General features: G+C 44.7%; 48 protein-coding genes (1 of these 48 running past the window's edge). 10 read left to right on the forward strand and 38 right to left on the reverse strand.

Translation table 11 applies throughout. The features are described 5' to 3' along the window. The 4 genes from HFA01_RS13735 to HFA01_RS13750 form a co-directional block, all read right to left on the reverse strand. Positions 1–1,969: NlpC/P60 family protein (locus tag HFA01_RS13735; protein ID WP_146817195.1), on the reverse strand; the 1,969-nt coding region annotated here is incomplete at its 3' end. A 395-nt stretch (positions 1,970–2,364) separates the two neighbouring features. Beyond that, the gene (locus HFA01_RS13740; protein WP_146817197.1) at positions 2,365–5,832 is read right to left on the reverse strand and encodes a C40 family peptidase; all 3,468 of its coding nucleotides are present in this window, start codon (positions 5,830–5,832) and stop codon (positions 2,365–2,367) included. A 478-nt stretch (positions 5,833–6,310) separates the two neighbouring features. Further along, entirely contained in the window at positions 6,311–8,566 is a 2,256-nt protein-coding gene (locus HFA01_RS13745) for a PQQ-binding-like beta-propeller repeat protein (RefSeq protein WP_167506245.1), read from the reverse strand. A gap of 643 nt (positions 8,567–9,209) precedes the next feature. Beyond that, entirely contained in the window at positions 9,210–10,577 is a 1,368-nt protein-coding gene (locus tag HFA01_RS13750; protein WP_146817201.1) for a hypothetical protein, read from the reverse strand. 225 nt (positions 10,578–10,802) lie between these two features. Here HFA01_RS13750 and HFA01_RS13755 point away from each other — a divergent pair, with 225 nt between their 5' ends. Then, positions 10,803–12,527, forward strand: coding sequence for an ABC transporter ATP-binding protein (locus HFA01_RS13755; protein WP_146817203.1), 1,725 nt, complete (start codon positions 10,803–10,805; stop codon positions 12,525–12,527). Positions 12,528–12,634: 107 nt separating this feature from the next. On the opposite strand, the gene glpK is transcribed toward HFA01_RS13755, so the two are convergent. The 3 genes from glpK to HFA01_RS13765 all read right to left on the reverse strand — a co-directional run bounded on the left by glpK (position 12,635) and on the right by HFA01_RS13765 (position 15,550). Then, on the reverse strand, positions 12,635–14,128 hold the full coding sequence (gene glpK, locus HFA01_RS13760) for a glycerol kinase GlpK (protein ID WP_146817205.1): 1,494 nt from the start codon (positions 14,126–14,128) through the stop codon (positions 12,635–12,637). Between the two features lie 512 nt (positions 14,129–14,640). Further along, entirely contained in the window at positions 14,641–14,799 is a 159-nt protein-coding gene (locus HFA01_RS18935; RefSeq protein WP_167506246.1) for a hypothetical protein, read from the reverse strand. A 142-nt stretch (positions 14,800–14,941) separates the two neighbouring features. Further along, positions 14,942–15,550, reverse strand: coding sequence for a hypothetical protein (locus tag HFA01_RS13765; protein WP_246139334.1), 609 nt, complete (start codon positions 15,548–15,550; stop codon positions 14,942–14,944). A 312-nt stretch (positions 15,551–15,862) separates the two neighbouring features. Between HFA01_RS13765 and HFA01_RS13770 the strand changes: the two genes are divergently transcribed. The 5 genes from HFA01_RS13770 (at position 15,863) to HFA01_RS13790 (ending at position 22,516) form a co-directional block, all read left to right on the forward strand. Next, positions 15,863–17,062: a M20 metallopeptidase family protein gene (locus HFA01_RS13770; RefSeq protein WP_146817207.1), complete on the forward strand. Its 1,200-nt coding sequence runs from the start codon at positions 15,863–15,865 to the stop codon at positions 17,060–17,062. Positions 17,063–17,067: 5 nt separating this feature from the next. Further along, on the forward strand, positions 17,068–18,369 hold the full coding sequence (locus HFA01_RS13775) for an amidohydrolase (RefSeq protein WP_146817691.1): 1,302 nt from the start codon (positions 17,068–17,070) through the stop codon (positions 18,367–18,369). Next, positions 18,366–19,613 carry a M20 family metallo-hydrolase gene (locus HFA01_RS13780; RefSeq protein ID WP_146817209.1) on the forward strand — a complete coding sequence of 416 codons (1,248 nt, stop codon included), beginning with the start codon at positions 18,366–18,368 and terminating at the stop codon, positions 19,611–19,613. Before HFA01_RS13775 ends, HFA01_RS13780 begins: the two co-directional genes overlap by 4 nt. Continuing rightward, complete coding sequence (locus HFA01_RS13785) at positions 19,610–20,917, forward strand: hypothetical protein (RefSeq protein WP_146817211.1); 1,308 nt, start codon at positions 19,610–19,612, stop codon at positions 20,915–20,917. Before HFA01_RS13780 ends, HFA01_RS13785 begins: the two co-directional genes overlap by 4 nt. A gap of 72 nt (positions 20,918–20,989) precedes the next feature. Next, positions 20,990–22,516, forward strand: coding sequence for an AbgT family transporter (locus HFA01_RS13790; RefSeq protein WP_146817213.1), 1,527 nt, complete (start codon positions 20,990–20,992; stop codon positions 22,514–22,516). A gap of 226 nt (positions 22,517–22,742) precedes the next feature. On the opposite strand, the gene HFA01_RS18940 is transcribed toward HFA01_RS13790, so the two are convergent. From HFA01_RS18940 to HFA01_RS13850, 13 genes are all read right to left on the reverse strand, one after another. Beyond that, the gene (locus tag HFA01_RS18940; RefSeq protein ID WP_167506247.1) at positions 22,743–22,919 is read right to left on the reverse strand and encodes a hypothetical protein; all 177 of its coding nucleotides are present in this window, start codon (positions 22,917–22,919) and stop codon (positions 22,743–22,745) included. A 337-nt stretch (positions 22,920–23,256) separates the two neighbouring features. Further along, positions 23,257–24,309 carry a lactonase family protein gene (locus HFA01_RS13795; protein WP_146817215.1) on the reverse strand — a complete coding sequence of 351 codons (1,053 nt, stop codon included), beginning with the start codon at positions 24,307–24,309 and terminating at the stop codon, positions 23,257–23,259. 289 nt (positions 24,310–24,598) lie between these two features. Further along, positions 24,599–24,814: a hypothetical protein gene (locus HFA01_RS13800; protein ID WP_146817218.1), complete on the reverse strand. Its 216-nt coding sequence runs from the start codon at positions 24,812–24,814 to the stop codon at positions 24,599–24,601. A gap of 254 nt (positions 24,815–25,068) precedes the next feature. Then, complete coding sequence (locus HFA01_RS13805) at positions 25,069–25,362, reverse strand: YrhK family protein (RefSeq protein ID WP_146817219.1); 294 nt, start codon at positions 25,360–25,362, stop codon at positions 25,069–25,071. Positions 25,363–25,708: 346 nt separating this feature from the next. Next, positions 25,709–26,851, reverse strand: coding sequence for an amidohydrolase (locus tag HFA01_RS13810; RefSeq protein ID WP_146817221.1), 1,143 nt, complete (start codon positions 26,849–26,851; stop codon positions 25,709–25,711). 13 nt (positions 26,852–26,864) lie between these two features. Continuing rightward, on the reverse strand, positions 26,865–28,985 hold the full coding sequence (locus HFA01_RS13815; protein WP_146817223.1) for a helix-turn-helix domain-containing protein: 2,121 nt from the start codon (positions 28,983–28,985) through the stop codon (positions 26,865–26,867). 51 nt (positions 28,986–29,036) lie between these two features. Next, positions 29,037–29,702 carry a DUF1028 domain-containing protein gene (locus HFA01_RS13820; protein ID WP_146817225.1) on the reverse strand — a complete coding sequence of 222 codons (666 nt, stop codon included), beginning with the start codon at positions 29,700–29,702 and terminating at the stop codon, positions 29,037–29,039. A gap of 3 nt (positions 29,703–29,705) precedes the next feature. Next, positions 29,706–30,668, reverse strand: a complete 963-nt coding sequence (locus HFA01_RS13825; protein ID WP_146817227.1) for an ABC transporter ATP-binding protein — start codon at positions 30,666–30,668, stop codon at positions 29,706–29,708. Beyond that, positions 30,619–31,647, reverse strand: a complete 1,029-nt coding sequence (locus tag HFA01_RS13830; RefSeq protein WP_146817229.1) for an ABC transporter ATP-binding protein — start codon at positions 31,645–31,647, stop codon at positions 30,619–30,621. The genes HFA01_RS13825 and HFA01_RS13830 overlap by 50 nt, the downstream gene beginning before the upstream one ends. Before the next feature lie 16 nt (positions 31,648–31,663). Beyond that, on the reverse strand, positions 31,664–32,503 hold the full coding sequence (locus tag HFA01_RS13835; protein ID WP_146817231.1) for an ABC transporter permease: 840 nt from the start codon (positions 32,501–32,503) through the stop codon (positions 31,664–31,666). 16 nt (positions 32,504–32,519) lie between these two features. After that, the gene (locus HFA01_RS13840) at positions 32,520–33,461 is read right to left on the reverse strand and encodes an ABC transporter permease (protein WP_146817233.1); all 942 of its coding nucleotides are present in this window, start codon (positions 33,459–33,461) and stop codon (positions 32,520–32,522) included. Between the two features lie 82 nt (positions 33,462–33,543). Next, a complete protein-coding gene (locus HFA01_RS13845) occupies positions 33,544–35,109 on the reverse strand; it encodes an ABC transporter substrate-binding protein (protein WP_146817235.1) in 1,566 nt (521 codons plus the stop codon). A 325-nt stretch (positions 35,110–35,434) separates the two neighbouring features. Further along, positions 35,435–35,728 (reverse strand): YrhK family protein, encoded by a 294-nt coding sequence (locus tag HFA01_RS13850; protein WP_246139335.1) that lies wholly within the window; start codon positions 35,726–35,728, stop codon positions 35,435–35,437. Positions 35,729–35,989: 261 nt separating this feature from the next. Here HFA01_RS13850 and HFA01_RS13855 point away from each other — a divergent pair, with 261 nt between their 5' ends. Then, positions 35,990–37,405: an alanine/glycine:cation symporter family protein gene (locus HFA01_RS13855; protein WP_146817239.1), complete on the forward strand. Its 1,416-nt coding sequence runs from the start codon at positions 35,990–35,992 to the stop codon at positions 37,403–37,405. A 223-nt stretch (positions 37,406–37,628) separates the two neighbouring features. Here the strand turns inward: HFA01_RS13855 and mdh are convergent, their stop codons facing one another. The 18 genes from mdh to HFA01_RS13945 form a co-directional block, all read right to left on the reverse strand. Then, positions 37,629–38,576 carry a malate dehydrogenase gene (mdh, locus tag HFA01_RS13860; RefSeq protein WP_146817242.1) on the reverse strand — a complete coding sequence of 316 codons (948 nt, stop codon included), beginning with the start codon at positions 38,574–38,576 and terminating at the stop codon, positions 37,629–37,631. A gap of 15 nt (positions 38,577–38,591) precedes the next feature. Then, on the reverse strand, positions 38,592–38,996 hold the full coding sequence (locus HFA01_RS13865; RefSeq protein WP_146817244.1) for a BMC domain-containing protein: 405 nt from the start codon (positions 38,994–38,996) through the stop codon (positions 38,592–38,594). Further along, the gene (locus HFA01_RS13870; RefSeq protein WP_146817246.1) at positions 38,989–39,273 is read right to left on the reverse strand and encodes a EutN/CcmL family microcompartment protein; all 285 of its coding nucleotides are present in this window, start codon (positions 39,271–39,273) and stop codon (positions 38,989–38,991) included. The genes HFA01_RS13865 and HFA01_RS13870 overlap by 8 nt, the downstream gene beginning before the upstream one ends. Positions 39,274–39,285: 12 nt before the next feature. Further along, a complete protein-coding gene (locus HFA01_RS13875) occupies positions 39,286–39,912 on the reverse strand; it encodes a hypothetical protein (protein ID WP_146817248.1) in 627 nt (208 codons plus the stop codon). Then, a complete protein-coding gene (locus HFA01_RS13880; RefSeq protein WP_146817250.1) occupies positions 39,905–40,564 on the reverse strand; it encodes a phosphate propanoyltransferase in 660 nt (219 codons plus the stop codon). The genes HFA01_RS13875 and HFA01_RS13880 overlap by 8 nt, the downstream gene beginning before the upstream one ends. Positions 40,565–40,625: 61 nt before the next feature. Next, the gene (locus tag HFA01_RS13885) at positions 40,626–40,916 is read right to left on the reverse strand and encodes a BMC domain-containing protein (RefSeq protein WP_085028730.1); all 291 of its coding nucleotides are present in this window, start codon (positions 40,914–40,916) and stop codon (positions 40,626–40,628) included. A 19-nt stretch (positions 40,917–40,935) separates the two neighbouring features. Next, positions 40,936–42,456, reverse strand: coding sequence for an aldehyde dehydrogenase family protein (locus HFA01_RS13890; protein WP_146817252.1), 1,521 nt, complete (start codon positions 42,454–42,456; stop codon positions 40,936–40,938). A gap of 24 nt (positions 42,457–42,480) precedes the next feature. After that, a complete protein-coding gene (gene eutL / locus HFA01_RS13895) occupies positions 42,481–43,134 on the reverse strand; it encodes an ethanolamine utilization microcompartment protein EutL (protein ID WP_146817254.1) in 654 nt (217 codons plus the stop codon). Positions 43,135–43,142: 8 nt separating this feature from the next. Beyond that, positions 43,143–44,111 carry an ethanolamine ammonia-lyase subunit EutC gene (gene eutC / locus HFA01_RS13900; protein WP_146817256.1) on the reverse strand — a complete coding sequence of 323 codons (969 nt, stop codon included), beginning with the start codon at positions 44,109–44,111 and terminating at the stop codon, positions 43,143–43,145. A 12-nt stretch (positions 44,112–44,123) separates the two neighbouring features. Then, entirely contained in the window at positions 44,124–45,488 is a 1,365-nt protein-coding gene (locus tag HFA01_RS13905) for an ethanolamine ammonia-lyase subunit EutB (protein ID WP_146817258.1), read from the reverse strand. A 17-nt stretch (positions 45,489–45,505) separates the two neighbouring features. Then, positions 45,506–46,936: an ethanolamine ammonia-lyase reactivating factor EutA gene (locus HFA01_RS13910; protein WP_174787833.1), complete on the reverse strand. Its 1,431-nt coding sequence runs from the start codon at positions 46,934–46,936 to the stop codon at positions 45,506–45,508. A gap of 167 nt (positions 46,937–47,103) precedes the next feature. After that, positions 47,104–47,619 (reverse strand): EutP/PduV family microcompartment system protein, encoded by a 516-nt coding sequence (locus tag HFA01_RS13915; protein WP_146817262.1) that lies wholly within the window; start codon positions 47,617–47,619, stop codon positions 47,104–47,106. Between the two features lie 16 nt (positions 47,620–47,635). Continuing rightward, positions 47,636–47,977 carry a BMC domain-containing protein gene (locus HFA01_RS13920; RefSeq protein WP_146817264.1) on the reverse strand — a complete coding sequence of 114 codons (342 nt, stop codon included), beginning with the start codon at positions 47,975–47,977 and terminating at the stop codon, positions 47,636–47,638. A gap of 27 nt (positions 47,978–48,004) precedes the next feature. Beyond that, positions 48,005–49,288 carry an ethanolamine utilization protein EutH gene (gene eutH, locus HFA01_RS13925; protein ID WP_146817266.1) on the reverse strand — a complete coding sequence of 428 codons (1,284 nt, stop codon included), beginning with the start codon at positions 49,286–49,288 and terminating at the stop codon, positions 48,005–48,007. Positions 49,289–49,399: 111 nt separating this feature from the next. Further along, positions 49,400–49,993: an ANTAR domain-containing response regulator gene (locus tag HFA01_RS13930; RefSeq protein ID WP_146817268.1), complete on the reverse strand. Its 594-nt coding sequence runs from the start codon at positions 49,991–49,993 to the stop codon at positions 49,400–49,402. Then, complete coding sequence (locus HFA01_RS13935; RefSeq protein ID WP_246139336.1) at positions 49,994–51,412, reverse strand: sensor histidine kinase; 1,419 nt, start codon at positions 51,410–51,412, stop codon at positions 49,994–49,996. Positions 51,413–51,513: 101 nt separating this feature from the next. Further along, complete coding sequence (eutC, locus tag HFA01_RS13940; RefSeq protein WP_146817270.1) at positions 51,514–52,359, reverse strand: ethanolamine ammonia-lyase subunit EutC; 846 nt, start codon at positions 52,357–52,359, stop codon at positions 51,514–51,516. Positions 52,360–52,375: 16 nt separating this feature from the next. Then, entirely contained in the window at positions 52,376–53,737 is a 1,362-nt protein-coding gene (locus HFA01_RS13945; RefSeq protein WP_146817695.1) for an ethanolamine ammonia-lyase subunit EutB, read from the reverse strand. Positions 53,738–54,079: 342 nt separating this feature from the next. Between HFA01_RS13945 and HFA01_RS13950 the strand changes: the two genes are divergently transcribed. The 3 genes from HFA01_RS13950 to HFA01_RS13960 all read left to right on the forward strand — a co-directional run. Beyond that, positions 54,080–55,675, forward strand: coding sequence for a sigma-54 interaction domain-containing protein (locus HFA01_RS13950; protein WP_218027767.1), 1,596 nt, complete (start codon positions 54,080–54,082; stop codon positions 55,673–55,675). 174 nt (positions 55,676–55,849) lie between these two features. After that, a complete protein-coding gene (locus tag HFA01_RS13955; RefSeq protein WP_146817272.1) occupies positions 55,850–56,998 on the forward strand; it encodes an iron-containing alcohol dehydrogenase in 1,149 nt (382 codons plus the stop codon). Between the two features lie 25 nt (positions 56,999–57,023). Next, positions 57,024–57,671, forward strand: the beginning of a protein-coding gene (locus HFA01_RS13960; protein ID WP_146817275.1) for a hypothetical protein. It continues 738 nt past the right edge of the window; only the first 648 of its 1,386 coding nucleotides appear in the window; the start codon lies at positions 57,024–57,026; its stop codon lies off the right edge, out of view.

Below are 57,671 nucleotides of genomic sequence, written 5' to 3' on the forward strand. Positions count from 1 at the left end.
AAGGGGTTCCTACATGCGTTTCGGCCGCTTCTGTTAAAGGGTGGGTGAATGTTGGACCTAGTTCTGGTTGTTCTTCCACACGTCTCGCTTCTGTATAACGAGGACCCCAATAACTGCTGCCTTCCATTTCTCCGACAACGACACCTTGAGAAACCGTTGGGTGAATGATCTGATCGTCACCTGCGTAAATGGCGACGTGCGTCAGGCCACTGCCTTCATCTTTACTGAAGAAGACGAGATCGCCTTCCTGGAGGTTTTCCTTCATAACTGCCTGTCCAAGGGCTGCCTGTTCGCTCACTGTACGTGGCAGTTCAAAACCTAGCACTTCGTTGAATACGTACTGTACAAAGCCTGAACTGTCAAAACCAGCCGTACTGTCTCCACCGTATTGATATGGTGTTCCTACATACTTTTTAGCCATTTCAATTAAAGGAGAATTTGTCCTCGCAAGACGAATCGTATCTTCTGTTATTCTTACTGATTTTCCATAAATCATGTTGGATAGAAACTCACCACTATCTATATCTGACGTAGTTACAGTTGCTACCTCCTTTGAGTAATGGGCAATTCTATTGTCTCCTCTGTATATTCCTCCCTTTATAATCTCTCTTGAGTCTTTATCTTCCAGGAATACCAGATCCCCAGCCAACAACTGTTTTCTATTAATATGTTCTCCATAACCCATTAGCTGTTCATAGCTGTCTGCAGCTGGAAGACTAAGTGACTTGAAAAGAATACTATCAATGAATAAGACGTCAGGATTGCTGTGATTATAATAGCTCTCATCACTCAAAGGAGAATCCGCATTATATATTTTATACCTGAGCTCATCCGTCACTCGCCTTGATTCTATGTAATTCTTATCCATATTAGTTTGTTCGAAGGTTTTTCTTATAACCCCATCTGTTTCCGAAACTGTTACAAATTGATCTTTACCAATCATGATCCCTATGTTTTCTTTATTTTCTTCTAAGAAGAAGACGAGATCGCCTTCTTGTATATCTTCTTTGTTAACAGATTCTCCGACATAGTGGAACTTCTCCATAGTAGATGGAAGTTTGTACTCAAATAGGGATCTAAAAACTTCCTTAACCATACCTAGGTTATCAAATCCCCCCCAATAGCTATCTCCACCTTTTTTGTACGAGGCTCCTATCATCCTTTCAGCCTCAAATGCAACTCTTTCTTCTCTTGTAGGTTCAACGACTATATAAGCGTTTGAAGGTGAATTGGCGTCATATACTGTTTCATTGCCTGCATTGTCAATCACATAGACCTTATCTATTTGATGTGTTCCAATCTCTGTATATTCTGCAATATGTATGTCCGTCTTGAATTTACTATTATCCTGATCACTACTTGTTAATGGATATCTTCGAGACTCGCTTCCGACATAGGAGTAGAAGGCTTCATCCACGCCTGAAAGGTCATCTGTTATTTCTGCTTCTAATATAACGGAATCTCCTAATGTAAGATCTGACTCATTCCCGACAACCTGTAAGCTCAACACATCTGGTGGAGTGTCGTCTACTTTATCATTAATAACATTAAAGGTATGATCCTGTGAGAAAGTTTCAAAACTTTCTCCCCAATTCTTTAAGTATCCTCCTTCATGCTTTGAAACACTATAACCGACGACAAAACGACTTAAGTTCCATTCGCCTCCTTCGTCAAACTCTTTAATAACATATTCTCCATGGTACACATTGTTGTTATCGTCAAAGGGTGATAAATAAATCACTATTTCCTTTCTTTTAGAAGGAGATTGATAGTAAGCCATCATGTAGTTGATATCTTTATCGTATTCTGCTATTGCGGCTTCTAGTTGAACCGTTTCTCCTACTTCAACATCTGTATTCTTTAGTTTTAAGTCTGCGAGTGGCGGAATTTTTTCATCAGCATAAACTTGTGTTGTGTTGATTAATGCTAATAGAAAGAATAGTATTCCACCTAATAGTTTCTTCTTCATTTCATCCTCCTCTTAATGATTTTTTTTACGAATTCCATTCTAACAAAATTGACTATTTTTCGACATTAAGTTTCAGTAAATCGTTTTTCACTCTAATAGCCTGCTAAACAGAATTCACTCCATATTCTTTATCGGCAAAAACCTTTTTTTATTTAATAGCAATTCTGAAGAACATAAGGTTTGATAATTCTATACTCAATTTCTTGCAACCCTTTAATAACCAAACCCAATAACTCCCGCTAGTTATCTATATCGTTCTACATGTGCCTTATATTAAAACACCCATATAATATTGGAGAGACACAAAAATACCGCGCATAATTAATCATGCGCGGCTTCCTATACTCTCTAAAATAGTTGATTGCAATATACTTTTTTTCGACTAGTTCTGCTTATTATTCTACGCGCCTCGCTTCTGTATAGCGAGGACCCCAGTAACTACTGCTTTCCATTTCTCCAACGACCACACCTTGAGAGACGGTCGGATGAATGATCTGGTCATCACCTGCGTAAATCGCTACGTGCGTCACACCACTGTCTTCATCTTTACTGAAGAAGACAAGATCGCCTTCCTGAAGGTCTTCCTTCGCTACAAACTGACCAAGGTTCGCTTGTTCACTGACTGTTCGTGGAAGCTCTAAGCCTAGAGCTTCGTTAAATACATACTGCACAAATCCGGAACTGTCAAAAGCTTCTCCATTATCTCCACCATACTCATAAGGCATTCCCACATGCGTTTCAGCCGCTTGGGTTAATGGGTGGGTGAACGCTGAACCAAGTTCCGGCTGGTCCCCCACGCGTCTGGCTTCTGTATAACGCGGGCCCCAGTAACTGCTACCTTCCATTTCTCCGACAACCACACCTTGGGATACAGTCGGGTGAATGATCTGGTCATTACCTGCATAAATCGCTACGTGCGTCACACCACTGTCTTCATCTTTACTGAAGAAGACAAGATCGCCCTCTTGAAGGTCCTCCTTCTCTACTGACTGACCAAGACCTGCCTGTTCACTGACCGTACGTGGAAGCTCTAAGCCTAACGCTTCACTAAACAAATACTGCACAAATCCGGAACTGTCAAAAGCTCCTCCATTATCTCCACCATACTCATAAGGCGTTCCTAAATGCGTTTCGGCCGCTTGGGTTAATGGGTGGGTAAATTTCGCACCGAGTTCCGGCTGGTCTTCCACGCGTCTCGCTTCTGTATAGCGAGGGCCCCAGTAACTGTTGCCTTCCATTTCTCCAACGACCACACCTTTGGAGACTGTTGGGTGAATAATCTGATCATCGCCTGCATAAATCGCTACGTGCGTCAGGCCGCTGTCTTCATCTTTGCTGAAGAAGACCAGGTCCCCTTGCTGAAGGTCTTCCTTGGCTATAGCCTGACCAAGGTTTGCTTGTTTACTGACTGTTCGCGGAAGCTCTAACCCTAACGCTTCATTGAATACATACTTCACAAAACCTGAGCTGTCAAATGATTCTCCATTATCTCCACCGTACTCATAAGGCGTTCCCAGATGCGTTTCAGCCGATTGGGTTAATGGGTGGGTGAACGCTGAACCAAGTTCCGGCTGGTCCTCTACGCGTCTCGCTTCTGTATAACGAGGGCCCCAGTAACTGTTGCCTTCCATTTCTCCGACAACCACACCTTGAGAGACCGTTGGGTGAATGATCTGGTCATCGCCTGCGTAAATGGCTACGTGCGTCAGGCCACTGTCTTCATCTTTACTGAAGAAAACAAGATCGCCCTCCTGCAGGTTTTCTTTCGCGACGGACTGACCAATGTCTGCCTGTCCACTCACTGTACGTGGCATATCGAAGTCTAAAGCTTCATTGAACACATACTGCACAAAACCTGAGCTGTCAAATGATTCTCCATTATCTCCACCATATTCATATGGTGTTCCTACATGTGTTTCTGCTTCTTGCGTTAATGGGTGCGTGAAGGTTGAACCAAGTTCTGGCTGGTCTTCCACGCGTCTCGCTTCTGTATAGCGAGGGCCCCAGTAACTACTGCCTTCCATTTCTCCAACGATTACACCTCGGGAAACCGTCGGATGGATGATCTTATCATCGCCCGCGTATATGGCTACGTGAGTCAGCCCGCTGTCTTCGTCTTTACTAAAGAAGACGAGATCGCCTTCCTGGAGATCTTGCTTCGCGACGGACTGACCAATGCCTGCCTGTTCGCTCACTGTACGTGGTAGTTCAAATCCTAGGGCTTCATTAAATATATACTGAACAAATCCTGAGCTGTCGAAACCTCCGTCACTATCGCCACCGTATTGGTATGGTGTTCCTACATAATTATCAGCTGTTTTGGTTAATGGATGTCCAAATTCCTCAGTATCATTTGCAGTAGATCCAGGCACATATTTTAATCGCTTCGCTTTAATAAATTCTACACCGCGCGGCCAATTCGGATCATCTATGCTTTTAGTAGTAATCCTATTGTCCGATTCTACTGTGGGTATATAGATATAGTCACCTCCATGCCAACCGGTGTGAATACCAACATGGGTCAACTGATTAGTTTCTTTTATTCCCATAAATACGAGATCACCAGACAATATGCGTTCCCGCTCTATAGACTCACCTAATTCCGCTTGTTCTTCAATTGTGTCCGCTTGATCATAACCTAATGCGTTCGTAAGGACTTCGTTTACAAAGTCTACCCCATTTTCATTTCCATCATAATAGATAGGGTAAGTACCTGAACGCATGTTCTCAACTTCTTCATCCATTAAGTAATTTGGCATGTCCAATATACGCCTGCCTTCCACATAGCGCTGGCCCCAATATGTTCCATTATTGATATTATCTATTCCTACAACATTAGACTTGGTACGGTGAATGACTTGGTTATCTCCAATGTACATCGCCACCTTTGATTGCCCCTCATAATCAAAGAATACCAGATCACCTACCTGAAGATTGTTACGTTCTACTTTCTTTCCTATAGTAGAAAGTTCCTCCATATCCGTCGGAAGGTTATAGCCTATAGACAGATAATATATCTCTCCAATGGTATAATGAAAGCCATAATTATACCAACCCAAGTAACTCTCAGCTTCCGATAAGACTAATTTTGATTTGGGAGATTCAATGACTTCAAAGTCTAAATCTAATGTACTGTTATCTATCGTTGTTTTATTTCCTATCTTGTCAATGGCTATCATTTCTTCGAATGAGTACAAACCAACCCTTGTAGAAGCCCTAACATCAAAGGTTCCCACGTATTTGCCTGTAGACTCTTCTTTGCTCATGGTAATCGTTTTGCCCATATATATAGCCGCTACATGTACGACACCTGAGAGGTCATCACTTACCTTCGCTTCAATTCTTACAGAGTCACTTGCTTGAAGCCGTTCTTGATCCTTAATAATGGATACATCCTGTATAGTTGGAGAAGCCAAATCTTCAGTCTCATTGTTCTCTACAGTAAATGAATAATTACCAATTTGATCATATTTTACAGACCAACTGTTATAATCAGCTGGACCATTCATCCTGTATCCTACAGTCAGCGAGGTTAACTTCCACTCTCCGTTCTCAATAAACTCTTCCACTTGATAATTACCTGTCCATAAGGCACTTTCCTTATCTACAGACAAAAAGGCGTGTTTTTTTACATTACCAGAGGGCGATATAAACTCTGCTTTTATATATCCTACTGGTTTATCAAAATAATCTTCTTGTAGCGTTGCTTGGAGTTTAAGAACATCGCCTACTTCTACGTTTGTCTTTTTAATTTCCATACTTTGAAGTGGATGATCAGTGCTTTCGGCATTGACATACGTACATGGTAGCCATGCCATTAAAAACGTCATCATCCACAAATAATACTTCCACTTCCCCTTCATATGTACCCCCTAAAAAATGTTATAAGTCGTCACCTTAAAGATATAAACGAGAGCGAGACTTTATTTCAAAAGTCACAAACTTGAATAAAAAATCTCCCGCTTATTATTAGTAAGAAATTTTATTAAGATTCCTCCCCTTCTCTCTCTATAATAGGTAAAACGATATACTTCCATTTAATATTATCGTCAGATACTGTTTTTTTTTTAATAGAATTTGAGTAAAAATGACGAGAAATGAAATAAAAAAACTTGCATCGCATAAAAATGCAATGCAAGTTTTAACTCTTCTGTTTCCCATTAGGTTAATATTTATTATTGTATTATTTCATTTTTCGTCTTTTTATCCTCTTGAAATCAGTAATTCCCTCCCCCTTAGAGTTAGGGACGAATGAATGAAGACTACAGCGCCCCAGTAATTCTTATATCGATGGGTATTATTAAAGAGGATGTCCCTCAATGAAGGACACCCTTTTTTCACTCAATCGTTAATATCATAGAACTTCACAGCAAACAAATTTATTCCTGGAGAGTAAACCACCCCGTCTCCTGCTAAAGTTAAAGGACCACCAAGTCTACCTTTTACACCCTCACTTACGTAGGAAATTAATCTCTTATGTTCATTATCAAATACAACTATACTAGAAGTATCTGTCATCGAATCGCTTGAAGCCACATAGCTATTACCAGCGTCGTCAAACATAACTGGAAATGTTTTATATTCAACCCCATAAGATGCTTCTATTTGCTTCGTTTTAGGATTTACAATGGTTATTTTGTTCGCACCGTTCAAATAGATTTCACCTTTAGGAGAGACCCTTGGCTCGGTGTCATTAGAAAAAAGGTAATCGGTTGAGACACTCCACAGTGGCTCTTCATTATTTTGAGTTTCAGGTGAGACAGCATAAAGCTTATACCTTAGCGATGAGATTACATATACGGTTCCGTCTTCAGCTACAGCCGGTTTCCCACTTAAATAATGATCTTTTAATAGAGTTTCAACTTCGCCTTGTGCATTAATCTTGTACAAACTTCCTTCACTCACTATAAAAATCTGGTCACCACTTACTTCCACACTAGAGATAGACGGATCACCCTCAGGCAAAAGGTTAGCCTCCCAAGCGATGTCCCCATCTTTTGTTACTGCATAAACGGAAGATCCTCTATCTTCCCAAAAAGCGGAGGTTACAGGTACAATTAAAAGGTCATCCATCATGGCCATGTGTCCACTGTTTATTCTACCTACCTCAAAGGTTACAGGAGAAGTCCATAGTGGCTCCCCATCCAAATCATAGGCCATAACCCCTTCACTATTTTGAGCAAAAATCTCTCCTACTTCAGTTACAACAGGAGAGCGATAGAATATGGGTCTTTTCCGCTCCCATCTCTGTTCTCCAGCAGGAGTTAAAGAAACGAAAGTTCCTCCACTTTCGGTATAGTATAAATTCCCCTCAGGTCCAATTTTCACTTCTGATGGTACGCCGATCTCAGTCTTTTTCCAGAACAATTCAGGTTCTACAGGGTCTTCCTGGTCTTCATCCGGATCTCCTGTATTCAAACAGCTACGTTTGCTCCAATTATCTTCGTTGTAATCCTCAGGTATTATAGAGAACTCTTCGTACACAATGAACTTCCAAACAATTTCAGACGTTATATAATCCCTATATTTGAAGCAGGGTTCTCCAGCTTCATTTCGCCATATTCTCCCTTCCACACCAGCTGAGTTTTCTGAGCTTACCAGTCCCAATTGGTTATATTTTATATCGAGATCTAGTGTTGGTCCAGCAGTAGCTCTACCTGTAAAATCATAGTTAATTGGTTTTATCTCTGTTTTTAGACTCTCACCTAAACCTACGTCACTTTTTGCATATTCAATATGTCCTTCCTTATTTTTATATCCAAAGATTTGAACCTCTGCATTTATTGTTGCATCCTCTACCAATTTAACTTCTACATAACCCTCTCCACTTGCAGTAATTTTCATGCTTAAGACAACCTCAGCAGAAAAAGCATTTTTTACAGGTAACTTGATTGTAGCCAACTTTATACTACGCTCATAATCCGCTGCAACATCTCCCCTCAGCCTTAAGCTAGCATTTTGTTTTCCAGAAAGAGAAATGGATCCCTCCTTCAATAAGATATTGGAATAATCCACCTTAACGGATAGAGTAGGACCTTCTAATAAAAATTCTCCATCCAGCCTTAAAGAAGCTAGACTGTCATCCCCCTCATATTCAAGAAGTGATTTGTCAAAAGTAAAAAGGTATTTTTTTAGTGAAAACTCCGTTTCCGATAGAAACGATTGTAAGGAAGCCGTTTGGTTGGGTTCTTCTATAGGAATCATTTCTACTTCAATTCCCTCTTCCAATACCAGATCCTCAGGTTGAACGGACTTCTCAAAATCAAGATTCAATTCAGAAAAAACCTCTTCAAGCTTTGGTTCCTCCGTTTGTATAATAAGAGAATCCTGTTTTTCTTCAATACGGGAAATCTTTAAAGACAACCCTTCTGGATAATTCTCCAAGGGAGGAATGGATAAAATTTCCCCTTCTTCGAAATCTGCGAAAGCTTCATCTTTTTTTAAGTGGACATCCCCTTTTGGAGTGATCTTGATTAGATGATACAAGAAACGGTCTTGGACAATTTTCACAGCATCCGTATATGTGACGTCAGCAACGCCATCATCGATCTCCCGGTTCAAGTCTTTGGTAAGCTTTTCTATTTGGTCGTTAAGCATTTGATACGTGACTGGTTTGTTGGGTTGAAACTTCCCATTCTTATGTAAGGCAACATACCCTGCGTCAAAGGAAGCTCTTACAAGGGAGCGATTCCCTTTCACCTTATTCTCGTCCTTAAACGGCAGCTCTTCTATTGATTCATTGAAATCAAGTAATCTAGCAATGAAAACAGCGGATTCATATTTTGTTATGGGTTTTTCTGGTTGGAATTTGAAGTTGAATTCTTTGGGGAAAATCCATTGATGATGAACAGCAGTATTGATATAAGGGAGACTGTAAGCATTTTTCAAATCCTTGAAGGTTGTTTCTTTGTCTATAATGAGCGGAAGGTTGGACGCTTTCACCCAAATTTTCACGTATTCTTCACGACTGACTGGCTTATCCTCGTTGATATTAGGGGTACTGGATTCTAAAAGCCCCTTTTCCTCTAAGACTGTTAAATCGGTTGTTTCTTCACCTTTATCAGATGGTGGGCCGTGGTTCCCGCCTTTGGCTAATGCTCCATCAGTTAAAAGCAACAACAAGAACAAGCAGGACATAAAAATGGTACTAATTTTTACAAACTTCATCTTTTCTAACCACTCCTAGCTAATAATTGTTCCATAAAAACGTTGGGCATTTTTCTTAACACTAAACTCAAATTTAAGAATGCTGCAAGAGTTCTCTCTCCTTAAATAGTTGAGACTGCATGGCTAGTTTCAATAAACCTGCACTACTAGGATATAATAACTCTCCCGAAAGCATGGCAGGAAGATCGTTAACTTTTACGGCTTGGTAGTCTTGACCTTCATCATTAATTTTCAATTTAATTTCCTGAAATTCAGGAGTATCAATGACCAGCAAAAATGATAGTTCAGGCCTCAATGAAACCATGTCAGTCACTATTCCCATGAATTCCAGATGGGCTTTATTACTCTTTATCCATTTTTTAATTTGGACAATGTCCTTATGATTCCTTACTAAATTATTCACCTCCTCCCCAGACCTGTTATATTCAAAGTCCCGACCATCAAATGCTTCTTCGATCAACTCCCTAAATAAGGCCAACTCAACATCGAAATTCTGTTCAATGATGTATGGATTTGTAGTGCTAGATTTCTCAAAAATTTCAAAACCTCCTGCAGGGATGAATTGCCAGTAATTCGGCTTTATAGCAACTTTATCCGAACGGTGGAAAGTTAAAGCCTTGTAATCTTTGATGAAATCATCATAGTAAACTACTAACATTTGGACACTCATTAATGAATACCGGTTACATCCCGTTGTCATAATATTAGTCTGTTCATTTGCTTCATGGATCTTACATCGATAGGGTAATGATTCTAATAATTCACCAGCCTCTTGCATACCCATTTTTTTCTTATTTTTCAGGTAAAGTTTATACATCTCATATTCTAAAATATGGGATGTAGCTACATTATGTTTATATTGGCAGGTCTTGGCCGTGAAACCGGTCATCTTCCCTTCATCATTCAAATGAAACTTGTCTAGGGCAAACCCGATAACTTCAGGCCATTTAATGGTGTTTCCCATTACCTTTATGTATTGTTTTTGTCCTTTATCAGGATTGAAATCAGGGATGTTTGTATTAACAACTTTGGTTGTATCTGTGAGGTTTTTTTTGAATGGATAACGAATTCGTTTGACTGAATCATGCGTGACGACAGGATATTCCTTCCCAAACAAACGTAATAACTTGTATTCATCATACAACGTCTTTAAAACTCCGTTTAACCAATTTATATAATCCTTTGTTGATGAATCTTTATAAAATACATTTCTTCTTCTATCATTTTGATACTCTCTGTTCTTTTTGATAATAAGAGGCACATTTTGTAATACATTTATCCCCGTATGACTTATTGTCCATTTGTTAATACCTAATATTGAAACGATAAATAAAAATACCCAGCCTCCTATAGGATAATCGACAATTAACTTATAAATGAAATTACCTATTAGAGGAAGTTGATAGATTTCTTTTAATAAACTGCTCAATAGATCGGCCAATTGACTACCCCTTTCGTGCTTAATTAAGAACAAACCCATTATACAATATCTCTGATCAAATTTCACTAATATTATGAATTTTTTACCATTTAAATCGACCTATTAGTTCGTTCAACTTATCCACACGATTCAAATTCTCCCTTTACAAGTCTCCCAAAAATGGTGAGCGGCAAGAGTACATCCGATATAATAAAGTCATCCTAATGAATCAAAGGTGATGACAACATGCAGCCAAAATGGAAACAACTCCTCCAATTAATCCGTGCCACCCATCCACCCAAGCTCATCTTCTCCATCGCATTGCTCTTAAGTTTACTCACTACAATCGCAGGTCTTGCGATCCCTTTGCTTGCCAGCCGGTTGATCGACAATTTTGATCTGAACGATCTAAATACAACCGTGATCACAGGTATCGTCATCGCCTTCTTTGTTCAAGCGGTGGCCGGGGGCGTGTCTGTCTATTTTCTTGCCAAAGTCGGCCAGCACATTATTGCTTCTTTGCGGGAAAAGTTATGGCAGAAACTCCTTGTCCTTCCGGTGTCGTATTATGATTCTCACGAGACTGGAGATGCGGTCAGCCGAATGACGAATGATACGGGCGTCATCAAAAACTTGATTACTGAGCATTTCACTGGTTTCATTACTGGTATCATTTCCGTGGTCGGTGCGATTGTCATTCTTTTCTACCTGGACTGGCCATTGACGCTCGTGATGTTTTCCATCATCCCGTTAGCCCTCCTTTTTCTTATTCCGATTGGGAGGAAGATGGCGAACATCTCGTGGAACCTCCAATCGGAAACCGCGGATTTTTCTGCTCATTTGACCCGTGTCATCTCGGAGATCCGACTTGTGAAAGCGTCTAATGCAGAGGAACGGGAATGGAAGGAAGGACAGTCAGGAATAAAGAAACTGTACACGCTCGGTTTGCGGGAAGGTGTAATACAAGCGTTGATGTCGCCGCTTGTTTCTTCTCTCATCATTGTCGTCCTTGTCCTGATTATCGGATTCGGTGGCGTGCGGGTGACTTCAGGAGCCATGACGCCAGGGGAACTCGCTGCGTTCTTTATCTATTTGTTCCAAATCATCATGCCGATCACACAAATTGTCGTGTTCACCACCCAGTTCCAAAAGACGGTAGGAGCAACGGAAAAAGTACTCTCGATTCTGTCATTAGATGAAGAGAATTTGCAGGATGGAAGGGACGTCACATCTTTCGACCAAAGCCTCGTTGTCCAGGAAGTATCCTTCAAGTACCAGCCTGACGAACCCATCTTAGAGGGAGTTTCCTTTGCCGCGAAGAAAGGGGAAGTCACAGCGATCGTTGGACCTAGTGGCAGTGGAAAGACAACGATGTTCTCGCTGATTGAACAGTTCTATTCTCCTTCTAGTGGTGAGATTCGTTATGGGGAAGTCCCCATCTCTAGCTTCAACTTGAAAGCATGGCGTACGATGATCGGGTATGTATCGCAAGAAAGCCCACTCTATGCTGGGACGATCATGGATAACTTAACCTATGGGTTGGAAGGGGACATTCCTTTAGAAAAGATACACGCCGCAGCAGAAATGGCTTATGCCGATACATTTATCCAATCGTTGTCCCACGGATATGAAACCGAAGTCGGAGAGCGGGGCATCAAATTATCTGGGGGACAAAGACAGCGGATTGCGATTGCCCGTGCCCTTCTGAGAGACCCTGAAATTCTTATGTTGGACGAAGCGACCTCAAGCCTCGACAGTCAATCGGAAATCGTTGTTCAACAAGCCTTGAAGAACCTGATGAAAGGCCGAACAACACTTGTCATCGCCCATCGTCTTTCCACGATCGTGGATGCAGATCAAATCATTTTCTTAGAGAAAGGGAGAGTAACGGGGACAGGTACCCATAAGGAATTGTTCCAAAATCATGCCCTTTACCGTGATTTTGCAAGGCAGCAACTGAAGACGGAATAGCTCTTGTAGGGCTTGTGTTTTGTAAGGAGGACAGGAGACTACCGCGCTACTACCACTTCCACGAGCAAAAAGAGCGCCCTCAGCTGGACGCTCTTTTTGTTTCTTCCTTATTTGAACTGCCTTGTCGCTTCAACAGCTTTCTTCCATCCCTGATAAAGGTTCTGTTGTTCTTGTTCACTCATCTCTACGGAGAAGGTACGATCATTTTCGGACTGCTGTTTAATTTCATCTTTATCTTTCCAGTAGCCAACCGCAAGACCAGCAAGGAAGGCGGCACCAAGGGCAGTGGTTTCCTGGACGACTGGACGCTCGACCTGTACGCCGAGAATGTCACTTTGGAACTGCATCAGGAAGTTGTTTTTTACCGCGCCCCCATCCACGCGAAGAGCCTTCAAATCGATGCCGGAATCTGCCGTCATGGCTTCCAGGACATCTTTCGTTTGGTAAGCGAGTGACTCTAACGTCGCCCGGACAAAATGTTCCTTCGTCGTACCACGAGTCAAACCGAACATAGCTCCTCTTGCATCACTATCCCAGTAGGGGGTTCCCAGTCCAACAAACGCAGGGACTAAATAGACGCCGTCTGAAGAATCTACAGCTGTGGCAAGCGTTTCTGTCTCAGGAGCGTTTTCAATTAGTTTCAAACCGTCTCTCAACCATTGAATGGCTGATCCAGCTACGAAGATGCTCCCTTCAAGAGCGTATTCGACTTTTCCATCGATTCCCCACGCAAGCGTGGTCAAAAGACCGTGCTCGGACGGTACGCCTTCTTCTCCTGTGTTCATTAACATAAAGCAGCCTGTTCCGTACGTATTCTTCGCCATCCCTTTTTCAAAACATCCTTGTCCAAATAAAGCGGCCTGTTGGTCTCCCGCGATTCCCGCAATTGGAACTTCCTCTCCAAAGAAATGATAATCCACGGTATGAGTATATATTTCTGACGATGGCTTTACCTCTGGAAGCATTGATGCAGGGACGCCTAGAATATCGAGAAGCTCTTCATCCCACTTCAAGTCATAGATGTTGTACATCAAGGTTCGGGAAGCGTTGGAGTAGTCGGTAATATGAGTCTTTCCTCCAGAGAGCTTGTAGACAAGCCACGTATCAATGGTTCCAAACAAAAGGTCCCCGTTCTCCGCTTTCTCTCTTGCACCTTCCACATGGTCTAAAATCCATTTTACTTTGGTCCCTGAGAAGTAAGGATCCAACAGCAAACCCGTTTTCCCACGGAAAAGGTCATTATGACCAGCCACACGCAGCTCTTTACAAATGTCTTCGGTTTGTCGGGACTGCCAAACAATAGCTTTATAGATCGGCTTCCCTGTGTTTTTATCCCAGACGACGGCTGTTTCTCGTTGGTTCGTAATGCCGATACCTGCGATTTGATCTGCGCTTACATCAGATTTTCTTAACACATCGGCGATACAGGCAAGGACAGATGTCCAAATTTCATTAGCATCGTGTTCCACCAAGCCCGGTTTTGGAAAGAATTGCTCGAATTCTTTCTGAGCCGTTTCTACAATTTTTCCTGCTTTATTAAATAAAATAGCTCTCGAACTCGTCGTTCCCTGGTCAATGGAAAGGATATAGGATTTACTCATATCATTCATCTCCTCATTTCTTGTGAACTTTGTAGGTTTGTTCTTACTTCAACCCCAAGCCAGCTGCGCCGATGATCCTGGTATCAGAAGCAGAGCATGAGACAATCCTTAGTCTTAAAACACGTGCGGGTGAATTGCATAACCTTTGGTTCATTGACATTCCCGTGGCTCCAATTAGATCTAAAGAAAAAGAGGATTCAAAGCTTATGTACATTCATTTATTCCAATGCTGAAAGATGACATCTACAACGCTCTTTTCCATAATTGAAGATCGCATACAAAAAAGAGACCCACACAAAGAGCCTAAACGATAAACGTTAGGCCAAAGTGTGAGTCTCCAAATCTCCGTCACGTGCTTAACTTGTTGTAGATTATTATAGGACACTATGAAAGCGGTGTCCATCATAATCTCCCAGTGCAACCTTAAAGAAGTAGGAGAAAAGCAGAAGGAAACAAAAAAACTCAAACGATGAAGAATTCTTCATTGTTTGAGTTCTGCGAACAATTATTGTTCAGGCTCCCATCGTTGATAGAGCAGGTTTACTTTCCTGCTGTTCTTTTTGCAGCTGCTGGACTTTGCTTTGCTCTCTTTCCAGCTCTTCCTGCAGTCTCTTGTTCTCTTTAACAAGATAGTCTCTTTGATCCAACACTCTCAACATATCTTCTCTCATGGTTGTTCTCCTCCCCTTCATATAAATGAAAGTTACATATGGAATTTTGTAGAAATATGACGGTTTATGAGTACATAGTATTGAATTACCCAGCCTTCTGCTTCTTTAAACCTTGGAACATACTGGAAGGATGAATCATTTTTCACCCTTTCCTTATGAACATATAGAACAGGGCTCCTAATATAGGAATACTTCCAAACCAATGCATGCGGTTCACCTTCCCATATCTGCGCTCTTTCCAATAAATAACGAAAATAGTCAATATGGATAATACCATAAAGTCGATGGTCATGACATGCACAAAGTTGGATGTTTGAAAATCATGCCAATAGAACCAAAAATACCCTTGGCTAACGCCATACCATAATAAAGCGATCGTAACAACCACAAGGAAAGAAATAAACATACGAGCATGGAAAACTTTCACCAACCAGTATGGGATCCTTCCCTCTCTTTTATTCCTTGCTCTTGATAAGAAAAAATAAGGCATGAGGGCAAAAGCTCCCAGCATGAACATTCCTAGAAGAAACGGCCATAACGGGAGACCGCTCCGATCTTCGTCGATGAGGAGCGCAACATATAAAAGGGGGTAAATCCCAAGAAAACTGAACACCATCAGTAAAAAAGGGTCTGGATCATTCATCGTTATCAATTGATTCAGGTATCCGAGGTTGCCATCGGGGGCAAGCAGAAGGGCATATAAAATAAAGACGACCCATCCTGTTAGAAATATCATTTGGCGCAGGCGCATCGTTTCACCGATCCTTCCTTTCTGAATGGTACACCTTTCATTGGTTCGTCATTGAAATGTTTCCTAAGTACCCATCTCAAAAATTTTTCAAACCTTTATATAAACAGGGAAGGGATACAATCTCCTACTCCTAACGCTGTGATGACGCCTCATCTTTATCTCTTTAAAGCGTAAGCGGGCAGGCGCCCCTTCAGATGAAATTTCAGAAAATTACCGATGTAGTGATGCATTTTCATAAAACTTTTGGTATAGTACATAAATAACGGAACATTTAAGGACAATGTCCAAAATAAAGATAAAGGGGTGTCCTTTTTGGGAACCTTACAATCATACATCAGTGAAATTGAAAGTGACATCTATCAAATTCGAAGACAATTGCATAAATATCCAGAATTGAGCGGAGAGGAAGTGAAAACTTCTGCTCTAGTGAAAGAGAAGCTCTCAGAGTATGGCATTACTTATAAGAACGGTTTCGCAGGCACAGGCGTACTCGGGATCATTCAAGGAAAGAAACCGGGAAAAACCGTCGCGTTAAGAGCGGACATGGATGCTCTTCCTATTCAGGAAACGAATGAGCATGACTTCGTTTCAGAAGTAGACGGAAAGATGCATGCCTGTGGTCACGACGCCCACACGGCGATGCTTCTCGGCGCTGGCTATGTCCTCAAGCAAATGGAAGAAGAAATCGAGGGTACGGTCCTTCTCGTTTTTCAACCAGCAGAAGAAGCTTCTCCCATCGGTGGCTCTGGTCCTATGATGGAAGACGGCGTGTTTGCCGAGTACAAACCTGACGTGATTTACGGACAGCACGTGTGGCCGGGATTGCCTGTTGGTGAGATGGGGATTCGTGATAAGGAGATGATGGGCGCATCGGATCGATTTACGGTAAAGGTTACCGGAAGAGGCGGACACGCCAGCATGCCTCATGAAGGGAACGACGCCATCATCATCGCCAATCAGATGATTTCCAGCCTTCAAACGATTGTCAGTCGCAATATCAACCCGCTCGACTCCGCGGTTGTGACCATTGGGAAAATTGAAGGCGGTCACCGCTACAACGTGATCCCTAAAGAAGTCACGATTGAAGGAACAATTCGAACGTACAAACCGGAGGTAAAACAAAAGATCAAAGAACGCTTCCATACCATCTTGAATCAAACGGCGGAAGCATTCGATGCAGCGATTGATATTGAATACTTGGATGGCTACCCAGCCACCATCAACACGCCCAAGTATGCGCAGCAAGCGAGGAACACAGCTCAAAGACTTTTCGGAGAACAGGCGACACCTGAAATCGAGCCTGCGCTTGCCGGCGAGGATTTCTCGCGTTTCTTACTACAATATCCCGGAGCCTTTATCTGGCTTGGCACACAAATCGAAAAAGCATCCGAACAAATGCCATTGCATGACCCAGGATTCCAACTGGATGAAAGAGCCTTACCAATGGGCAGCCGCTTCTTAGCGGAAGTTGCTTTAGACACGTTACAGTCTCTATTAAACCAGGAGGGATAACGGTGATGGACGCATTCGATTCATTTATTCATGGACTGAAGCCACAGCTGGTCTCTTGGCGACGTGAGCTTCATCAACAGCCGGAACTCGGGTTTCTTGAATATCAAACCACCTACAAGATAGGAAGAGAATTAGAATCGTTGGGGTTTAAGATCCATGTCGGGAGAGACGCCGTCAAAAGCGAATCCCGCTACGGGGTTCCAGGCGATCAGGAAACTCAAGAAGCAGAGAAGCGAGCGCTTGAACACGGCGTGCCGTCCGAATGGCTGGAGCGCATGACCGGGGGACATACTGGTGTCGTCGCTCAATGGGACACAGGAAAAGAAGGCCCTCATTTGGCTTTTCGTATTGACATCGATGCGCTTCCGATCTTGGAAGCGTCCGATCACGGACATTTTCCTTACGATCATCATTTTCATTCCGAACAAACAGGTGTGATGCATGCGTGCGGACATGACGGCCATACAACCATCGGCCTTGGTCTCGCTCACCTTATCGCTCATTTTCAAGACCAGCTGATCGGAAGGTTCACCCTTTTGTTCCAGCCGGCTGAGGAAGGCGGACGAGGAGCCAAAGCGATGGTCGATCAAGGATGGCTGGATGATGTCGACCAGTTTTATTCCGGGCATATCGGAATAAATCCCCTCCCTGTCGGAACCATTGCCGCCACAACCCAAGGATTTCTCGCTTCTTCCAAATGGAACGTGACCTTCCGCGGGCAGTCCTCCCATGCAGGCATGAAGCCTGAGGATGGAAGAAACGCTCTGCTTGCCGCGGCTACTGCGGCCACTCAACTGCATGCGATTCCCCGACACAGTGAAGGCGTGAGCCGGGTCAATGTAGGAAAACTCACCGCGGGCAACGGTCGCAACATTATCGCCGACCACGGATATTTGGAGATCGAGACGCGTGGAGAGTCAAAAGCAATCAATCAATTCATGCAGAAGGAAGCGAAACGCATCCTCACAGCTTCGGCATCGTTGTATGACGTGAGTGTCGAGATTGATTTTGTCGGAGAAACCGAACCTATGCATTGTGATGATTCCTTAATCTCATCCATTGAAAACCAGTGTAAGGAAAGTACCTGGATCGCCCATATTGACCCAGTCGCTCATGTATCAGGATCAGAGGATGCCAGTTTCATGATGAATGCGGTTCAGGCCAATGGAGGGAAAGCGACCTACATGTTGTTTGGTACCTCGCTCCCAGCGAACCACCATTCTCCTTCCTTTGATTTCGAAGAAGATGTATTACCTGTGGCACTTGCCGCTTATGCGCACACCCTTAGAGGAGGAAATGTCCAATGAAGCAATGGTTAGAAGAAAAGCTATTACAGCTCAACGTAACAGAATACATGGATGAAGAGTATGGGTTTACCCGACTCAGTTACACAGAAGAAGAAAAGCAGGCGCACGAAGCTTTTAAAAAAGCGGCGGAAGAATTGAGCCTTGATGTCGTTCAAGACGAGGCGGGGAATGTGTGGGCGAGATGGAAAGCTGCTCAGGAAGATGCTCCGACCATCGCCATCGGTTCTCACCTGGATACCGTCAGTGGCGGGGGCGGATATGACGGCGCCGCTGGAGTATTGACAGGTCTTGCTGCCGTCAAACAATTGAAAGACAAAGGGTTCCAACCAACCAAAAACATCGATGTTGTCTGTTTTGCGTCTGAAGAATCTGCACGATTTGGTGTATCCACCATTGGCAGCAAGGCGACAGCAGGAATGATGGATAAAGGGGAACTCGGAAGTGTCGAGGATGCGGACGGTGTCACTGTGAAAGAGGCGGTCGAATCTTACGGCCTGTCCTGGGAATCGATTGATCAAGCAGAGAAATCTCCCGACGAAATCGAACGTTTCCTAGAGTTGCACATTGAACAAGGAACCCAAATTGAGGACAACGGAGCAGAAATCGGGATTGTACGAGGCGTCGCATGCCCGGTAAGATTGCAAGTCACGGTCAAAGGAATGGCCAATCACACAGGCACGACACCGATGAACAACCGTTCTGATGCGTTTGTCGCAGCCGCTCCCATTATCACCTATGTAGAAGAACAAGCACGTAAACGGAATGGAGTTCAGCCGACTCCGATTGTCGCAACCACGAGTACGGTGAAACTATCGCCTAACGTGATGAACGTCATCCCAGGGGAAGTTCAGTTAGGGATCGACATTCGAAGCGTGGATGATGAACTGAAAAGAAACCTGGCTGAAGAGATCCGCAGCTATTGTAAGACCATTGAAGCATCCAAGGATGTGAAGGTTGACCTCCATACGCTCGTGGATAATGATTCGGTACATCTCGATTCTTCCATCCAGGAACAGCTTCAGGAGATCACCGAAAAGATCGGTTACCGTGTACACCCCATGGACAGCGGAGCTGGGCATGATGTGATGAATATGGCCACACGCTGGCCATCAGGACTGATCTTTATCCCCTGCCGCGATGGAATCAGTCACCACCCTAAGGAATATGCCTCCATCGAGGATTTAAATAAAGGGACAAATGTATTGGCTGCCTATATCGAATCGATCGCGAGTGATCACCAGTGAAAACAAAAATTGGAGTCATCGGCCCGAAAGATTCCGTGGAACAGATTATGTATGTAGCTGAAGAATTCGAGCAGATTACGTTCTACCCTTTTGCCTATGAAAAGTTATCGGACGTGACAGATATCCTGAAAGAACATAGACATGAAGTTGATCAATGGTTCTTCTCGGGCGTTCTGAACCACACCTTTGCCATCGAGAATGGCTTGATCACGGAAGAGGAGAGCGCCTACCCTCCTCTTCACGGCTCCAGTTTCTTCGGTATTTTGTTGGAGGCTCAATTGAAGGCGAATCACGTGTACCGAAAAGTGAGCATTGATACGATTGCCAATGAAGAATTTGATAAGATCTTGTCCTACTACCAACTGGACGCACTGGAATACGAAAACTTTCCGTTTGAGAAGGTCCGTCATACAGACGAACTGACCGATTTTCATAGTCAGCTGTATGAACAAGGCAAAACGGAAGTCGTCATCACTTCCATCAAGTCCGTATACAAAGAACTCAAAGAAAAGAACATCCCAGTTTTCCGGGTTACCCCCTCTTACCTTTCGATCAAAATGATCATTCAGTTTTTAGAGGAGCGGGCCCATTCCAAACATTTCCGCAATTCACAAGTGGCCATCATCGGGTGCCGTGTCGAGATGAATGCCTCCCACTCAGAAGAAAACTACTACTCATTCAAGACCAAGTATCAAGAACTCGATGTCCGCCGGCAATTGCTTACCTTTGCGGAGAAGACGAACGGCTCGGTCATGCAGCTCGGAGATGGACTGTTTTTCATCTTTACGACACGCGGTGAACTTAGCGAAGAGTCAGAAGCTGATCTTTTCACACTCATTGAAGACATACGCCTCCAAACCAGCTTGAGCGCACGCGTGTCCATCGGTTTTGGTGAAACCGTCTCTCAAGCCGAGAATCATGTTCGAATCGGATTCCGTCATATTAAAGAAGAACAAGAACCCTTGCTTCTTATTGTCGATGAAGATCAATCCATCTCATTGAAACAGCAGCAGAAGACCTTGAGTTATCATACAACAGAAATCGGCCATGCTCTGCAAAACAAGATGAAAGAAGCGAACCTGAGCCCAGGCGTGATCTCTAAATTACTCGCCTATTCCAAACAGTATCACCGGGATCACTTCTCTTCTCAAGATTTATCCAGGTGGCTGAAAAGTACCGAACGCAATGGACGGCGGATCCTGTCTGAATTAGAACGCGTCCATATTGTGGAACAAGCGGGAGAACGACAATCCGGGGAACGAGGAAGACCAAGGAAGGTCTACCGCTTCGTAAAGGAGGACTAATCCTCCTCCTTCCCCTCTCTCTTTTACGGAACAATAAAGGAATTTTTCCTAAATATAGAAAGGATGGTTTACATGAGCAAAGAAAGCTCAACGAAGAAAGCAAAAGGATTTTCCAGGCTGTTGAACGGCGTGGAGAAAGTGGGGAACAAGCTGCCCGATCCATTTATGCTGTTTGTTTACCTATCTGTCTTTACGATTGTAGGTTCCTGGATCATTTCCCTTTTTGATGTGACGACAACCCAGCCTGGGACAGGCGAAGAGATTCCGATCAAGAGTTTGATTTCAGGAGAAGGCTTGCAGTACATCCTGACTTCGATGCTCGAAAACTTCACTGGATTCAAGCCGCTCGGCCTCGTATTGGCCATGATGCTTGGTATTGGTCTAGCCAATAAAGTCGGTTTACTGGAAACAGCGATTAAGAGTACGATTTTGAAAGCCCCGAAATCATTAATTACTTATGCGGTTATTTTTGTTGGTATTCTAGGTAACTTAGCTTCCGATGCTGCCTTCGTTATCGTTCCACCACTGGCTGCCATGGTATTCTACACGCTTGGTCGTCACCCATTAGCAGGACTTGCTGCCGGATTTGCTGGTGTGGGTTCTGGTTTCACAGCAAACATCATCATTGCCGGTACCGATGCCTTGCTTTCCGGTATTTCCACAGAGGTCATGGAAAGCCTGGATTCAAACATCGTCGTCACCCCTGTCGATAACTGGTACTTCATGATTGCATCCGTTGTACTTCTATCAGTCACAGGTGCACTCATCACAGAGAAGATCGTTGAACCCCGTCTAGGAAAATATGAAGGGGAAGGCGGTACAGAACTAGAGGAAAGTACGAAACTTGAAAAGCGTGGATTCAGAAACGCAGTCCTTGCAGGTATTGGTTTTATTGCCCTATTGATTGTCGCGATTGCGATCCCAGGTTCAGCTCTTAGAAACGAAGAAGGCGGAATCATCCCTTCTCCATTCTTAAGCGGAATTGTTCCTATCATTCTTTTATTCTTCATTACGATCGGTGTAGCTTACGGTGTGACCGTTAAGAAAATCACTTCGACACGCGATATCTCCGGTTACATGGGCGAAGCTATGAAAGAAATGTCCGGCTTTATTGTCTTGATTTTCGCTGCTGCCCAGTTCATTGCTTACTTCGATTGGACAAACATCGGAACATGGATTGCGGTCAGCGGAGCGAACTTCTTAGGTTCTATTAACATGACCGGTCTACCGGTTATCATTGGTTTTGTTCTTTTGACGGCCGTCATGAACATGTTCATTTTCAGTGGATCCGCTCAGTGGGCACTGGAAGCACCGATCTTCCTGAAGATGTTCTATCTATTAGACTATCACCCGGCCTTCATCCAAGCCGCTTATCGTATTGCCGATTCATCAACGAACATCATTACACCAATGAACCCGTATATCATCATCGTTCTTGCGTTTATGAAAGAATACGATAAGAAAGCTGGTCTTGGTACACTGATTGCCCTGATGCTTCCATATGCCGTGATCTTCCTAAGTGTCTGGATTGTCTTATTGCTTGCCTTTGCTCTCCTAGGCATTCCGTTTGGTCCTGGTGTAGGCATGTATATCAATTAAACCTTAGAACCATAAAAAATGGCTCCTCTCAGGGAGCCATTTTTTTGTCACTATGGAAGAGAATGATTGTAACGGAAAGTTTCATGAAAAATAAAAACAGCCCAGCATCCACGAACGAGTGGGGAGGCTGGGCTGTTCAATTATTTGTAAATAAGTTGGATTGAACGATGATACAAAACGATCGGAAACCCCCATGAACGGGTTATATTCCCCGCCCACAGGTCAATCACAAGTCTTCTACATTATGTCCATTTTCTCTTAAGGTGATCTTTGCCATATTGTAATAATAGTTCGCTTCTGCTCTTGATCTCGCTTCTCTCATCTTCCTTATATACATCCGGACTTCTTGAAAGTATTCAGGCTCTTCTTTTCCTGATGGCGGAAAAGGGATTAAGTCCCCCATATCATCTCTCCTCTTCCATTGGTTTTCCATTTAGAATACGGGTGAAAAAGAAAAACGTGTGGATGATGAGCAACAATGCCCGGCGTATGGTTTCAGCCCCAAAGTGATGTAACGTTCACCGTAAAATCCCCCTTAGGATCAACATTAAAGGAGTTCTTTTAAGATTCAGTTTATGAATTTTCATTACTTCTGCCTAGTGAAAAAACTAAAAAACAGCTCAACATCATCGTTAAATCGTGGATGCTGAGCTGTTTAATCGTCCTATAATTTTATCGGAAAAGAAAATTATTTAGAAAGGAACAAAGCCTAAAACATTTATCCTCCCGCTTAGTTAAGACTATTTCACGCCACCAATAAATTTCACACAGACAGGTTCTGGTACTTGAACTTCTGATTGAACGAGAGACAGCTTCCCTGTGGCTTTGTCTCTGTCAAACAATGTCATCGTGTTTGATTTTTGGTTGGTAGCAATCAGGAATTCTTCTGATGGGTCCAGCACAAAATCACGCGGCCAGTTGCCTTCGGTTGACGTCCATTCAATGAACGTTAACTTACCCGTGTCTTGGTCAACTTTATAAACGGCAATGGAGTTATGTCCACGGTTTCCGGCATAGACAAATTGTCCATCCGAAGAAACATGGATCGCACTTCCGTCATTCGTTTCATGGAAGTCTTCTGGAATGGTCGCAACGGACTGTTGTTCAGAAAAGCTTCCAACTTCTTCATTATAATGCAGGACGAGGACCTCAGAACTCAACTCGGTCATAACATACGCATACTTCTTGTTCGGGTGGAACGTGATGTGTCTTGGTCCGCTCCCAGGTGTGGTGTTGAACACTTGTACCTCTATTAATTTTCCTTCATCCGCCTCATACGTAATGACACGATCACTGCCAAGATCAATGGCAATCACATATTTTTCATCTGGTGTAAAACCGGCATAATGCATGTGAGGCTTTTCCTGACGCTCATGGGGACCGGTGCCCTCGTGGGCCACAACAGAAGTGGCTGGATTCAGTGATCCATCTTCATTGGTTAAGTAGGATACAATGTTCGTTGTATGATAATTGGCTGTGACCACTGTGCTGTTTTCATGATCGGTACTCACATGGCACGGCGGAGAGCCGGCAGCTGTTTGGGTATTTAACTTCGTCAGATCCCTTGTTTCCTCATGAATCGCAAAGGCTGTAACGCCGCCGTTATCTCCCTCTTTCGTCACGGCATATAAGTTCTTATGATCGTCACTTACCGTGACATACGTAGGGTTTCCCAATTCAGCAGCCAGCTTCACATCTTTTAATTCTTTGTTGTCCGTATCAAGCGTGAACTGGTAGACGCCTTTACTTTCCTGTTTTGTGTACGTTCCAACATATCCAACATACTCTGCCATAATCAAACTCCTTTAAGTATTAGAATGCATCTCATTATTCAAACGATCCTTGTTCATTATCTCATAAACGGTTGCACGCTCAAAAGCGATCTGTACGAATTAAAGGAAGACGCCTGATGTATAGAGGGATCTGATTGATTTCATATGACCTTTCCATATTCCCATCTAAGATTCACGAATGATCCTATGTCTCCTTAGCAGCTCATTTCATTACCCAAGTTAAAAGGAAAGAAGGTGCAGGATCAACGGTCTACGGTTGATCCTGCACCTTCCTTTCCCATATGATTTACTATTGATTTAAATGAAATCCATATAAATACGCGGCCAACTTGTCAAACTCTTCATCAGAGGAACATTCAATCTGCAGATCAATAAAGGTCATCACAACTTCTTCATCGTCAAACGGAAAGTGGCTGTTATCTACATTGGTTAAAATCTCCCGCTTAGACAGCCCCTTCCCAAGTAACACATCAACAGCCTGTATCATTGAAGATACTTCTGCCATGTGTACGCCCCCTTATATCATAGGATTCCTTACTGTGACGTTTCTCCGTCAAGTTCTATGAAATACCAGAAGCCATAAGGAAAAACGCACAGTGACAAGAATGCATATAAATTCTTGTACCTATTATTTACTACACCATTCCGCCGATTTCCTGCTTCTTATACAGAAAACCACGATCCACTCTTTCAAGAATAGAATAAAACCAAATGGGATGACCCAGAGGTCCTGTGAGGCACACACTGCAAAATAGAAGATCATGACTGGTGCTGTTGATCATACTGGTCTCCGTATTCCTTGCGCATGTGAAAGTAGTGAATAAGTCGAAGGGTAGGGCGAAGGATCATTTGGGTACTTCCAAGAATATATAAGGTCACGCCCCAGTTCCTCGAAGGTTCGAAATAGAAGAGGACACTTCCCATTAAGAACGTCACTCCAAGCAGGATGTCGTTGACCGTATAAAGAATGTCATAAGTTTTTTTAGAGAAGAGATTGTGTTTCTTTATATGAGCATCCACATATTTTTGTTTGTTTGACTTTTGTTTGGACAAACCTTCACCTCCCCTACAACTATTCCCTTCTGAATTAAATTTTATAACGAAAGTCTGGTAGACATTCCCTTTTCAGTACCTCCATACCGAACTGCTCAGATCGATGGTGAAAAATTTCGGATGACGTACAATAAAGACAGCATGGGGAGGTGAGGAGAAAGCAAAAGGATGTATAAGATTAGTGGAAGCACTCAAGACGCATGCCAAACAGAAGCAGTAGCTGAACCGACAGCAGAAGCAATGTGCATGAACGACAGGATCTGTTCCTTCTGTTTCTTATACTATCCAATACACGCCCAATAGAAAAAACACAGCAACGTTTGAACGTTGCTGTGCTTTTCTCGATTCAATGGTGGATATTGTAAACCCTCTCACCGTCTACGAAGGTCATTTCTGCACGGCCGTTCTCTTTGATTGGGTGCTTGTCCCATAATACGAGATCGGCATCTTTTCCAACCTCGATGCTGCCTGTACGATCGGCGATTCCCAAAACCTCTGCTGCTCGAATCGTAACTCCCTCCAAACCAACATCGGAATCAAGACCTGCCTTGACGGCAAGCTGAATTGATGTTTGAAGCTGACCAATAGGGATGACAGGATGATCAGTAATTATGGCAAAAGGAACCCCGTGATCATCCAGGGTGGCGTAAGTTTCCCAAGAAATGTTTCCAAGCTCGACTTTTTTTCGGCTGGACAACGTCGGCCCTACCGAAAACTTATAGCGCTCCTTATACTTCTCAAGATGATGGGCGATCTTATGCCCTTCTGTGACATGTTCGATATGTAAGTCAATTTCAAACTCATTGGCTATTCTGATCGCCGTCATAATATCGTCCGCCCGATGGGCATGGACACAAAGAGGAAGTTTTCGTTCTAAAACTTTTCCGATTGCTTCCAGTCTTAAATCGCGAAGCTGATCGGTTTCTATATAATGAGCCGCTTGAACGAAGCGTTCGCGAATCATTGCCGCGATCCCCATCCGGGTCACCGGAGCCCGGCCTTGTTGACCGTGGAATTTTTTCGGGTTTTCTCCGAGTGCCATCTTCAGTCCTGCTTCTTCTTTCACAACGATATCTTCAACGACGTTGCCAGGCTTCACCTTTACAACAGCCGTCAACCCGCCAATGACATTGGCACTGCCAGGAAGAACCTGTGCGGAAGTAATTCCTGCCTCAGCAGCGTCGATAAACCCCTGATCAGCTGGGTTCACCCCGTCAATCGCACGTAGATGCGGTGTCATCGGTTCAGAGGTTTCATTGAAGTCGGCTCCTTCCCAGCCAACACCTTCTTCATCGATTCCTAAATGGGTATGCGCATCGATCCAGCCAGGAGTCACCACTCTCCCTCTTCCTTCAATCACTTCCTCACAACCAGAGACATCAACGTCCCTTCCGACGTGTTTAATCTTTCCCTCATCAATCACGAGCGTACCTTCATGTATAGGAGGACCGGTGACAGGGATAATGGTTACATTTTGTATAGCTAGCATAGACTTTTCCTCCCTAATTCTCATTAATATACGTATAGACTTGGCAAGCAAGCTGCACATTGAACCAGTCCCCTGAGTTGTCAAAATCAAGCTCAAGGATATCCTGGATTCTTCTGATGCGGTAATAAAGCGTATTGGCATGTATATTCAGCTGTTCTGTAATCTTGCGCAGATCTTTATCGTAGGTAATATAGGTAATTAACGTTGGAATCAATTCTCCATTCTTCTTCCGATCATAGTCAATTAAAGAACCGAGAATATCAGAGACATACAGGTGCAGCTCTTCCTCGCTATGCTGCAGGAAAAAACGATAGATGCCGGCTTCGACAAAACTCATGACCTTTTTGCCGGGCTGATTCTCAAGAAGCTGCATACATTTCTCTGCGTCTTTATAGGATTGATTCAAATTCGATAGATTTTTATGCACGCGTCCGACGCCCAGTTTAATAGGTGCGGACGTCTTCTCCATTTGCTGCACAAAAGGCTTGATGTTTTCCCGTGCCGCCATTTTCCCTTGTCCATCCAGGAAACTGACCATGGCAAAGATGTAAGAACTGTTCATGGATACAATCCCATTGATTTGATTGATCGCTAACGCGTGTTCCAGAGACTCCACTATCTCATCTTTTTGTCTTCGTGCATTTTGAAGCATGTCTTCCTTTTCCCCTGGGGAAGCGTCCACTTTACACAAGACCATGACGTAATAATCCGAAGGCAGGAACCCTAAATTCGAGGCCTGAACTTCAAGAGAAGGCGTCATTTCTCCTGCCAGCACCCCTTCCACAAGTTCACCTTTCGCCCGGTTCTCGGCTTCTTTTATAGCATCCTGCTTCGTTAATTCCAAGGACAGCACCGTTGCTCCGTATTCAAACAGCACGATATCATTTTCAAAGAAGTCCGCGGAGTCGATCCATACACAAAGAAAGCCCCACATGGAATCCACCCCTACGACTGGAAGAACGACTAACCGCTCTTCTCCTTCTGTCGTGATTTGCTGCCACTTGGTCGTCGAGATCACTTTCTTTACACGATCATGGTTGAGGAACTTCTCCGGCAGGTGCTTTTCTTTCGCTTCGTCATCTATGTAAAAAGGCTTCAATAACGAGTCATAGATAGCAAAAGGATACCGGACCATTCGCTTCAGTGTACGCACGATCGCATAGGCCCCTTCTCCCCGGGCGGCAATGTTCGTCAGCTGGTGGTGAAAGTCTGTCGTACGCTGCATGGTGACATGCTCTTTTCTTAACGCCTGGTGCGTTTGCTGCAATTCTTTTCGGTGCTTTCGTTCCTGTTTATAAAGTTTCGAATGTGTAATGACAATCGCTACGTGGTCAGCCAGCGATTCAAGCAGTTCCAAATCCTGTTCGGAGAAAAAGCTCTCCCCTTTGAAACTATCGATGGTAAGTACGCCAATGGTTTCGTACTGGAAGCGTAACGGAACAGAAATCATGCTGTCTGGGAATGCTTTATCTATGGTCGAGTCAATGTAATACTGAAAGTTCGACTCAGACATATTGCCCATCGTTCCCGCAATTTCTTTCTCCCCGTGAATCATCATAGACTTCCCATGTTGAAACACCAGGCCACTTACGCCTTCGCCTACGGTTAGTCTCGTTTTCTTGTAGCTGTGTTCTTTAAAACCGACAGCCGATTGAACCAGTAGTTTGTTAAGCTTGTCATCGTGTAAGAACAAAAAGCCTGTGTCAGCGGCAGAAAGCGCATCAACGACAGACTCAATAATGATGTCCAATAGGTTGTCTTCATACATACGAGAAGCAAGCGTATGAGCGACATCCATCAATAGATCGAGAGAGTTTTGCTTCTCCTGATCCTTCCTATAATTCATCAGCAATTTCAGCCAAGGCTCATATTGATGGAAATAGTCATACGCTTCTTTTTCGTTATAGGGAGTGGAACCAGCAAGAACAACGATCATGTCCTTATATTGGAATCCAAGCATGGTCGAGGATATATGAATGACCGATTCCTGACTCTCGAGACATAGATCGATCCAGCTGGTTACGTTAATAAAGTTCTCCCTTCCAGAAATCGCCTTCCTGGATGCTTTATCAATTAAATAGATTTGGTCCTGATCGAATTGATTCTTCAACTGCTTTAGCAACTCTGTTTTCATCGCTCCACCTCATCTTCTACTATAGAAGAGATTGTCGAAAAAAGAAAATTCTTAAAAAACGGTTCCTTCTTTCACGGCATCAATCCATTCATAGTAGCGTTCAATCAGAACCGATTTGTTTTTCTCATAGATGCGGCGCAACTCACGGACGGGATCTTCGTGATCATCGACACGGAAATCAACAAATGGGTATTGATCTACAGCGACAACCTTAACCGCTGATGACTGTTTGCCCCGTACATCCCCGCCGGCTGCATCCGCTGCTTCCAACGCTGTAATCAATCGTTCAGCTAAGGGACCTGTTGAATTCTCAAAGGCCAAAGCCATCTCATCCATCACTTCAGGTCCCGCTAACAAATTGCCTTGGATGGAATATTGATCACCAATCCTGTGACCTTTGTAGTCGTCATTTTCCACTCCTGTATATGCGGCACAATTGCCGTAGGAATCCATGACGGAGACTTGACGGAGTTCTTTGCCCGGGTCATCCAGCAAGAGATGATTCAGCGTTTCATTGGCCGTCCTCCCCTGTTTGAGGTGAGCGAGCCCTTCCTGCCCAAGCGGCGGGTTGACCCACCCTTGAGTAACGACCGCTCCCACATTCGGTTCGATATGTGGGGAATACGCTCCAACCCCTGGGAAACAAGTGGCGACAGCTCCCCCGAAATTCCCCGTTTCAGGACAGCGGGCGATAATTGAAAATGTGTTTAGTTTCATAGCTTACACCTCATGACAGGCCACATAGTGACCATTTTTTATTTCTCTGAATGCTGGAACCTCCCGCCTGCATTGTTCTGTCGCAATGGGACAGCGTGTATGAAAACGGCACCCTGACGGAGGATTGTCCGGACTCGGCACCTCACCCTCCAGTGGAATTCTTTCCCTTTTTACATGGATATCTGGAACGGGAATGGAAGATAGCAGCGCCTGCGTGTAGGGGTGCAGCGGTTCGTCGTAAAGATCGTCACTCTCCGCGAGCTCCATCATCTGACCAAGATACATCACCCCAACACGGTCACTGATATACTGGACGACACTTAAGTCGTGGGCGATGAACAAATACGTGAAATTGTACTCCTCCTGCAAATCCATCAAAAGATTAATGACCTGCGCCTGAATGGAGACATCCAAAGCGGCTACCGGCTCATCAGCAACAATGAACTTCGGCTTTAAGGCAAGAGCACGGGCAATCCCGATCCGTTGACGTTGGCCACCAGAGAATTCATGCGGATACCGATCCTTGTAACTCTCAGGAATTCCAACATCCTTCAAGAGCTTATGAACGCGTCCTTTCCGTTCCTTCTTCGGCATTCCGACCGTCACTAAAGGTTCCTCGATGATATCCATGACAGTCATCCTCGGATTTAGAGACGCAAATGGATCCTGAAAGATCATCTGAAAGTCTCTACGGCGTTTTTTTAGCTCTTTTTTATCCCAATCGAGGATGTTTTCTCCTTCAAAATAGATGGAACCTTCGGTCGCATCCAACAACCGCATCAACAGACGTCCGGTCGTTGACTTCCCACATCCGGATTCCCCTACGATCCCAAGCGTTTCTCCTTTATGGACAGAAAAACTGATGTCATCGACGGCTTTAACCGTACTTTTCTTTTTGAACAATCCATTCGAAACATTAAAGTACTTCTTCAAGCCTTCGACGCGTACGATTTCTTCCGTTGTCATCGTTGTTATCCTCCTCTTCTAACCAGCAGGCCACGGTATGCTGCTCTGACTCCGATGGTATAAGATCCGGCTGTTTCTCTAAGCATTGGTCCATGACGAACGGGCATCGTTCAGCAAATCGGCACCCTTCCGGCAGGTCATGCAGGTTCGGCGGGTGCCCTTCAATCGGCTCCAGCCGGTCTCGTTTGCCTGGCCGGGGGACAGAATTCAATAACCCTTGCGTGTATGGATGCTTCGGACGATCAAAAATATCCTCCACCGTACCTTCTTCCACGATCTTGCCGGCATACATGACAGCGACACGGTCACACAGTTCAGCCACCACGCCTAAATCATGAGTGATCATCACGATCGCTGTACCGGTTTCGTCTCTCAACCCTTTTAAAATGTCGAGCACTTGAGCCTGAATGGTCACATCCAGCGCCGTCGTCGGCTCATCCGCAATAATCAGATCAGGATCACAGGCGAGGGACATCGCAATGACCCCGCGCTGACGCATCCCTCCACTGAAGTGGTGAGGGTACTGCTCGGCACGCTTCGCCGGAGACGGGATGCCGACCTTGGTCAACATTTCTACCGCTCGTTTCCAGGCAGACTTCTTATCCTTCTTCTCATGGATGATTGGCATTTCCGCAATCTGCGTTCCAACCGTATAGGCGGGATTCAAGGAAGTCATCGGGTCTTGAAATACCATGGAAAGGTCTTTTCCTCGGATCTTCTGCATCTCCAAACTCGATTTCTTCAGAAGATCCTGCCCATGATAAAGCACTTCTCCGGTCACTTCTTCACTGCTCTTGTCTCCCACAAGTCGCATGATCGATTGGGACGTCACACTTTTTCCGCAGCCAGATTCTCCGACAACCGCGAGAATCTCGCCTTTTTTCACTTTGAGACTGACTCCGTCAACCGCTTTGACGACGCCTTTCTTCGTATGAAAATGGGTCTTCAAGTCATTGACTTCCATAATGTAATCAGACATCGAATCTCTCCTTTTCTTACGCTGACTCATTCTTCAGGCGAGGATCCAGCGCGTCACGTAGTCCATCTCCCATAACATTGAAACTGAAGACCGCTAACGTAATGGCAATCCCAGGGAAGACAGCAATCCACCAGGCGGACTCCATCCAGTTCTTTCCTTCACTCAGCATGATTCCCCAGGAAGGCGTATCGGGTGAAACCCCCAACCCTAGGAAACTGAGCGCAGCTTCTGCGAGAATGGCAAAGGCAAACGACAAGGTCACCTGTACGATGAGCGGGGCCATACTGTTCGGAAGGATGTGCTTCCACATGATTTTTAAGTTGCTGACACCCATGGACTGAGCGGCTTCAATATAAAGCGAGTTCTTATTAGAAAGAACGGATCCGCGTGCAATCCGTGCAAAGATTGGAATATAAACAATTCCAACAGCAATCATCAGATTAGTCAGGCTCGGTCCTAGAATCGCCATGATGACAAGAGCAAGTAAAATATCAGGAAACGCAAACATGACATCGGTTAACCTGGACAACGCGGCATCCACCCATTTTCCGTAGTAGCCTGCGACTACACCGATGATCGTCCCAATCACGAGGGAAAGACCAACGGAAATGATCCCCACCTGCAAGGAAATCCTTGTTCCATAAATGATACGACTCAAAATATCACGGCCAAACTGATCCGTCCCTAATAAGTGAGCCAAACTCGGGCCGGCAAGCCTTGCGTCAGGGGCCATCTTATAAGGATCATATGGAGCTACAAGAGGAGCCGCAATAGCGAGGATGATCAACATCAAGGTCATGAATAAACCAAACATGGCTATTTTATTCTTCTTTAATTGATACCACAGGTCTGACACCTATGATCCCTCCTTCCTAGTAACGAATCTGTGGATTCAGAAATCCGTAAATGATATCGACAATCAAATTAACAAGAACAAAGGCGCTTGCGATAAACAAAATCGTTCCTTGCAGCAGGGCGTAATCCCGGTTAGTAATCGCAGCAAGCGCTAGCTGACCGACACCAGGCAGACCAAAGATCTGTTCAATGACCACAGAGCCTCCGAGCAAGTACCCGGTCTGAATTCCTAACACCGTCACGACAGGGATCAACGCGTTCTTAATCGCATGTCGCCAAATCAAGCGCTGGTTGGAGACCCCTTTGGCCCGAGCCATCTTGATGTATTCCTGATTGGTCACTTCAAGCATGGAAGAGCGGGTCATTCGCATCGCTACCGCCCCGACAGCCGTCCCTAAAGCAATCGCCGGTAAAAGCATGCTTTTCAAATTTCCCCACACGCTTTCGTAAAGGCCGACAAAGCCCCCAGATGGGAACCATCCTGCATACAACGATAAGAAAAGAATCATTAATGTACCGAGCCAAAAGTTCGGGATTGAAATTCCAAGCATTCCGAACAGGCTGGCACCATAATCGAACTTGCTGTTCCTGCGTAGAGCCGCGATCGTTCCAAGCGGAATAGCCAGAATCACCGCAATGACCACACTTAAAATGGCCAATTCAATCGTAATCGGTAATCGAACCAGAATCGCCTGAAGGACCGGGGTGTTCGTAAATTGTGAATAACCAAAATCCCCTTGGAATACATTGCCTAACCAAGTCAAGTATTGCTGGATCAGCGGTTGATCCAATCCATATTTCGCACGCAGCGCTTCGGCCTGGCTTTCTGTATAGCTGTTCCCAAGCATCGCTGTTACGGTATCTCCCGGCACAAGTCGAACGATGAAGAAGGCTACAATCGAAATTCCGAACAAGACCGGAATGGAAACGAGCAGCCGCTTAAAGACATATTGAATCACCTTAATTCTCCCTCCCACACGGTAAATTTTCTGTTGATGAAGGAAAAAGCGGCCTTAAGACAAGGTCGCTTTTCCCCTTTTCTTATTCTTCGATTTTTGTTTTTTCCAGAGACTTTGTCGTTACCGTAGGCGTTACTTCAAACCCTTTCACTCGATCACGAATGGCGGAGATATGCGGGTTGGCATAAAGGAAGACCATCGGGGCGTCTTCAGCAATGATCGCTTGAGCCTGGTCATAAATTTCTTTACGCTTCTCCTGGTCCATTTCCGTCCGGCCCTGTTCCAGAAGCTCATCTACTTCAGAATTGGAGTAATTCTGCTGATTGTACTTGCCATCAGTGTGGAAAATGTTGTACAGGAACTCGTCCGGATCAACAAAACCAACCCAGCCGACAACCGTCATTTCAAAGTCACCAGATCCAAGCGCTTCAAAGAATACACTTTTCTCCTGCGAAACAACTTCGACATTGATGCCCACTTCTTTCAGCTGCTGCTTGATCACCTGCGCCGCATCAATCTGGTATTGGTTTGTACCCACTTTCATCTTCAGATCCAATCCGTCTCCGTAACCGGCTTCTTCAAGCAACTGCTTCGCTTTCTCAAGATCTGGTTCTGGATAAACCTCTTCTTCAAGGTGAGCCCAGTGGTTTTCTGGAATATTCCCACTTAGGAGTGGAGAAGCTTTCCCGAATTTAACCGCTTCGTTAATCGCACCGCGATCTGTCGCCCAGGCAATCGCCTGACGCACGTTCTTCTCAGCAAGCGGTCCTTCTTCCGTATTCAGACCAACGTACTCCCAATAGGTTCCTGGTACACTCTCGACCTGAACCCCTTCCGCTTTTTCCATCAGCTCAATGTCTTTTGGTTCCGCTTGCAAAATAATGTCGATTTCGCCGTTACGGATCGCTGTTGAACGAGCCGTTTCATCTGGAATGGAACGCCAGACGACTTGATCTAAGTATGGAAGGTCTTCTTTAAAGTAATCTTCGAACTTCTCGAGCACCATCTCCTGGTCCTTCGTCCAGTTGACCAGTTGGAAAGCACCGCTTCCCGCATCCGCATTGGATAGGTCCCCGTCATTTTCATCGACAACCGTTTGGTTTACAATCGCATTCATCGGATTCGCAAGAAACGTTACGAATGGAGCGACCGGCTTCTTCAGTGTCACGACAACCTCTGTTTCAGAAGGAGTCTCGATACTTTCCAGTGCATCGAACTGAGCCTTTCTCACTTCACTATCGATAATCCGTTCGATGGAATACTTCACATCTTCAGACGTCAATGGATCACCGTTATGGAAGGTCACACCCTCATGAAGGGTGAAGGTGTACGTTTTTCCATCTTCAGAAACTTCGTAATCGTTGACAAGCTCTCCTTCCACTTCACCATAGGCGTCACTCTTATAACGGAACAATGTATTGTACATATTCTCGATATAACGCATGGAAGCCGCATCCGTAACGGTGTGAGGGTCCAGGCTTTGTGCATCCGTAAGGTCGGTAATCGTTAACGTACCGCCCTCCCCATCGCCTGAGGACTCTTCTCCTCCTTCTTCATTCCCAGAAGTACTTGTCTTCGTAGGATCCTGACACCCGGATAGAACCATTGTGAAAATGACGAGTAACACTACCCAATAACGTTTCTTCATTTTGTTCCTCCTCTTAAATTTTCAGTATATTGTTAAAAAACAGTAAATTCATTGTATAAAAGATCGATTCGTAATGATATGTGACGAAACACGAATATGAAACTTATTTTTCGTAATGTATTCCAAGAAACAAGCTTGGATTTTTACAACCTTCTTTCTATCATTCTATAAATCAATGGAGAGACGCTGCTGCAGGCCAAACAAAAAATGCATGCGCCTCTTCAATTAGGCTCATGCATCTCTTTTAAAATTCTATCAATGTTTCATTCTTCTCCCTCTCACGGAAGACGATCCGACTGTCCACGCCTCTCTCCTCGCTCCGACCTTAGGAACCATGTGTCTTTTCATATTGCTTCGCGTATTCTCTACGCATATGAAAATAATGCACAAGCCGGATAGTCGGACGAATCAGCATTTGCACACTTCCAAGTACAAACAACGTGACGCCCCACGTCTTCAAATGTTCGAAATAAAAGAAGATACTCCCGACTAAGAACCAGACACCAAGCAACACGTCATTGATCGTATAAAGAATGTCATAGGTTTTCTTGAAAAAGATATCGTGCTTTCCGACATGAAGATCGACATACTTCTGCTGGTCAGACTTTTGATTCGACAAACGCTCACCTCCCATTGAACTATTCCTTCTTTCGTATAGAATGACTTACCCGGAAAGAAACCACTTGAAAAGATGGATTGCGTAGATAATCAGGCGTTTTAAGAATGTTGGATTCTTTTTGTACCTTTCACACAAATGTAAGCGCTTATATTTTGTAGTTTCAACGAACGTTTATAGATGGAAACGTGATAGGGTAGAACATGGACCTTGTACAAAGACCGCCCTACATAGACGGTTACAACTAGAATAGGAGGGTTTATCATGTTAGATGTATTGAATCAAATCAATGATGTTCTATGGGGAACGCCCAGTTTGATCCTGTTATTCGGAACAGGGTTGTTCTTGACCTTCATATTGAAAGGTCTGCAGTTCAGCAAGCTGTTCTATGCCTTCAAACTTGCTTTCACAAAAGAAGACAAATCAGAAGCATCTGAAGATTCACAAGGGGATATCAGTAATTTTAAAACACTAATGACAGCGCTATCAGCGACAATCGGAAACGGAAATATTGCCGGTGTCGCAACAGCTTTGACACTTGGTGGTCCCGGAGCGATCTTCTGGATGTGGGTCGTCGGTTTGCTGGGGATGGCGACCAAGTACTCGGAAGCCCTGCTCGCGATGAAATATCGGGTAAAGAATGAAAACGGGGAATATTCCGGCGGCCCGATGTATTATGTCGAACATGGCATCGGCAGGAAGTGGAAATGGCTTGCTGTTGCCTTTGCCTTATTCGGAGCTTTCGCTGCCTTAGGCATTGGAAACAGTGTCCAATCCAATACCATTTCTGATGTGATGACAGAAAGCTTTCATATCAACGGCTGGTTTACAGGAGCCGTCCTTGCCATCTTAACGGGGCTGATTATATTCGGCGGCATTCAGCGGATCAGTACAGTCGCAGGATTTTTCGTACCGATTATGGCCTTCTTGTACATAGGTGGAGCGGTATTCATCATCATCGCCAATTACGATGCGATTATCCCTGCCTTTGAGTTGATCTTCCAATACGCCTTCAGTCCCGTTTCCGCCGCCGGTGGATTTGCTGGAGTGGTCGTCATGGAAGCGGTCCGAAGCGGTGTTTCACGCGGGATCTTCTCTAACGAAGCAGGTTTAGGTACAGCCGCATTGATTGCCGGAAACGCCAAAACCGATCATCCAGTCAAGCAGGCATTGGTTGCGATGACAGGTACCTTCATCGTGACGATCGTCGTGTGTACGATGACTGGTTTAGTCCTGATTATGACCGGTTTCTGGGATCCATCAGGCGGAGCAATCTCAGGGGTCCAGCACGCGACCGGGCTTGACGGCGGCGCGCTCACAAGTGCAGCGTTCGGACATGCCTTAGGAACGATTGGAGAGTACATCGTCGCCTTTTCGGTCATCTTCTTTGGATTCTCCACAATCGTCGGCTGGTACATGTACGGTGAGAAGTGCTTTGAATACTTGCTTGGCCTTCGCTACATCGTTCCGTATCGTTTCATTTATATTACGGCAACGTTCATGGGAGCTGTCATGCAGCTGGACCTTGTGTGGGCATTTGCCAATATGGCGAATGCACTAATGATGATTCCGAACTTAATCGCCTTATTACTTCTTTATAAGGTGATTAAGAGTGAAACGAACGATTACTTTCATAACTACCTTCACCAGCAAACGTACACGCGTTCGAAAGCAAGCTAGCTGGATAGTAAAAAAACCTGTCTACGGACAGGTTTTTTTACGTCTTCTTTCTATTATGAAAAGCTATGTAGCACACACTTCAACGCATCCCTTCGATCATCCGTCTCTCCAAACAAGAGAAAAAGCACAGGGGCATGCACCGCAAAAGCGCATACCCCTGTACTTCTCTTTACATCCATTTCGTCCTAACATGGGTGAGCCACCTGCCAGGGTGGTTCAGGTATTAGTAAATTTCTTTGAGTGGACGCAGCACATCTTTCACGGCATCTGCTGAACGATCTAGTGAGGATTTCTCTTCATCCTTCAGCGGCAACTCAATGACACTTTCAATGCCGTTTCCACCGAGAATCGTCGGCACACCTAAGTAGATGTCCTCGTAGCCGTATTCTCCTTCTAAGTAAGCAATCGAAGGCAGGATTCTCTTCTTATCTTTCACAATCGCTTCAGCCATTTCTACAAGAGAAGCGGCTGGTGCATAATAAGCACTTCCTTGACCGAGAAGATTAACGATCTCTCCTCCTCCTTTACGCGTACGTTCGACGATATCCTGGAGTTGGTCTTCTCTTAATAGTTTATCGAGCGGGATGCCGCCCGCATAGGAATAACGGACAAGCGGCACCATACTGTCCCCGTGTCCCCCTAAGACGAAACCTGAGACATCTTCAACAGAAACGCCCAGTTCTTGAGAGACAAACGTGTTAAAGCGTGCCGTATCCAGGACCCCAGACTGACCGATCACGCGGTTCTTTGGAAAGCCCGTCGTCTTGTAACAGACATAGGTCATCGCATCGACAGGATTACTCAGGACGAGAATATAACTATCGGGTGCATATTTTTTCACGTTTTCAGAGACGTCTTTCATGATTTTCGCATTGGTTTCTACAAGCTCATCCCGGCTCATTCCTGGCTTTCTTGGAATCCCTGCGGTGATGATAACCATGTCGGCATCTTGAATGTCTTTATAATCAGAGGTTCCTGTAATATTCGAATCAAACTTTTGTACAGGGGATGCTTCCAACATATCAAGCGCTTTCCCTTTGGTTGGGTTCTTCATCGATGGGATATCAACGAGGACAACGTCGCCTAATTCTTTTTGTGCAATCATGAGGGCCGCCGTGGTACCCGTATAGCCTGCTCCGACAACGGCAAATTTATATCGCTTGAATGACATGTCTCCTGCCTCCTATTACTGTGCTTCACTTTCTTCGTTGTTTGTTTCATTCCCTTGGTCTTGGGAAGGTGCTTTCTTTCTCCGCTTCGGAGCTGCCTTAGGTTTTGGCTTTGAAGGTGGACTGGAAGTTTGATTTACGCTTTCCTTCCCGTCCTTTGTGAGGATCACTCCAGTTTCGTCGTCCGGATGTGGAATGACGTGATATCCTACAAGTTCACCTACACGATTCACCGCTTCTTTTCCTGCATCGACAGCTGCCTGTACAGCACTCACATCGCCTTCAACAAGAACCGTTACCAACGCAGCATCAATTTTCTCCTGTTTCACAAGCGTGACATTGGCCGCTTTTACCATGGCATCTGCCGCTTCAATTGAACCAATAAGCCCTCTCGTCTCAATCATGCCTAAAGCTTTAGCCATTTGCTCCACCCCTTTCTACTTCGACGGAATCGATAATACCAATAATTAATGCATCAATAGGAATAGCCGGGCCCTCCTGTAAATGAGAGCTTGCACTCCCTCTTGTGACCATCACCTTATCGCCCACCCCAGCTCCAATCCGGTCAACCGCTACAAAGGTTGAAGCTTCCGGAGTGCTTGCTTGGTGATCAGGCTTCACGACTAAGAATTTGAGACCGACGAGTCCGTCTTCTTTTCTCGTCGCCCAAATATTCCCGATAACTTCTCCTACAACCATACATCCAACCTCCTAGGACTCCTCGATAGAAATAATAAGGTTTGCTTCTCGTGCTGCATCTTTTGCTAGAGGAGTGACGATCGTTTCTTTTGAGATGTGAATGTCGTTGTAAAGCCATTCACTCACTTCCTTTTGAGTCAGCAGCTTCCCAGCGTAATAAAAGGGAGAACTTGACGTTTCCCCTGGAGGAGATAACACGTCTCCTGATGGCAATACAGAAACCCTAAACGACAGCAAATCTTCTTTATAGGACCGCAAACGTTCAACATAAGGAGCGGGGATTCCCTCCGAAGGTGTGAAGATCCAGTCCAACGATCGATCCAATCGAAACTGAACCCTCGTTCCGCTACTCACCAACCTAGAAAAACAACGACTTTCCGCTGTATCCGCAAGGCCGAGCGCACTCTTCACAAACAAGTCCTGGTCAACGTGAGGGAACAACGCATGAGAAGGAAAATCAAGACCTTCTACATCCTCAGGCTTTATCCAGTTCAAATGCCAGCTGGATTTCCACTCCTCTAAATCTTCCGGAATCCCTTCTGATGTAATGACATGAAGTGTGGGTTTTGAAACAGGATCATGACCTTGTTCCTTTAGAATCTCCGCCACAATTTCTTTGATCAGCTTTCGATCATACATAGGTGGGCGCACCCTTTGTGAGTATTCCTTTTTGCCCGGTCTGGATAGCCCCTGCATTGGCTTCATCTGTATCGATATGCATCTCTAATTGATACTTCTCCGAAACACGGATCACCGTTTTAGAAAAACGGACAGCACGGCCTGGGTTATTGACCGCAACTTCAACCACTTCCCCGTCCCTCACTTGGAAACGATCCGCATCATCCGGGTGCATATGAATATGAGCTTGGGCCAAAATCAACCCTTCTTCGAGATATAAACTCCCTTTCGGACCTATAATCGTGAAAGGACTCGAGTTCTTTGTCTGTCCGGATTGCCTGATCGGAGGCTTCACTCCCAGCTTAAAAGCATCGGTTTGACTCACTTCAACCTGCGGGGAGCTACGAAGCGGTCCAAGGATCCTCACCTTTGCTATACTTCCTTTCGGGCCTGCGATCGTTACCGTTTCGTTGGCAGCGAATTGACCGGGTTGGGAAAGAGGAGCTTTTTCACTCAATTCATACCCTTGGCCAAACAGGGTTTCTAAACTAGCCTTGTCCAAATGACAATGTCTAGCTGAGACCCCGATCGGGACCTCGCTAGACGTATGGTTCGAATGCAAGAGTTCCTGCATCACTTCTTCTACAATCGATTCTAAGTCTTCTCGAGCCATTTTGTTTCCTCACTTTCCTTACCTATCCTTAAAATAGGTAAGTAGATGTTTGAAAATCTATTTATTGAGCGGCGTCGATTTTTGGAAGAATGCTTTCCAATTCGTTGTGTGGACGTGGGATCACGTGTACGGATAGTAACTCTCCTACTCGTTGAGCGGCTGCGCTTCCCGATTCAGTAGCCGCTTTAACGGCTCCTACATCCCCACTTACTAGAATCGTCACAATTCCTCCACCTACATGGATTTTTCCAACTAAGTTCACGTTTGCTGCTTTCACCATTGCGTCTGCTGCCTCTACGGATGCTACTAAACCTTTCGTTTCGATCATGCCTAATGCGCCATTCAATGCCATTGTAAATTCCTCCTAAGTTTTATTGATATTTTTGTAATACTTTACCTACAATTGCAGAAACCTTCTGCGGATCAACCTCTTCACTATCGACTTTCTTTAACACTTCAGAAATCACTTTCTCTAAATCATTCTCTTCAGGATCCGCTTGTTTAGGGGACTGCACAGTTGCGGATGGCTTCGGAATCTCCACATCTTTCACTCCATATGCGAGCCTCTTGATGTTCACTAAATGCCGTGCCGTGATGTTATCTGAAGTGATATTCCCTCCATAAGAACCACATCCCAGCGTCAACGAAGGTTTCAAATTCGTTGTCGCCCCGACCGCTCCTATACTGGAAAGGGTATTGACCATCAAGCGGGAAACCGGCATTTCATGTCCAAACATTTCAGCAATTTGATCATCGCTTGTATGAATGGATAGACTATGACCCCGCCCTCCTAAATTCAAAAGCTCGATGCATTGGGCTTTCGCCTGATCCACATCTTTCACCGTATATAAAGCAAAAACGGGCGAGAGCTTCTCTAGTGAGAAGGGAACATCTTTTCCTACTCGCGTTTCTTCCGCGATGAGCACCCTTGTATCGCTTGGGACGTTCACCCCTGCCATTTGTGCGATCGTGGTCGCTGGACGCCCAACGATTTTCGGATTGATTTTCCCAGGTGCCGGAGAGAGGACGGCCGCAACTTTTTCTTTCTCCTCGCCCTCTAAAAAATAGGCCCTTTGATTCTTCAATTCTCTTACGGTCATTTCTTTAATGTTTTGATCGACGACAATCGCTTGTTCGGTGGCACAGATGGTTCCATTGTCAAACGTTTTACTATCCATGACCATTTGAACCGCTTTTTTCACCTGACAGGATTTCTCCAAATACACAGGGACGTTCCCAGGACCGACACCATAGGCTGGCTTCCCAGAACTATACGCTGCCCGGACAAGTCCACCTCCACCTGTGGCCAAAATGACACTCGTATCTCTATGCTGGATCAACTCTGTCGTCGCGGGCATTGATGGCTTGGAAATCCAGCCGACAATCCCCTCTGGTGCGCCTGCTTGGACAGCCGCATCATGACAAATCTTCAGCGCTGCAATCGTGCATTTAACAGCGGAAGGGTGAGGGCTGACCACAATTGCGTTCCTCGTTTTTAATGAAATCAATGTTTTATAGATGGCTGTCGAGGTCGGATTCGTAGTTGGGATGATCGCTGCAACGACACCAAATGGATAAGCAAATTCAGTGACTTTTTTTGCAGTGTCTCGATATATCACCCCAACGGTCTTTTCATTTTTAATGGATTCATAGACATCTTTGGAACCGACCTGGTTCTTAATGGTTTTATGCTCGACGACCCCCATGCCCGTCTCTTCCACGGCCTTTTCAGCAAGGGATCTCGCTTTTGCGTGGGCGGCTTCCGCTACGGCGGTGACAATACGGTCGACTTGTTCCTGGGTAAACGATTCATATTCTTTTTGAGCAGCTTTCGCTCGCTTTAGAGCGGTTCTCATTCCTTGAATTGACTCTAAATCATAATCCAGTTCCATAAATCCTACACTCCCTTCTAATCCTTACGTACGCTTGGGTTGGTTGGCGATCTCCCACACGGCCTGACGAAAAGCATCAGCGGCAGCCATACAGGAGGATTGTGACCCTGCGAGTAACCCGCCCCCGAAGTTGGTTTCGGTTGGTGGTCCATAAAAACAGGCAAGCTCAACATCAGAAGCTTTTAAAGCTGCATCCAGCCCGTATGTAGCTTCCAGTGGAGGAGCAATGACATAAGCAAGGGCCTGTCCCTCAGGAATGCCAGCTTCTTTGGATAAAAAGGATCCTGTACTAGAAACCACATGGGCAAACAAACTGTGGGTTTTCTCTTCATTCAATGCCTCAAAGTAAGCTCCACCATCGATGACCTGATGAATGGCCTCCATCGCACTCTTAACTTCATCAGGATCTGGTCCAGCGACGATGCCTAAGAATTCACCAGATAAAGGACCGGAGGCGTGATCGGCGCCTGCGTAAAAAGATCGGGCGTAGACGACATCAACCGCTGCCTTCTTCGTCGCTTCATCCAGGGCGGTCACTCCAACATCATCCATGGTGACGGTGAATAATCCTAGGCTGTTTTGTGAGGTTGATAGATTTAATTTCTCGGAAAGCTGTGGATCAACATTCGGAATCACCCGGGTTGAAAGAACTTCTGCATAGATGGGCTCTAACTTCATCGTCTCTCCTACCTTTCCTTTTTCACAAGCTCGACACCACTTGCTTCGTAATGTAAGATCTTTTCAATGACTCCCCCTAAGTAAGCTCCCGCCTCAACCGGCGGAATGCCTCCACGGTGGATGTTTGAAACCACTTGACGCTGGGATTCAATCGTCCCTACCCTTGGTTTATAGCAGAGATAAGCACTCATCGATTCTGCACTAATCAATCCAGGTCGCTCCCCAATCAGATAGACTATGACTTCTGGTTGAAGTTCTTCCCCTACTTCATCCATCGCTGCCACACGTCCTTTCTCTATGAAGAAAGGCGTCCCCACATCAAGACCGAGGCTCTTCAAAGACTGTTGCAGCGATAAATACACATCCTCTAAGTTCTCATCAATCGCTTTTGAACTTAAACCGTCGGACACGATAATTTGGACTTCGGGATTTTTCCGGCACTTTTCCCGGATGATCTCTTTCGATTCATCCGAAAGCTTTCGGCCATAATCCGGTCTTCGGATGTAGGTTTCTTGGTCCGTCACCTTCGTGTTCACGACAAACAAATCCAAGCTTTCTAACAGACTGCGATCAACATTCCCATAGACCGCGTCTACCGCTGCCGCATGGTCGTATCGGAAGCGAAGCCACGTGTCCGTTTTCGGTCTTACGCCTGCCCGTCCCACACCAATCCTGGCAGGAGTTTTACTCTTTAATTCTTTCAAGTCGTCCGTTTCATCGCCCTCCGGAGTCGAAGGGGGGATGGGTTCGTTTTTTGGCTTCTTCTTCTCCGATTGATTGGGAAACTTTGAAAGGACAGCTCTACCCTCGACCTCATCATCAGCATTGTCTGCAGACGCTATAGACTCAAACTGATTGTTGGCGGATGTATGATCCCATATCTTCACTTCCGATGTTCGGGAGGAAGGTTGTGTTTTTTTATCTTTCATTTTCTCCATGACAAGCCGAGTGACTTTTTCAATGGTTTGCTGATCCATTTCCTTCACCTCCTATCGAGTGAATAACACCGGATTACCGGCTTGGCTGGTTAAACGGCCACTTTCCATGATGCCCATGTCCTCAAGCCACTTCTCAAATCTCGGAGACGGCCGTCTGCCGAACGTTTCTCTCAATGTCGCGACATCATGATAGCTCATCGATTGATAATTCAACATGCAATCATCTCCCATAGGAGTGGCGATGATGAAATTGACCCCAGCTGTTGATAATAAGACTCCTAAGTCTTCCATATCATTTTGGTCTGCTTTCATATGGTTCGTGTAGCAAATGTCCACACCCATCGGAATCAGGTGCATTTTCCCCATAAAATGGTCCTCAAGCCCTGCGCGAATTACTTGTTTCGTGTTGTAGAGGTACTCGGGTCCGATAAAGCCAACAACGGTGTTGACAATGAAAGGGTCATAGTACTTGGCGAAACCATAATTTCGTGCTTCCAGCGTCATTTGATCGATGCCGTGATGGGCTTCCGCAGATAGCTCGGATCCTTGACCCGTTTCAAAATATAGATGCTGAGGTCCTGTGCCGGTGCCTTTGCTTTTAGCCAGTTCGTTCGCTTCCCCAAGAATAGCAGCGTCAATACCGAAGGAGCGGTTCGCTGTTTCTGTGCCGGCAATACTTTGGAAAATCATATCGGCCGGTGCTCCTTGTTCAATCGCCTTCATTTGGGCCGTGACATGAGCGAGCACACAGTTTTGTGTGGGAATGTCCCACTCTTCCAAGAAATCTTTTGTCCCATGAAGAAGACGCTTCACACTTTCTACGGATTCTTCCACAGGATTGATGCCAATGACTGCATCCCCGATCCCATAAGAGAGTCCCTCTCTTAATGAGGCCATCATCCCATCGATATTGTCCGTCGGGTGGTTCGGCTGTAAGCGAGAAGCGAGCGTCCCTTTTTGCCCAATTTCAATGTTGCATTTGGTCACAACCTCTAATTTGTCGGCCGCGTGGACAAGGTCTAAGTTCGACATCAGCTTCGCCGTTGCCGCGATCATTTCACTATTCAATCCACGGCTGATTCTTTTCAGATCTTCCCCCGTCGTTTCACTAGAAAGAATGTATTCCCGGAGTTCAGCCACGGACCAATTTTGTATCTTCTGATAAACAGGCTCATTGATCTGCCCATCAATGATTTTAGAAACTTCATCTTCTTCTGGAGAAAGCAACGGATTTTCCCGAATGTCTTTCAACAACAGTTCACTAAGGACCGTTTTTGCCGCAATTCTTTCTTGGACACTTTCAGCCGCTACTCCAGCGAGTCGATCGCCGGATTTTTCTTCGTTAGCTTTTGCGAAGAGCGTCTTCAAGGAAGAAAATTGATACGTATGATCTAAGTGGGTGGTAGATAGTTTCAAAGGATGTTTCCTCCTTCCTATTCATGAAATGTCAGTGTTTTGATGACGACCGGGACAACGCCTGAATCAAGTTTCGATCCGATGTCCAAGTAGTCTCCATTCTCAACTTTAATTTGGTCGATACAGACCATTTCCCTCTCAGCCTCCAGGACTTGAATAGCCTGACCCAATGATTTAGCAAGATCCCTTTCCAAAATGATCACTAACGGTTGGGACGGACGATGCTCATCAAACGCTGTGACAAGGGCCTGGGCTAACCTCTGGATATCCTTGAATCCGAGAAGCGGGAGATCGGATAGATAAATCGCCATGGTCATCCCCTCTTCATGAGGATCAAACACGCGGCTTCCCGACTGGATATGGTCTGACATGGAGGAAAGCACGGACTCAAATTCTTCCTTAAAATCAATCATGTGAACGGGCATATCCCGGAGAGGCAGGGTTGTGCTATCCACTTGAATGGTTGCTCCACTGATTTCTGTTGTTTGAGTCCCTGCGCCTAAAACCGTAGCTCTTACGGTTTCCCCAGGCATTTCCCACTCTTTAAGCTGCAAGCGAGGGTTAGCCAGGAGGGATTGAGCCAGGCTTACTCCAATATCGTTATAAAGATGATTCGACGTACACCCTTCTGGATGGTAAATGCATTCAGAGACGCCACCGGAAAACATGACGACATCGATCGACCTTGTCCATTGTGGAAGGTTCCCTAGCAGCAAAGGCTCGTTCTCATCAAGCTCCCCATCTAGCATTTTCCGAATGACTTCTGCCATATAATTGGTGAGTTTTGAAATCGTCTTTTCGTGAGGCTGCATCCCGATGGTCAGATTTAATCCCAGTTTTTCATTCACCTTCTGAACAGCAGGTGATAGATAGTGAATCGAGTCATGATCAAACTCCATCAGCTTGCCTCCGACATGAAGCGTGCACGTCCCGACTAGTTTTCCATATCGATAAACGGCTGTATTGGCGGTTCCCCCTCCAATATCGATGTTAGCCACCGTTTTGTTTGTTTTCTTTGATAATTCAAAAGCTCCGGATCCTTTGGCTGCGATGATTGATTCTAAATCTGGACCTGCCGTCGCAACTAAGAACTTTCCCGCATGGTCAGAGAGATGACTGACCATTTCTTTGGCATTTGACTTGGTTGCCGTCTCTCCTGTAATAATTACCGCGCCGGTCTGGATATCCGATGCCTGTATGCCCGCCTTTTTGTACTGATCCCGGACCATGGCATCGACCTTCTCCATGTCGATCTCTTTTCCATCGAGCAGGGGGGTACGAAAAATCGGACTTTCATAAATCACTTCTTTATCCGTAATCTCAATCCGGGGCATGTGGGTCATCCCCGCCGTATTTCTCAATGATAAGCGGCTGATCACAAGTTTCGTTGTACTCGTTCCAATATCAATGCCTGCACTTATGATCACTTCTTTATTTCTCTCGTTCACGAAGCGCACCTCCACATAAAAAACAAAGTGCCTTTCTTATCCCAAATCCAAATAAAAAAAGACGCCTTACACAAACCATCCCTCTCGGATAGTTGTATAAGGCGCCTTTGCCCATGTACCATTCATTTGTAGCATTGCTCTTATTCAGAATATTAATTTATTCGACATCATTTGTAAAGGGTTTCATGGAAGATGACGTCCTCATTTTCCATATCTTCAATCAAATCTTTCATTTCATTCAGGCTCGAACAGGCTACAAGATGGCGAATCACATCCAACCCTTGCCCCTGTAAAGCGGACGTAACCACAATCGGACCTTTAGGCATCACTTTCTTCAACTGTTCCACCGCTCGATCGACATCAGCCTCTTCATTATCGGCTTTCGTTACAACTCCAATCGGCAGTTTGTTCAAACCCTTACTGAACCCCGGGGGGAAAATGACTTTCTTTTTCGTTGGATCTTGAATAAATAAGACATGCGTCACCTCAAGCGAAGTCGCCATAATATTTTTATAGAACATCGGATTTTCTGTGTATTCTCCTGGCGTATCCACAATCCAATCTTCATAAGTAAGGGACTGCGTCTTCATCGCTTTTGCTTTGTACCCCAGCAAGGCATGGGTGAGGGTAGACTTCCCTGCTCGAATCGATCCAAGCATCATCGCACGATTTCGCTTTGACATAGAAGCGCCCCCTTTCTTAGGATTTCGTTATTTTAGAAGGGGTATAACCAAGTGTCTCAGATAGGAAGCGGTTCACTTCAATCATCGATTGTTCCACTTCGGAAACACTACCAACTAAGACAAGACTTCCAGTGAAGCGATCCAGAAAACCAATCCCTACATGGGCCGCTTTCGTTGCATAATCCCCTGCGATAATAACGGTTTCACTTGGTGTTAATGTTAAAATCCCCAAGGCTCCAGATTTTTCAATGCCTAACATTTCAAGCATATCTGGATCTGGGTTGGCGATCAGGTGACTGAGAGTCAGTTGTTTCCCTGGTACAAATTCTTGTATAAATCGCTTTTTCTCCTCATGCATTCGGTATCCCTCCTGATCGTTGTCTTCTTACGCTTCCTTCTTTTGGTCAGATGCCACGACATCCCCTTCGAACGCTTCTTCCTCTAAGTATTCATCTTTCCCAATGACGCCTTTCTCACGGTCAATCCGTTCAAGCTCCCGCGCTTTTGGAACGGACAGCCAATAAGCGAAGCCAATGGCTATAACTCCTGCCGATAGTTTTCCAACGATAATCGGCAATATCAAAGTGGGTTGGAAGTTCGCAGTAAATGACAAGTGATCGCCAAGTAAGAAAGCTGCACAGACGGCAAACGCAATGTTGATGACTTTATCTTTTGGAGGCATATGACGCACGAGCTTGAACATGGCAAGGATATTGGCAATTGTTGCGACTAATCCGGCACTACCCACAGAACTTAACCCCAGCTTTTTACCAAGTGCCTCAAGTGGAGTTGCCGCATATTTTCTCAGTAAGTAAACCATTGGAAAGGCACCCGCAAGCATGATTCCGATATACCCAGCGGTTTCAAGCGCACGGAATTGATCATCAGCATCTGCCATAATCGGATCGAAGCCCCATGCTCCGAAAACGGTCGTAAACACCCCAGTAAAGATTTCCACAATGGAAAAGACGAGTACGAGTTTAATCGCAGCATCCAGGATCGTCCCAAACCACATAAAGCCTTTGATCATAATATCTGGTAAGAAATAAAGCCCAGCAGCTAAGATTACGACAAAAATCAATAATGGCGTAAGATTCATAAAGATTTGCAAATAACTTAACGTAAATTCGTACGTCGACTCTGTATTCGTAGCTACAACGTCTCTTACTTTCGAGTTTGTCAACGTAATGATGACACTTGAAATGAGCACGCCTATCGGGATCGTAAGCAGCCCTGACATAATCCCAAGAGCCATGAACTTATGGTCACGCTTATCCAACATGGCAAGCCCCATCGGAATCGAGAAGACGATGGTCGCCCCAGCCATAAATCCGACGATTAAAGCCATAATCCAGCCCTCATAAGATTCTTGCAGCGCTTCGGCTAATTGATAGCCTCCCATATCGGACGCAAGAATCGTCGTCGCCGCAATCGCAGGGTCTGCTCCAATTTTCTCAAAGAATGGACCGACATATTTGTCAATCGACCAGGATAAATAAGGAATGGAAGCCATAATACCTGCGGCCGGAACGAAGATGTGTCCAATGGAGTGAACCCCTTCCATGAACTGTCCACCGATCCCATCTTCACTGTTTTTGATGGAGGCGATCGCACCGATGACTGCACAAATCATAATGATATAAATAACAATATTACCTACTAACACCATTCTGCATCCCTACCTTTGTTTATTGTGATCATCAAACTTTTCTATAAAAAAAGATGCTAGAAAAACAGTAAGGCACCCTCACTGCTCTTCTAGCATCTTTGCTAGTTCTATTCACTTGGAAGTGATCATCGGCTCTTGCGAATATTTCTTAAGAATCTTTGTCGCCACTTTCTCTAGCGGCCACTGCTTGTTCATGCTAATTTCTCTCATCTTCTTATACGAGACCTCATCCGTATAACCGAATTGATCCATAAGGAGCCCCTTGGCCCTCTCCACAACTTTCCGCTTCTTGAGACGATTGTCCGCTTCTTTCACTTTGACGCGATACCGTTCAGAAACCACCCCTTGATGGAGAGCGATTTCTACAGCTGGAATCAAACGATCTTCTGATATCGGTTTGACGATATACCCAACAATATTTGCTTCCTTGGCTTTCTCGATAAATTCCTGCTGGCTATAAGCGGTGAGCAATAAGATCGGAATATTAAATTTCTGTGAGATCACCTTGCTTGCTTTCAACCCATCCATCTTCGGCATTTTGATATCCATGATGATTAAATCGGGCTGTAATTCATAAGCGAGTTCAATCGCTTTCTCGCCATCCCCTGCTTCACCAACAATGTCAAATCCGCTGTCTTGCAAAAGTAGGGCAATATCCATCCGCACAATGGACTCATCCTCCACAAGCAGTATCCTCTTACCCATTTAACCCCTTCTTTCTCTTGGGAATGTCAGTTTCGCTTCTGTACCTTTCTTCATTCCTTCAATTTGAAAGACTCCAGACAAATCATGTTCCACCATCCGGCGCACAATATCGAGTCCAAGAGAAGATGTATTCTCTTTCTTATAACCGATTCCGTCATCACGGACGATGACTTCCATGACGTCCGTCCGATGTTCAAAGATGACATCAATATGACCGCGCTGTCTTTCTGAAAAGGCATGATTGACACAATTTTGAATGAGCTCGTTAATAATCAATGCGATGGAAACCGCACGGTCGGACTCCATATTTAGTCGGTCTCCCGAGTAATTAATGGTCATCTTTGTATGGGAAAGTCCAGTATAAACGAGCATATCCCCAATCCGTTCAGCCAAGTCAAAGATGTCGACTTCATCAATACTACTGTTGGATAGTATGACTTCATAAACGGAGGCAATACTCAATATACGGTTCAAGCTCTCTGTAAAATGGATTTTGCTTTCTTCCGGTATGCCCCGCCTCATCTGAAGGCGAAGGAGGCTGGCTACCGTCTGTAAATTGTTTTTTACACGATGATGGATTTCCTTAATGGCGACAGATTTGATAATCAATTCCTTTTCCTTTTCTCTCAAATCGGTCAAATCTCGTAAAATAATGAACATGCCATTGTACTTGTCATTCAGTGGCAGCCGAATCTTTTTAATTTTGAATGATTTATCGAACGCTTCCATTTCTGTCACGAGCAGCTCTTCTTTTTGCTCAACAATCTCAGTCAATATAGGCAGGTGATCAAGGATATTCTCTCCATAATCACACGTTTCCCCGATGAGTTCGTCGAGTAAATTAATCGCCGCCGGGTTTGAATAGAGCAACTCCCCATCAAGCCCCACAAAAAATAAAGCTTCCTCCATCAGTTCAGGCACTAAAGGCTGGCGATCCGAATGGCTTAATAATAGTCCACTAAGGGACTCCGTGGTTTTCGAAAGGGTTTCGATTTCTTCTTTCTTTTCTAGTTGATCGCTGATGTCTTTTTCCATAATCAAGACACCAATTACTTTCTCCTCATTCCTAATCGGAACAACGCTCTGCTCGACCTTTTTCCGTTCTTGCGTAATCGCACGATTGGATGTAAGCGTTTTCCCAGAACGTAAACAATAAAGAACCGCAGGCTCGAACGTTTCATAGGCGGTATTTCCTACCACTTTTTTTTGGTAGATCGCTGGAGCTGTTGAGGGTGCAGCTTCTGCTACGACAATCGCATGTTTTTCATCGGCTAATAAACAGTCGATAAAAATATGAGCCTTCGAAAGGTCAGCCATCATCTGTATGCTTTGGCTTACTTCTTTGACTTTTTCGATATCCGCTGCTTCTAAAGTTGTCATTTCGTTACATAGAGACTCGATTTCTGCCATATCTACCATCGATCCTACTTCCTCTGTAAAAATGTTTTCTTCCTGATTTTCTAGTAAGAAACTATTTGAATTCTAGACCTCATCAAAAATTCTGTCAATATTCTGAATAATCATTGCAATTGTGAAAACTTCACCCCGCTCGCCTTTAATTGAAGCATTTTCTCGATAATTTCCGCTAAATAAGCGCCTGCTTCGGCGGGAGGGACTCCACCATCATGAATGTTTGAAAATACGGTGCGATCCGCCTCTACACTATCTTGAGTTGGCTTGTAAATCAAATACGCACTGATACTCTTCGCCGTCGCAAGTCCCGGGCGTTCCCCAATCAAGGAGATCACCAAATCGCAATCGACTAAAGAAGCCACTTCATCTTGAATCCACACCCGGCTTTTCCTAATAAATATTGGATCGTTCATGTTGATATTTTTGGATTTCAACCCTTGAACCAGGGATGGCAGCAAGTCAGGGATGGTTTCTTCAACACCCGTCGAGCTTAGTCCATCAGAAATGATGATTTGCACCTGCTTCCCTGTTTCCATATGATCCTGTAACCATTGGACGGATTCTTCGTTCAATCGTCTTCCTACATCCAAATTCATCAAGTATTCATTCATGGAAGAAGCTCTAGAATGAAGGATTGGCAGGTTCATAGATTCTAAAACGGAATCAGGAACGTCTTTAAAGACCGCATCCTGTGCGGCCGCATGATCGACTCGAAAGTCCAAATAGTTTTTCGTCTTCATCCTTGTCCCTGAGCGGCCGATCCCTATCCGTGCCGGGGTCTTATGAATCACCTCATTGATATACTCATAGTCCTTCGGTTGATCGACGCCCACTTGCTTTTTCTTTTCATACACCAAGTGTTTCGTTCGGTATTCATGCGTATAGGATTTGTTCTTGTTCGGCTTTTCCTGAATTTCCGATAGTACTTCTTTGACGATCTGTTCAATATTCACACATTCACTCCCCTTCTTAATTAAAAATAGATAAGTCGCCTGCACGTTTTGTAAGAATACCGTTTTCCATGATGCCCATCATTTCTAACCATTCCTCAAATTCAGCCAAAGGTCTCAAACCAAGCATTTCTCTTAGACTCGCATCATCATGATAACTCGTATCCTGATAGCTCAACATGACATCGTCTCCTCCGGGAACTCCCATATAAAAGTTCGCTCCGGCTAATGTCGTCAGCATTCCAGCAATCTCCTGATCGTTTTGGTCGGAACTCATATGATTGGTATATGTCGGGGCAATCCCCATCGGCAAGTTGTGCATTTTGCCCATGAACAAATCTTCCAAGTCGGCACGAATCATTTGTTTGCCGTCAAACAATGTTTCTGGACCGATAAACCCTGAAACGTTATTGACCATAAAAGGCTTCCACTTGCGAGCATAACCATAAGTACGTGCTTCTAGTGTCTGCATATCGACCCCTTCATGACCGTCTAAAGAAACTTCGGAGCCCTGCCCCGTTTCAAAATAAAAGAAGTTCGGCCCCGCAGACGTTCCTTCTGTCTTCATTAACTCATAGCCCTCATCCAATAACTCTTGATTGACGCCAAAATCATCATTCGCCAGCTGCGATCCAGCTAGACTTTGGAATAAAAGAGCGACAGGCGCTCCTTTTTTAAGCGCTTGCATTTGTGTGGTCACATGAGCAAGGACACAGTTTTGTGTTGGGATCTCCCACTTTTGCATGAACTCATGACTCATCGTCAAAATCCTGGCTACGGAATCGACCGCTTCATTGTTCGGGTTGATGCCGATGACCGCATCACCAGAGCCATAAGAAAGCCCCTCCTTAATCGATGCCATGATTCCTTCTGGGTTATCAATCGGATGGTTCGGTTGACAGCGAAACGCTAGCCTGCCTGGTTCTCCAATCGTTGTATTGCAGTGAGCCTGATGCTTCATTTTCTGTGAAGCAAGCACTAAATCAATACTCGACATAAGTTTAGCAACCGCAGAAATCATTTCACTCGTCAGCCCACGACTCAGCCGCTTCAAATCATTGGCTGTCGTTGAATGACTCAGAATATACTCCCTCAATTCTCCAACCGTCCATCCCTGAATCTCTTTATAAATGAATTGACTGACTTCATCATAAATGACGCGGCTCACTTCATCGGTTTCATACGAAACGACAGGGTTTTCATAAATGTCTTTAAGTAAAAGCTCACTCAGCGTGTACTTCGCTGCCATTCGTTCTAAGGAAGACTTCGCTGCAATGCCAGCCATCACATCTCCCGACTTCTCCTCACTCGCTTTGGCTAACACATCTCTCAATGAATGGAAATAATAGGTCTCATTTTTTAACTGACAAGATAACTTCACCATCAATCACCTTCTTTTTTTGAAATAAAAAACGCCCTATTGCTAGTTTTAAACTAACGAATAGAGGCGTCTTTGCCGTGTTTATTCACTTACCTAGCATTATATCAGAACATTCTTTCGATTCACAGGTGTATTTATCTTTAGCATCCACTTCTAATGGTTTGTCTATGACATTTTATCCTCCTCATAAGCAGTTGAAGCGACTCCTCTCATATATACTCACCGGCATAATCAAAAGAATATTCCCATAACCCTAAAGCTCTTACATACCTACAAAAAACGAAACTTACCCAACTATTAATATGATAAAATGACGTATCAATACTAGACGGAGGACAAGTCATGAAATTACATATCCATGATCAAGTAAGCCGGGCCATTGAATTGTTTTCGCATTCCGATATGGACATCATTGAAGTCGTTAATGACAAGGGGGACATTGTCGGCAGGCTGTCCACCGACGATATACGCGAGATCGTAGAGAGCAGAAACTTAAACCAAACGCTGGAACAGGCCATAAAGAAACCGTCCCAAGAACTTACAGCCTCCAAACACCCCCATGACTATCAATATAATGAAATCATAGAGAGCCCCATTTTCAACGATATCATCCATTCTCTCCATGATGGTGTATTCATCACAAATGGGGAAGGAGTAACGGTTAAGGTCAATCAAGCCTATGAACGGATTACCGGACTTCGAGCAGATCAACTCATCGGCTATCATATGAATGACATCATTAAAGCCGAATACATTTCAAAGTCCGCCTCTCTCCAAGTCATTAAAGAAAAACGTCCTGTCACATTGATGCAGAAGATTTCCAACGGCCGGAATATCATTGTTTCAGGTACTCCTATCTTCTCTAAAGATCAAGAAATCCTTTACGTCATCAATAGTGTCAGGGACATCACTGAGCTCCTTGAACTAAAGCATGAAATTGAAGATCTCCAGGAATTGAAGAACCTGCGTCAGAGCTCAAAAGAAGCGTACTCCAAATCGGAAACCTTCCCTTTCTATACCAGCGAAAAAATGAAAGACATCCTCCACGTTCTTAAGCGAGTGGCTAAAACCGATGCCCAAATTCTGTTGCACGGGGAGACAGGCGTCGGAAAAACGATGATCGCCAAATATATCCACGAGGAGTCGCCACGATCCGAGCAGAATTTCTTGGAACTGAATTGTGGAGCTCTGCCTTCTAATTTAATTGAAGCGGAATTATTCGGTTATGAACCCGGTGCTTTCACAGGGGCTCTAACCAAAGGAAAAAAGGGATTACTGGAAGTGGCGGATCACGGTACCTTGTTCTTAGATGAAATTGGAGACCTCCCACTAGAATTGCAGGTCAAGCTGTTAAAAGTCATGGAGGATCAAGCCTTTTATCCTGTCGGCTCGTCAAAACTTACGCATATTAATGTCCGAATCATCGCAGCTTCTCACAAAAACCTGAAGAAGTTGGTGGAATCAGGGGACTTTCGTGAGGATTTATATTACCGAATTAACGTCGTCCCTATCCATATCCCTCCACTTCGTCACCGAAAAAAAGAAATCATTCCCATGGCCCAGCTCTTCTTAGAAGAATATTCTTCTGCTTACGGGCTGAACCGATCCTTACGGTTAGATGCGTTGGACCTTCTCTCTGATTATGACTGGCCCGGAAATATCCGGGAGTTAAAAAACTTAATGGAGCGACTCGTCGTGATCTCTCCCTCTGACGAAATTGGAAGAGAACAACTTCCCGAAGAACTCCTTCCTTCAAGAAAGCGTACAGATTCTAAGGATGACGACGAAATTGTGACATTGAAACAAGCCGTGGAAGAACTAGAGCGTGAATTGATTACAAAAGCACTCCGAACCTATAAAACCACGCGTAAGGCCGCGGAAGCTCTAGAAGTCAGTCAATCGACAATCGTACAGAAGATGAAAAAATGGGGAGGGTGATTAATTTTCTAATCACCCTCCTCACTTTTGATTATAAAAATGATCAAATACCAAACACAAAAATGATAACGCTTTCACTAAAACCTTTTAATTGAGTGTATTTTCAGACTTCTTAAAAAGTTGGCATGAAAGTTGCTTGTATAAAAGTAACCAAGTGAAAGGAGAGTTTTATCCATGTCTATTTCAACATTTAAAATCGCTAACAAACTCATTACAGGTCATGGAGCTACCGAATCCCTACGAAAGGAAGTCGAACGACTGGAAGTTTCCAACCCTTTGATTGTCACCGATGACATTCTGCAGCAGGTCGGAGTGGTCGATCAAGTCACCTCGCTATTGAAAGGGATGTCTTATGAAGTTTTCAACGGGGTGCAACCTGATCCTGAACTAAGAATTGTCGAGGAGTGCTCAGAAGCATTTAATAAAGGGGACCATGATGGATTGATTGCTATCGGAGGTGGGAGTGCAATCGACATCGCCAAGAGTGTTTCTGCTTTTGCCCCATTTGAAGGGGACTTAACCGAACTTCTTGGAACAGATCTGGTACCAGCAAAAGGCGCGCCCATCATCACCCTCCCTACAACAGCAGGAACGGGTTCTGAAGTTACCAATATCTCTATTCTTTCAGATAAAGAGGCCCAGCTAAAAAAAGGCATGGTCAGCGATCACCTGCTGCCAGATGTCGCCATCATCGCACCTGAAATGACACTCACCATGCCTCCCTCGGTAACGGCTGCAAGTGGCGTAGACGCCTTAGTTCATGCCATTGAAGCGTACATATCTGTTCATGCCTCGCCCATTACGGACGCCTTGGCAATCCATGCTATGAATATGATTGCGAAGAATTTACCGAAGGCCTATGCCAACCCTAATCATCTGGAAGCTCGGGAAAACATGGCCACCGCAAGCTTGATGGCAGGGATGGCTTTTGGTAATGCTGGGGTCGGAGCTGTTCATGCGCTCGCCTACCCACTCGGAGGACGCTACCATATTGCCCATGGAGTGAGTAATGCTCTGCTTCTTCCTTACGTGATGGAGTGGAATAAGATTGCTTGTGCGGAGCAATTTCGGGACATCGCGACGGCCCTTGGAGAAAACACCTCTGGACGATCCGATAAAGAAGCGGCCGATCAAGCCGTCCGAGCGATGGAACGCTTATGTAACGAGGTCCATATCCCTTCTGGTCTTCGCTCTTTTGATATTCCAGAAAGCGCGCTTACAGAAATGGCAGAAGACGCAAGCAAGATCGAACGTCTTTTAAATAATAATCCTAGGAAGTTGTCCAAAGAAGATATTGAAAAAATCTATCAATCGGCTTACTAGATTCTAAAGAAAAGAGGTATTCAAAATGTGGAAAAATCGGAAACACGGAGAAGAATCACCCTTTATTCCCTTAGGTCCATTTAAACTCAGGCTTCCTTTCATCCATTATAAATTCGAATGGCCCGATTATGTGCAAGGATTGATGATGTGTGCCGTTGACTTAGCTGCGATTCCACTGATGGTTGAATTGCTAGGCATGCCATTCGAAGTGGCTCTCGCTGTCGTGCTATTAAACGGGCTTCTGTACTTGACTCACCACTTGCTCGGAGATCCTGTCGTGCCGGGGTGGATCACACCTGCGATCCCCCTCATCATGGCTTATGTATCTACCTTCCCTGAAGGCGTTGACCGGGTCCATGCCCTCATTGCCTTCCAGTTGACACTCGGATTGTTTTCCATCTTACTCGGAGCGACAGGACTGGCAAAGAAAGTCGTCTCCTTCGTCCCTCCTGCCATAAAGTCAGGAGTCATCCTTGGGGCAGGTTTTGCCGCTGTTATTTCTGTCTTTGAAGTAGGAGGACGATTCGAATCATTCCCGTGGACCATTTCCATCGCTGTCGGGATCGCTTTTTACATCATTTTCTCTAGACATTTTAACCACTTGAAAAGCACAAGTAAGGTTTGGGGTCTCATCGGAAAACTAGGGATTTTTCCCATCATCTTATTAGCTGTT

Origin of the sequence: Halobacillus faecis (assembly GCF_007991335.1) — a bacterium.
Taxonomy (GTDB): Bacteria; Bacillota; Bacilli; order Bacillales; family Halobacillaceae; genus Halobacillus; species Halobacillus faecis.

Coding starts and splice junctions, on each gene's coding strand:
- HFA01_RS13790 (WP_146817213.1), top strand. CDS start 20,990: ATGAGCAAAGAAAGCTCAACGAAGAAAGCAAAAGGATTTTCCAGGCTG.
- HFA01_RS13780 (WP_146817209.1), top strand. CDS start 18,366: ATGAAGCAATGGTTAGAAGAAAAGCTATTACAGCTCAACGTAACAGAA.
- glpK (WP_146817205.1), bottom strand. CDS start 14,128: ATGAGTAAATCCTATATCCTTTCCATTGACCAGGGAACGACGAGTTCG.
- HFA01_RS13920 (WP_146817264.1), bottom strand. CDS start 47,977: ATGCATGAGGAGAAAAAGCGATTTATACAAGAATTTGTACCAGGGAAA.
- HFA01_RS18940 (WP_167506247.1), bottom strand. CDS start 22,919: ATGGGGGACTTAATCCCTTTTCCGCCATCAGGAAAAGAAGAGCCTGAA.
- HFA01_RS13765 (WP_246139334.1), bottom strand. CDS start 15,550: ATGCGCCTGCGCCAAATGATATTTCTAACAGGATGGGTCGTCTTTATT.
- HFA01_RS13775 (WP_146817691.1), top strand. CDS start 17,068: ATGGACGCATTCGATTCATTTATTCATGGACTGAAGCCACAGCTGGTC.
- HFA01_RS13810 (WP_146817221.1), bottom strand. CDS start 26,851: ATGCTAGCTATACAAAATGTAACCATTATCCCTGTCACCGGTCCTCCT.
- HFA01_RS13935 (WP_246139336.1), bottom strand. CDS start 51,412: ATGGTAGATATGGCAGAAATCGAGTCTCTATGTAACGAAATGACAACT.
- mdh (WP_146817242.1), bottom strand. CDS start 38,576: ATGTCATTCAAGCGATATAAATTTGCCGTTGTCGGAGCAGGCTATACG.
- HFA01_RS13955 (WP_146817272.1), top strand. CDS start 55,850: ATGTCTATTTCAACATTTAAAATCGCTAACAAACTCATTACAGGTCAT.
- HFA01_RS13915 (WP_146817262.1), bottom strand. CDS start 47,619: ATGTCAAAGCGAAATCGTGCGATGATGCTTGGATCGATTCGAGCAGGG.
- HFA01_RS13825 (WP_146817227.1), bottom strand. CDS start 30,668: ATGACAACGGAAGAAATCGTACGCGTCGAAGGCTTGAAGAAGTACTTT.
- HFA01_RS13930 (WP_146817268.1), bottom strand. CDS start 49,993: ATGGGTAAGAGGATACTGCTTGTGGAGGATGAGTCCATTGTGCGGATG.
- HFA01_RS13890 (WP_146817252.1), bottom strand. CDS start 42,456: ATGGAACTGGATTATGATTTAGAGTCAATTCAAGGAATGAGAACCGCT.
- HFA01_RS13875 (WP_146817248.1), bottom strand. CDS start 39,912: ATGTATGATCGAAAGCTGATCAAAGAAATTGTGGCGGAGATTCTAAAG.
- HFA01_RS13865 (WP_146817244.1), bottom strand. CDS start 38,996: ATGGCTAAAGCTTTAGGCATGATTGAGACGAGAGGGCTTATTGGTTCA.
- HFA01_RS13755 (WP_146817203.1), top strand. CDS start 10,803: ATGCAGCCAAAATGGAAACAACTCCTCCAATTAATCCGTGCCACCCAT.
- HFA01_RS13950 (WP_218027767.1), top strand. CDS start 54,080: ATGAAATTACATATCCATGATCAAGTAAGCCGGGCCATTGAATTGTTT.
- HFA01_RS13815 (WP_146817223.1), bottom strand. CDS start 28,985: ATGAAAACAGAGTTGCTAAAGCAGTTGAAGAATCAATTCGATCAGGAC.
- HFA01_RS13830 (WP_146817229.1), bottom strand. CDS start 31,647: ATGTCTGATTACATTATGGAAGTCAATGACTTGAAGACCCATTTTCAT.
- HFA01_RS13745 (WP_167506245.1), bottom strand. CDS start 8,566: ATGCTTAACGACCAAATAGAAAAGCTTACCAAAGACTTGAACCGGGAG.
- HFA01_RS13855 (WP_146817239.1), top strand. CDS start 35,990: ATGTTAGATGTATTGAATCAAATCAATGATGTTCTATGGGGAACGCCC.
- HFA01_RS13885 (WP_085028730.1), bottom strand. CDS start 40,916: ATGGCATTGAATGGCGCATTAGGCATGATCGAAACGAAAGGTTTAGTA.
- HFA01_RS13870 (WP_146817246.1), bottom strand. CDS start 39,273: ATGGTTGTAGGAGAAGTTATCGGGAATATTTGGGCGACGAGAAAAGAA.
- HFA01_RS18935 (WP_167506246.1), bottom strand. CDS start 14,799: ATGAGAGAAGATATGTTGAGAGTGTTGGATCAAAGAGACTATCTTGTT.
- HFA01_RS13800 (WP_146817218.1), bottom strand. CDS start 24,814: ATGGCAGAAGTATCTTCAATGATACAGGCTGTTGATGTGTTACTTGGG.
- HFA01_RS13795 (WP_146817215.1), bottom strand. CDS start 24,309: ATGGCAGAGTATGTTGGATATGTTGGAACGTACACAAAACAGGAAAGT.
- HFA01_RS13740 (WP_146817197.1), bottom strand. CDS start 5,832: ATGAAGGGGAAGTGGAAGTATTATTTGTGGATGATGACGTTTTTAATG.
- HFA01_RS13845 (WP_146817235.1), bottom strand. CDS start 35,109: ATGAAGAAACGTTATTGGGTAGTGTTACTCGTCATTTTCACAATGGTT.
- eutL (WP_146817254.1), bottom strand. CDS start 43,134: ATGAAGTTAGAGCCCATCTATGCAGAAGTTCTTTCAACCCGGGTGATT.
- HFA01_RS13880 (WP_146817250.1), bottom strand. CDS start 40,564: ATGGCTCGAGAAGACTTAGAATCGATTGTAGAAGAAGTGATGCAGGAA.
- eutH (WP_146817266.1), bottom strand. CDS start 49,288: ATGGTGTTAGTAGGTAATATTGTTATTTATATCATTATGATTTGTGCA.
- HFA01_RS13820 (WP_146817225.1), bottom strand. CDS start 29,702: ATGAAACTAAACACATTTTCAATTATCGCCCGCTGTCCTGAAACGGGG.
- eutC (WP_146817256.1), bottom strand. CDS start 44,111: ATGGATCAGCAAACCATTGAAAAAGTCACTCGGCTTGTCATGGAGAAA.